The 57,671-nt window shown below is 35.5% G+C and carries 49 protein-coding genes; 26 read left to right on the top strand and 23 right to left on the bottom strand.

From position 1 onward, the window contains the following. Positions 1 to 3: 3 nt before the first annotated feature. The 5 genes from HHU12_RS15800 to HHU12_RS15780 form a co-directional block, all read right to left on the bottom strand. The gene (locus tag HHU12_RS15800) at positions 4 to 1,059 is read right to left on the bottom strand and encodes a M23 family metallopeptidase (RefSeq protein WP_169657717.1); all 1,056 of its coding nucleotides are present in this window, start codon (positions 1,057 to 1,059) and stop codon (positions 4 to 6) included. A 421-nt stretch (positions 1,060 to 1,480) separates the two neighbouring features. After that, positions 1,481 to 2,419, bottom strand: coding sequence for a thioredoxin-disulfide reductase (gene trxB / locus HHU12_RS15795; RefSeq protein WP_169657716.1), 939 nt, complete (start codon positions 2,417 to 2,419; stop codon positions 1,481 to 1,483). 78 nt (positions 2,420 to 2,497) lie between these two features. Next, on the bottom strand, positions 2,498 to 3,973 hold the full coding sequence (locus HHU12_RS15790; protein ID WP_169657715.1) for a trypsin-like peptidase domain-containing protein: 1,476 nt from the start codon (positions 3,971 to 3,973) through the stop codon (positions 2,498 to 2,500). Positions 3,974 to 4,043: 70 nt separating this feature from the next. Beyond that, on the bottom strand, positions 4,044 to 4,637 hold the full coding sequence (locus HHU12_RS15785) for a beta/alpha barrel domain-containing protein (RefSeq protein ID WP_169657714.1): 594 nt from the start codon (positions 4,635 to 4,637) through the stop codon (positions 4,044 to 4,046). Next, positions 4,637 to 5,350 carry a pyridoxine 5'-phosphate synthase gene (locus HHU12_RS15780; RefSeq protein WP_169657713.1) on the bottom strand — a complete coding sequence of 238 codons (714 nt, stop codon included), beginning with the start codon at positions 5,348 to 5,350 and terminating at the stop codon, positions 4,637 to 4,639. The genes HHU12_RS15785 and HHU12_RS15780 overlap by 1 nt, the downstream gene beginning before the upstream one ends. Before the next feature lie 285 nt (positions 5,351 to 5,635). Between HHU12_RS15780 and HHU12_RS15775 the strand changes: the two genes are divergently transcribed. The 4 genes from HHU12_RS15775 to HHU12_RS15760 all read left to right on the top strand — a co-directional run bounded on the left by HHU12_RS15775 (position 5,636) and on the right by HHU12_RS15760 (position 8,983). Continuing rightward, a complete protein-coding gene (locus tag HHU12_RS15775) occupies positions 5,636 to 6,085 on the top strand; it encodes a GatB/YqeY domain-containing protein (protein ID WP_169657712.1) in 450 nt (149 codons plus the stop codon). Between the two features lie 21 nt (positions 6,086 to 6,106). Beyond that, entirely contained in the window at positions 6,107 to 6,667 is a 561-nt protein-coding gene (locus tag HHU12_RS15770) for a CvpA family protein (RefSeq protein WP_169657711.1), read from the top strand. A 60-nt stretch (positions 6,668 to 6,727) separates the two neighbouring features. Beyond that, positions 6,728 to 7,297 (top strand): anthranilate synthase component II, encoded by a 570-nt coding sequence (locus HHU12_RS15765; protein WP_169657710.1) that lies wholly within the window; start codon positions 6,728 to 6,730, stop codon positions 7,295 to 7,297. A gap of 219 nt (positions 7,298 to 7,516) precedes the next feature. Continuing rightward, positions 7,517 to 8,983: a hypothetical protein gene (locus HHU12_RS15760; protein WP_169657709.1), complete on the top strand. Its 1,467-nt coding sequence runs from the start codon at positions 7,517 to 7,519 to the stop codon at positions 8,981 to 8,983. 359 nt (positions 8,984 to 9,342) lie between these two features. Here HHU12_RS15760 and HHU12_RS15755 read toward each other — a convergent pair whose 3' ends face one another. From HHU12_RS15755 to prfB, 3 genes are all read right to left on the bottom strand, one after another. Then, positions 9,343 to 9,753: a response regulator gene (locus HHU12_RS15755; protein ID WP_169657708.1), complete on the bottom strand. Its 411-nt coding sequence runs from the start codon at positions 9,751 to 9,753 to the stop codon at positions 9,343 to 9,345. A 230-nt stretch (positions 9,754 to 9,983) separates the two neighbouring features. Continuing rightward, on the bottom strand, positions 9,984 to 11,534 hold the full coding sequence (gene amaB / locus HHU12_RS15750; protein ID WP_169657707.1) for an L-piperidine-6-carboxylate dehydrogenase: 1,551 nt from the start codon (positions 11,532 to 11,534) through the stop codon (positions 9,984 to 9,986). Between the two features lie 148 nt (positions 11,535 to 11,682). After that, complete coding sequence (gene prfB, locus HHU12_RS15745) at positions 11,683 to 12,756, bottom strand: peptide chain release factor 2 (protein ID WP_169657706.1); 1,074 nt, start codon at positions 12,754 to 12,756, stop codon at positions 11,683 to 11,685. A gap of 229 nt (positions 12,757 to 12,985) precedes the next feature. On the opposite strand from prfB, the gene HHU12_RS15740 reads away from it, so the two are divergent. The 6 genes from HHU12_RS15740 to HHU12_RS15715 all read left to right on the top strand — a co-directional run bounded on the left by HHU12_RS15740 (position 12,986) and on the right by HHU12_RS15715 (position 22,502). After that, positions 12,986 to 13,894, top strand: a complete 909-nt coding sequence (locus HHU12_RS15740; RefSeq protein ID WP_169657705.1) for a hypothetical protein — start codon at positions 12,986 to 12,988, stop codon at positions 13,892 to 13,894. A gap of 43 nt (positions 13,895 to 13,937) precedes the next feature. Further along, positions 13,938 to 15,287, top strand: a complete 1,350-nt coding sequence (locus HHU12_RS15735) for a peptidylprolyl isomerase (protein WP_169657704.1) — start codon at positions 13,938 to 13,940, stop codon at positions 15,285 to 15,287. 245 nt (positions 15,288 to 15,532) lie between these two features. Then, a complete protein-coding gene (locus tag HHU12_RS15730; RefSeq protein ID WP_169657703.1) occupies positions 15,533 to 16,330 on the top strand; it encodes an outer membrane beta-barrel protein in 798 nt (265 codons plus the stop codon). A 94-nt stretch (positions 16,331 to 16,424) separates the two neighbouring features. Then, positions 16,425 to 20,414: a hypothetical protein gene (locus HHU12_RS15725; RefSeq protein WP_169657702.1), complete on the top strand. Its 3,990-nt coding sequence runs from the start codon at positions 16,425 to 16,427 to the stop codon at positions 20,412 to 20,414. Positions 20,415 to 20,663: 249 nt separating this feature from the next. Then, a complete protein-coding gene (locus tag HHU12_RS15720; protein WP_205959894.1) occupies positions 20,664 to 21,638 on the top strand; it encodes an AAA family ATPase in 975 nt (324 codons plus the stop codon). Between the two features lie 75 nt (positions 21,639 to 21,713). Further along, positions 21,714 to 22,502, top strand: coding sequence for a formylglycine-generating enzyme family protein (locus HHU12_RS15715; RefSeq protein ID WP_169657701.1), 789 nt, complete (start codon positions 21,714 to 21,716; stop codon positions 22,500 to 22,502). A gap of 5 nt (positions 22,503 to 22,507) precedes the next feature. Here HHU12_RS15715 and HHU12_RS15710 read toward each other — a convergent pair whose 3' ends face one another. Then, positions 22,508 to 22,909, bottom strand: a complete 402-nt coding sequence (locus HHU12_RS15710) for a hypothetical protein (protein WP_169657700.1) — start codon at positions 22,907 to 22,909, stop codon at positions 22,508 to 22,510. A 103-nt stretch (positions 22,910 to 23,012) separates the two neighbouring features. On the opposite strand from HHU12_RS15710, the gene HHU12_RS15705 reads away from it, so the two are divergent. The 7 genes from HHU12_RS15705 (at position 23,013) to HHU12_RS15675 (ending at position 30,346) form a co-directional block, all read left to right on the top strand. Then, entirely contained in the window at positions 23,013 to 24,494 is a 1,482-nt protein-coding gene (locus HHU12_RS15705) for a sodium-dependent transporter (protein WP_169657699.1), read from the top strand. A 68-nt stretch (positions 24,495 to 24,562) separates the two neighbouring features. Then, a complete protein-coding gene (gene ispE / locus HHU12_RS15700) occupies positions 24,563 to 25,372 on the top strand; it encodes a 4-(cytidine 5'-diphospho)-2-C-methyl-D-erythritol kinase (RefSeq protein WP_169657698.1) in 810 nt (269 codons plus the stop codon). Between the two features lie 359 nt (positions 25,373 to 25,731). Then, a complete protein-coding gene (locus HHU12_RS15695) occupies positions 25,732 to 26,409 on the top strand; it encodes a succinate dehydrogenase cytochrome b subunit (protein ID WP_169657697.1) in 678 nt (225 codons plus the stop codon). 66 nt (positions 26,410 to 26,475) lie between these two features. Beyond that, on the top strand, positions 26,476 to 28,404 hold the full coding sequence (locus tag HHU12_RS15690) for a fumarate reductase/succinate dehydrogenase flavoprotein subunit (protein WP_169657696.1): 1,929 nt from the start codon (positions 26,476 to 26,478) through the stop codon (positions 28,402 to 28,404). A 104-nt stretch (positions 28,405 to 28,508) separates the two neighbouring features. Further along, on the top strand, positions 28,509 to 29,273 hold the full coding sequence (locus HHU12_RS15685; RefSeq protein WP_317170486.1) for a succinate dehydrogenase/fumarate reductase iron-sulfur subunit: 765 nt from the start codon (positions 28,509 to 28,511) through the stop codon (positions 29,271 to 29,273). A 165-nt stretch (positions 29,274 to 29,438) separates the two neighbouring features. Beyond that, positions 29,439 to 30,041, top strand: a complete 603-nt coding sequence (locus HHU12_RS15680) for an outer membrane beta-barrel protein (RefSeq protein ID WP_169657694.1) — start codon at positions 29,439 to 29,441, stop codon at positions 30,039 to 30,041. Positions 30,042 to 30,115: 74 nt separating this feature from the next. Then, positions 30,116 to 30,346, top strand: a complete 231-nt coding sequence (locus HHU12_RS15675; RefSeq protein WP_169657693.1) for a TM2 domain-containing protein — start codon at positions 30,116 to 30,118, stop codon at positions 30,344 to 30,346. An 81-nt stretch (positions 30,347 to 30,427) separates the two neighbouring features. Here the strand turns inward: HHU12_RS15675 and HHU12_RS15670 are convergent, their stop codons facing one another. After that, positions 30,428 to 32,830: a TonB-dependent receptor gene (locus HHU12_RS15670; RefSeq protein ID WP_169657692.1), complete on the bottom strand. Its 2,403-nt coding sequence runs from the start codon at positions 32,828 to 32,830 to the stop codon at positions 30,428 to 30,430. A 355-nt stretch (positions 32,831 to 33,185) separates the two neighbouring features. On the opposite strand from HHU12_RS15670, the gene HHU12_RS15665 reads away from it, so the two are divergent. Both HHU12_RS15665 and HHU12_RS15660 read left to right on the top strand, forming a co-directional pair. Next, the gene (locus HHU12_RS15665) at positions 33,186 to 34,397 is read left to right on the top strand and encodes an alkaline phosphatase family protein (RefSeq protein ID WP_169657691.1); all 1,212 of its coding nucleotides are present in this window, start codon (positions 33,186 to 33,188) and stop codon (positions 34,395 to 34,397) included. Positions 34,398 to 34,451: 54 nt separating this feature from the next. Further along, positions 34,452 to 36,053 carry a DUF3843 family protein gene (locus HHU12_RS15660; RefSeq protein ID WP_169657690.1) on the top strand — a complete coding sequence of 534 codons (1,602 nt, stop codon included), beginning with the start codon at positions 34,452 to 34,454 and terminating at the stop codon, positions 36,051 to 36,053. 82 nt (positions 36,054 to 36,135) lie between these two features. On the opposite strand, the gene HHU12_RS15655 is transcribed toward HHU12_RS15660, so the two are convergent. The 4 genes from HHU12_RS15655 to HHU12_RS15640 all read right to left on the bottom strand — a co-directional run bounded on the left by HHU12_RS15655 (position 36,136) and on the right by HHU12_RS15640 (position 40,871). Then, positions 36,136 to 36,750: a hypothetical protein gene (locus tag HHU12_RS15655; RefSeq protein ID WP_169657689.1), complete on the bottom strand. Its 615-nt coding sequence runs from the start codon at positions 36,748 to 36,750 to the stop codon at positions 36,136 to 36,138. Positions 36,751 to 36,816: 66 nt separating this feature from the next. Next, positions 36,817 to 38,274, bottom strand: coding sequence for a TolC family protein (locus HHU12_RS15650; protein ID WP_169657688.1), 1,458 nt, complete (start codon positions 38,272 to 38,274; stop codon positions 36,817 to 36,819). Positions 38,275 to 38,291: 17 nt separating this feature from the next. Further along, positions 38,292 to 39,626: an ABC transporter permease gene (locus HHU12_RS15645; RefSeq protein ID WP_169657687.1), complete on the bottom strand. Its 1,335-nt coding sequence runs from the start codon at positions 39,624 to 39,626 to the stop codon at positions 38,292 to 38,294. Positions 39,627 to 39,629: 3 nt separating this feature from the next. Further along, positions 39,630 to 40,871, bottom strand: a complete 1,242-nt coding sequence (locus tag HHU12_RS15640; RefSeq protein WP_169657686.1) for an efflux RND transporter periplasmic adaptor subunit — start codon at positions 40,869 to 40,871, stop codon at positions 39,630 to 39,632. Between the two features lie 326 nt (positions 40,872 to 41,197). Between HHU12_RS15640 and asnS the strand changes: the two genes are divergently transcribed. Beyond that, positions 41,198 to 42,628 (top strand): asparagine--tRNA ligase, encoded by a 1,431-nt coding sequence (asnS, locus tag HHU12_RS15635; RefSeq protein ID WP_044205150.1) that lies wholly within the window; start codon positions 41,198 to 41,200, stop codon positions 42,626 to 42,628. Between the two features lie 83 nt (positions 42,629 to 42,711). Here the strand turns inward: asnS and HHU12_RS15630 are convergent, their stop codons facing one another. Next, a complete protein-coding gene (locus HHU12_RS15630; protein ID WP_169657685.1) occupies positions 42,712 to 43,143 on the bottom strand; it encodes a hypothetical protein in 432 nt (143 codons plus the stop codon). A 448-nt stretch (positions 43,144 to 43,591) separates the two neighbouring features. Between HHU12_RS15630 and HHU12_RS15625 the strand changes: the two genes are divergently transcribed. From HHU12_RS15625 to HHU12_RS15600, 6 genes are all read left to right on the top strand, one after another. Then, a complete protein-coding gene (locus HHU12_RS15625) occupies positions 43,592 to 43,945 on the top strand; it encodes a hypothetical protein (protein WP_169657684.1) in 354 nt (117 codons plus the stop codon). A gap of 105 nt (positions 43,946 to 44,050) precedes the next feature. Next, positions 44,051 to 44,530 (top strand): GNAT family N-acetyltransferase, encoded by a 480-nt coding sequence (locus HHU12_RS15620; RefSeq protein WP_169657683.1) that lies wholly within the window; start codon positions 44,051 to 44,053, stop codon positions 44,528 to 44,530. Further along, positions 44,530 to 45,483, top strand: a complete 954-nt coding sequence (locus HHU12_RS15615) for a YheT family hydrolase (RefSeq protein WP_169657682.1) — start codon at positions 44,530 to 44,532, stop codon at positions 45,481 to 45,483. Before HHU12_RS15620 ends, HHU12_RS15615 begins: the two co-directional genes overlap by 1 nt. 20 nt (positions 45,484 to 45,503) lie before the next feature. Continuing rightward, a complete protein-coding gene (locus tag HHU12_RS15610) occupies positions 45,504 to 45,725 on the top strand; it encodes a hypothetical protein (protein WP_169657681.1) in 222 nt (73 codons plus the stop codon). A 245-nt stretch (positions 45,726 to 45,970) separates the two neighbouring features. Beyond that, on the top strand, positions 45,971 to 47,839 hold the full coding sequence (locus HHU12_RS15605) for a glycoside hydrolase family 13 protein (protein ID WP_240970988.1): 1,869 nt from the start codon (positions 45,971 to 45,973) through the stop codon (positions 47,837 to 47,839). A gap of 204 nt (positions 47,840 to 48,043) precedes the next feature. After that, positions 48,044 to 48,463 carry a hypothetical protein gene (locus HHU12_RS15600; protein WP_205959893.1) on the top strand — a complete coding sequence of 140 codons (420 nt, stop codon included), beginning with the start codon at positions 48,044 to 48,046 and terminating at the stop codon, positions 48,461 to 48,463. A gap of 2 nt (positions 48,464 to 48,465) precedes the next feature. Here HHU12_RS15600 and HHU12_RS15595 read toward each other — a convergent pair whose 3' ends face one another. The 8 genes from HHU12_RS15595 to HHU12_RS15560 form a co-directional block, all read right to left on the bottom strand. Then, on the bottom strand, positions 48,466 to 49,269 hold the full coding sequence (locus HHU12_RS15595) for an inositol monophosphatase family protein (protein WP_169657678.1): 804 nt from the start codon (positions 49,267 to 49,269) through the stop codon (positions 48,466 to 48,468). A 563-nt stretch (positions 49,270 to 49,832) separates the two neighbouring features. Next, positions 49,833 to 51,152, bottom strand: a complete 1,320-nt coding sequence (gene bioA, locus HHU12_RS15590; RefSeq protein ID WP_169657677.1) for an adenosylmethionine--8-amino-7-oxononanoate transaminase — start codon at positions 51,150 to 51,152, stop codon at positions 49,833 to 49,835. After that, positions 51,145 to 51,786 carry a dethiobiotin synthase gene (bioD, locus tag HHU12_RS15585; protein ID WP_169657676.1) on the bottom strand — a complete coding sequence of 214 codons (642 nt, stop codon included), beginning with the start codon at positions 51,784 to 51,786 and terminating at the stop codon, positions 51,145 to 51,147. The genes bioA and bioD overlap by 8 nt, the downstream gene beginning before the upstream one ends. A 4-nt stretch (positions 51,787 to 51,790) precedes the next feature. Then, positions 51,791 to 52,543 (bottom strand): malonyl-ACP O-methyltransferase BioC, encoded by a 753-nt coding sequence (gene bioC, locus HHU12_RS15580; protein ID WP_169657675.1) that lies wholly within the window; start codon positions 52,541 to 52,543, stop codon positions 51,791 to 51,793. Beyond that, positions 52,540 to 53,211: a pimeloyl-ACP methyl esterase BioG family protein gene (locus HHU12_RS15575; RefSeq protein ID WP_169657674.1), complete on the bottom strand. Its 672-nt coding sequence runs from the start codon at positions 53,209 to 53,211 to the stop codon at positions 52,540 to 52,542. The genes bioC and HHU12_RS15575 overlap by 4 nt, the downstream gene beginning before the upstream one ends. Continuing rightward, the gene (locus tag HHU12_RS15570) at positions 53,189 to 54,373 is read right to left on the bottom strand and encodes an aminotransferase class I/II-fold pyridoxal phosphate-dependent enzyme (RefSeq protein WP_169657673.1); all 1,185 of its coding nucleotides are present in this window, start codon (positions 54,371 to 54,373) and stop codon (positions 53,189 to 53,191) included. The genes HHU12_RS15575 and HHU12_RS15570 overlap by 23 nt, the downstream gene beginning before the upstream one ends. Positions 54,374 to 54,641: 268 nt before the next feature. After that, entirely contained in the window at positions 54,642 to 55,646 is a 1,005-nt protein-coding gene (bioB, locus tag HHU12_RS15565; RefSeq protein WP_169657672.1) for a biotin synthase BioB, read from the bottom strand. Between the two features lie 1,097 nt (positions 55,647 to 56,743). Then, positions 56,744 to 57,592: a phytoene desaturase family protein gene (locus tag HHU12_RS15560; RefSeq protein ID WP_169657671.1), complete on the bottom strand. Its 849-nt coding sequence runs from the start codon at positions 57,590 to 57,592 to the stop codon at positions 56,744 to 56,746. Positions 57,593 to 57,671: the final 79 nt, after the last annotated feature.

The raw sequence follows: 57,671 nt of genomic DNA, 5'->3' as shown, positions 1-57,671 counted from the left end.
TTATTATCTAACTCTAATTGTCCTGCCGACTCTTAAAGTAGTACGTTTTGACATACCATTCAGTCTACAGATTTTAGTGATAGATGTTCCATATCTTCTACTGATTTTCCAAAGAGAGTCACCACTTCTGATTCTATGATAAACATTCTTTTTCGACTCAATCAATAACTCATAATTTTTTGCCGTAAGTGTAAAGTCGGAAGGAGGGATGATTTCATGGTTTGCAAAATCAATCATATCTTCTGGATTGAATGCATAACCTTGGTATCTGATTTCAAAATGAAGGTGAGGGCCAGTACTTCTTCCTGTATTACCTCCAAGACCAATTACTTCTCCTGCTTTTACTTCCTGACCAGGTCTCACTAAGTATCTACTCATGTGACCGTATAAAGTCTCAAGGCCATTTTTATGACGGATCATCACATAATAACCGTATCCTCTTCTGTTGTATTTTGCAATTCTTACTACGCCATCAAACATAGAACGAAGTGTGTCACCAACTGCCAATTTTACATCAATGCCATGGTGGAATCTCCATCTTCTGAAACCGTACTTTGAAGTGACTTTTCTTTTTTCATCTAAAGGAAAAGCCCATGCTAAACTGTCACCTTCCTCATATAAATGAAGGTCAACGCTGTCTTTTAAAACTTTTGAAGAAATGTTATAAGGATTGACATTCCAATTATCCCAGCTGCTGTAGTAATCAAACCCAGTCAGGTAAGTGGCGTCTACAAACTTTCCATCAAGAATTTCAACAACATTTTCACATTGTTCTGTTTCATTGAGGTTAATTCTCTGATAAGCTTCAGGTAGTGAAGCCAATTCTTCTTGATGTTGACAATCTTCAATTCCATTTTCTAAAGAGAAAGTTGGAACTATGACGGCAACCTCAGAAGGTGTATTTTCTTGTACTAATTCGGTATTAGCTTTTTTATCTTTTCCTTTAAATATTTTTCTGAAGAATCCTTGCCCATATGAAACATTTGACGAGCATAAAATCACACACAAGAATAAAACAGTATATATAAAAGTAGGCTTTGAAATACGATTCAAGTTCATAATTTAATTTGTCACGGATGAACTAAAAAAATAAGTTTTTTGTTCGTTTAAATTTATTGTTACCAAGCTGATAATGCTTCACATTAAGTTCATCTTGGTCCTTAATTTCACAAGAATACTAAAGTAATTGCTAAAAGGCAATTCATGTTAAATAGTATTTGGTGAGTTAACGATATTTCAATAAAAAAAAGTATCCGTTTTAAACAAAAAAGGTATGATAAACGAAATTATCATACCTTTTTCTATGTATTTTAATAGAACTTAAGTACTAAGCCAAAAGTATTTGATAAGTAATTCTTAAATATTTTTTGTGAGTGCAACTTAAAAAAATGCATGAATAGTGGTTCTATTGATAATTTTTTTAAGGCAGTAATCGCGAAACAATAACTGGAATTACTATTAAATAATTTTGGCTTGGTGCTTAGTCCTCAAGCTCAACTAAATATCTTTCTGCCTCTAAAGCAGCCATACAGCCAGTACCTGCAGCAGTAACAGCTTGTCTGTACACAGTGTCTTGAACATCACCAGCAGCAAACACACCTTTAATATTAGTTTGTGTACTGTCAGGCTTAGTGATCAAGTAACCAGCATCATCCATATCTAACTGACCTTTGAAAATATCTGTATTTGGTTTGTGTCCAATTGCAACGAAGAAACCAGTTACATCAATAGTACTTTCTTCATTTGTCTTGTTATTGAATACTCTAACCCCTTCAACAGCATCTTTACCTAAAACTTCTTTCGTTTCAGTATTCCAGTGGATAGTGATGTTTTCTTTCTTGATTACACGGTCTTGCATAATTTTAGAAGCTCTCATCTCATCACGACGTACTAACAAGTGAACATTCGCCGCTAGGTTTGATAAATAATGTGCTTCTTCAGCCGCCGAATCACCAGCACCAACTACCACTACGTCTTGACCTCTGTAGAAGAAACCATCACAAACAGCACATGCAGAAACACCCATTCCGTTTAAACGAGTTTCAGATTCTAATCCTAACCACTTTGCAGAAGCACCAGTAGAAATAATTACAGAATCAGCTTCGATTTCAATTTCCTCGTTGACTGTAGCCACGTGAGGACCGTCTTCGTTAAATTGAACACCTGTTACAAAACCCGTACGGATATCTGTACCAAAACGCTCTGCTTGTTCTTGTAATTCCATCATCATTTGAGGACCCATGATACCTTTAGGGTAACCAGGGAAGTTCTCAACGTCATTCGTGATCGTCAACTGACCACCTGGCTGAGGACCTTGATATAATACAGGCGATAAATTAGCTCTTGAAGCATAAATTGCAGCAGTATAACCTGCAGGGCCTGAACCAATGATGAGGGTTTTTACACGTTCTCTTGACATCTTTTTATTTTTATTTTATATCTAATTCAACTTTTAAGAACTCTTGAATAGTCATATGTAAACTAAGAGGAGTACTTATTAAAAATAATAACTGTAATAACGGTGAGAGCGATCTTTTTTCATGATTTCAATAATCACTCTACCTCTAATTCTTGAAAGAATCTTAGCGAAATCTTTAGGGTCATCCAAAGGGTAACGGTTAATTGAAACCAGGATCATTCCTTCTTTAATTCCCATTTCGCTGATCAAACCGTTTCTTTCCACCTCTTCAACACGAATACCTGTTTCAAGATTCAGTTTTGATCTTTCAATTTTTGAAATCGCCGTAAATTTAGCACCGATTTCTTTAGCATCGTAAACCTTCTTCTCATTTACGTTAGTTGTTCCATCAATGTTTGTTAAAACAACATTTTTCTTTATTTTCTTTCCTTCACGTAGTATTTCAATTGAAATTTTATCGCCAGGAACATAATAACTAAGTTGCTCATCGTAGGCTGCTTCTGTTTCAATAGAGAAATTATCAATAGATAAAATCACATCACCTACTTCTAATTTATTTTTCTCCGCAGCACCTCCTTCGATTTTTGTGATTACAACGCCATTGATTTCTTTCATGTTGAGTTTCTCTGCAATTTTTTCATTTACAGCTTTGATACTCACACCGAGAAAAGCTTTTTGTACTTCTCCGTATTTCTTCAAGTCATTGACCACTTTAGCTACAATATCTGAAGGGACAGCAAAACCATAACCTGCATAGGATCCCGTTTTAGATAAAATAGCGGTATTAATACCCACTAGATCACCATGCAAGTTGACTAATGCACCACCTGAATTACCAGGGTTAATAGCAGCATCTGTTTGTATAAAAGATTCAATAGGGAAGACGTCGTTCATGATCCCAATTTTTCTACCTTTTGCACTTACAATTCCTGCTGTAACCGTACTTGTAAGGTTAAATGGGTTACCCACAGCCAATACCCAATCACCCACTCTCACAGCTTTAGAAGAGGCGATTTGTATAGCCGGTAAATCATTTTTATCTATTTTCAGTAAAGCAATATCAGTAGACGGATCGATACCGATCAGTTTTGCTTCATAGGTTCTTTTATTATAGTTGACTTCTATTTTGTCAGCTCCTTTTACAACATGATTATTCGTTACGATATAACCGTCTTTGGAGAAAATCACTCCTGAACCTGAACCTACAGCAATCCCTTGAGGGTTTTTCTGAGTAGGTCTTCCGAAAAATAAATCACTCCAGGTTCTTCTGTTGCTATATCTATCTTTGACATAAGTGACGATATAGACCACAGATTTTGTACTGACGGCTGAAGCTTCAGCAAAGTCAGCAATATTTAAATCTTTTGAGTTCTCGTCTGTAAAGTCATCAGAAGAGATGTTGGTAAGTGGGGTTGATATAGGTTGGTTTTCCAGCGTATTATTGGCAAATTGGAATTCTTGCAGTTCTGTAGCTACAAAATATTTCTGATAGAGAAAAGCACCTCCAAAGCCACTCATCAGGCTAACCAATACCGTAAGTAAGATCTGTTTCATTTTGTTAGTGTTTATCTTTTCTTTTTTCCTTTCAATTAAAATGCCTTTTCAATTTTTCTGACAATATGGCCTAAGGTTGTATTGATTCAGATGATAAGTTGACAGTTTCAAAAGGCATTTTTAAAATATTTTGATCAGAAGTTTGGATGGATAATTCTATATCACTTGATATATTTTCTCGAACCAAAGTCACTTGATCGAGGTGTATTTCTTGAAGCATTAAAGTATCAATGCCTGTTTGATTACAGATGCTGACGACTTTCTCGATCTCATTATTATTTAATGGGCTTGCTGGAATTTTTAATGTATGCAATACTTCTTGAGCATGAGCTGTTTCAGAAAGTTGAAGACATTCTATTTTGCACCACCCAGAGTTGGTTCTAAAAGCACCAATATTCAAAGTGGAAATAATATCATTGACACCAACTTTTATCAACTCTTTCATTGCAAACACCTTGATTTGAGTCAGATCATTTAAAGTGCCAGCATAAGATTGAATAATTAGCGTTTTGTCTTGAAATTCTCTTGCAACTTTTTTTGCCCAAAAAGGTGAGACACAAACCCCTTTCAAAGGAAGTTGTTTCCCAAGTTTTATTGCTTGGTTAACCTCTTCCTCCGAAGCAAAAGGGTTATTCAAATCATATATGATTTGTTGATATTGCATTATTTCAACTGCTTAAGATAAAGTTGAATAGTATTTTCAAGGCCGTAATAAAGAGCATCACAAACTAATGCATGACCAATTGAAACTTCATCCAACCCTTTAATATTGTCATGGAAATACTTAAGGTTGTCTAAGTCAAGATCATGACCTGCATTTAATCCTAAACCGAGCTCAACGGCTTTTTCAGCTGCTTTGATGTAAGGAGCAATCGCATCTTCTTTGTTGTCATGATATTGAGCCGCATAAGGTTCAGTGTATAATTCCACTCTGTCTGCTCCACAAGCAGCGGCACCTTCTACCATTTTCGGATCAGGATCAACAAAAATAGAAACTCTGATTCCTTTCGCTTTTAATTGGGCAGTAACTTCAGTTAAAAACGCTTGATGTTTTACTGTATCCCAGCCTGCGTTTGAAGTGATAGCATCATCGGCATCTGGTACAAGAGTAGCTTGTTCTGGCACCACATCTAATACCAACTCCATAAAACGAGGCTCTGGATTTCCTTCAATATTGTATTCTGTTGTAACAACAGGTTTTAAATCATAAGTATCTTGCCTAGTAATATGTCTCTCATCCGGACGAGGGTGAATGGTAATTCCCTGTGCACCGAAACGTTCAGCATCCTTTGCAACTTTCACCAAATTTGGATTATCCCCACCTCTTGCATTCCTGATGGTAGCAATTTTATTAACGTTGACGCTTAATCGAGTCATAATTCTATTTTCCAGTTTAATTTAAAGTTCACACAAAAATGCTTTATTCCATTTATAAAAGCATAACAAAAGGGAAAATTAATAAACACTAAAGGAAAAATAGACCATAAATACCCCTTCGTTATAATGAAATAACAAAATTTAGAGGGTTTTTATTCCCATCAGAGAGTTATCTATATGCATTTTAAAGGTATTTCAGAAGGTTTTTTGTATCTTGATAGTAAACGTGCAAGAAGTTGTTATTTTTGTAAATGGAAATAGATTTCAAATCTTAACATAAATACAATGAGCTTAAAGGCGAAAATACAAGAGGCCATGAAAACGGCCATGAAAAGTAAGGATAAAGCAACTTTAGGTACGTTAAAGCAATTAAAAGCTAAAATTCAATTAGCAGAAACAGCACAAGGAAAAGATGCTGTTTTAACTACTGAAGAGGAATTGAAGCTTTTAATGAAAGAAGCGAAGCAAAGAAAAGAGTCAGCTGAAACTTACCAAAGCTCAGGTAGAGAAGACTTAGCTGAAATTGAATTAGCTGAATTGAAAGTGATTGAATCTTACTTGCCACAGCAAATGTCTGAAGAAGAGATTGTTGCAGGTGTAAAAGAGTTAATTGCTGAAGTGGGAGCAACTTCTCCAAAAGATATGGGGAAAGTAATGGGTGCTGCAGGTAAGAAATTTGCAGGTGTAGCAGACATGAAAGTAGTTTCAGCTAAAGTGAAAGAAGCGTTAATGTAATTCAAAAATTTAGTATAAGCAGTGGAACAAGATTTAGGATTTTTTACATCATACATTAGAATCACAGATATCATTCTTGCAGGAATGATAGTATATGGTGCCTATAAAGGTTTTAAGAGAGGTTTTTTATTAGAAATAATATCAACATTGGTATTTGTAGTAGGGGCTTCCTTGATATTCTTTGGTGTTGCGGGAGCATTTTCATCTTCGAAAACGTACGTCAATACACCTAAATCCACTGTATTCTTTGCATACGTAGTTTTCTTTTTTGCAGGTACAATGGGTCTGAACTTATTAGGGAAATGGTTGCAGGATAAAATTGATTATTCCGTATTGGATGATTTGGATAATGTAGCTGCACTATTGTTAGGCGGTTTTAAATATGCACTTTCTTTATCAGTAATATTAGGTCTTTTTAATTCAGCAGGATTAGGGTTGCCTAAAAATGTCACTGAAGATTCAGTAGTTTATCCCAAATTATTAGAACTAAACGACTGGGTTTTAGATGCCGGTGGTACTATAATGCCTAGCATGAAAAGGTATAGTAAAGAGATTCATGAATTATTTGAAGAAAATTTATAAGTAAAAGGGAAGTTTAATAGCTTCCCTTTTTTATTTTTGTGCTCAAATAAACTAAGCATCATGATTTTATTATTAGATAATTTTGACTCATTTACTTATAATTTAGTAGATTATTTTACACAATTAGGACAGAAAGTGGAAGTAGTGCGTAATACTACCCCTTTAGAAGAAATTGTAGTTTATAAATATGATGCTATCGTATTGTCGCCAGGTCCGGAAACGCCGGATAAAGCGGGCAATATGTTAGAGGTAATTGATTATTACCACAAAACACATCCGATATTAGGAATTTGCTTAGGACATCAAGCAATTGGAGAATATTTTGGTGGAAAAGTGGTAAAAGCGCTAAAACCTATGCATGGGAAAATTTCGAAGATTGATGCACAGCCTTCAGTTTTATTTCAAAGCATTCCTTCTGAATTTTCCGTTGTGAGATATCACTCTCTAATTTTATCAAATGTCCCTAACACACTGAAGGTGGTAGCCTCTTCTAAAGAGGAGGAAGTGATGGCAATTGCACACGAAAATTTACCAATTTTTGGCGTTCAGTTTCACCCAGAGGCAATTTTGACAGAATTTGGATTGGATATTTTAAAGAATTGGATTGGAACTTGGAAAGAGAATAATTGAAAAATGTAATTTTACTTTTTATATCCTATAACACCATGAAATAATACATAGGTTTTTAAAAATCAATTCTTATATTTATATGTGAGAAGTATAGAAAAATTAAGTATTTCGATAAAAGTTTACTATTTTTATTGCTATTGAACCTCATTTTCTTGATTAAGGCATACTCTCTCGACTTGTTCTCTACAACGCAATAATAAAGCACTCAGTATTTAATTTATGGCGAGGTTAAAACATATCATTAAGCAATTATCTGAAAAAGACTACGAAGCAATAAGAAATTCTCTTATGGAAAGTAATGCTGAGAAATCGGCATACCTACTTGCGTCTATGAGAGAAAAGAAAATATCTGATCAGCAGGTGATGTCTGAATTAGATGTGAATACCAATGCTTACTATACTTTAAGATCAAGGCTGAATCAAAAAATTGAAGAATATCTGCTACAGCAAATGGAAAGCCCACGAGCCGACCTGTTGAAGAAAGTGGCAAATATTCATGAAATGGTCTTTACCAAAAAACGAGCAATTTCCATTGTAACTCTCAAAAAGCTGGAAAAGGAATTATTAGATTATGACTTGTCCAATGAGTTGACCGTGGTATATAAGGCTCTAAAAAGACTGCATATCAACTCACCAGATTACTTTGTCTACTCTCAGCTTTACAATAAACATGTGGCTTACATGTTAGCGGTAGATAAAATTGAAGATATATTAGCTGATTATTTCAAAAAGTTTGGTGTCTATGCCTTCACAGGTGATGAGATAGATAAAATGGGATTGGACCTTCTGCATAAAGAAATGCAGAATACTTGTAAGCTTTATGAGTCCCATCGTCCATTTGTATATCAGAGTTGTATGAATATTTTCCATCGATTGTTCATAGAAGATGATTCGAATGTGAAGTTTTCAGATACAGAAGATGTAGAGCCAATTGAGGATATATTTTTGAAGATAGATCAAGTTTTCGATCAATATCAGATGGATTCTATCTATTTCCACCTTCATAATGTTTTCGAGTTTTTAAAATTAGAATATTACACACATTACGGTGTATTCAGAAAGGCAAGCAAGTATTTTGATTCTGTAAATGAAGATGTAGTGCCTTTACTGATGCATAGTAATCTATATACTTTCCCTTCTCAATTCCTGCAAACAAAGCTTCAGAGGGCTTTGCAAACCGATACGCAAACCGAGCTATTTGAATCCAATAAAGATATTTTTGCGGATTATGAGCCCGATAAGGAGGATATTCCTAATTATGTTTCTTATGTAGTTTATAGAGCAATGTCAGCGTATCATGCTAAGGAGTTTGATGAAGCAGCACGTTTTCTTAATAATCTCTTGAATGAGATAAGTTTGAAAAAGTACCCTCACGCCTTTTTAGAAGTGAAATGTCTTTTGGCTTTACAATATGTTTGTATTCGTGATTATGAGTTATTTAATCAGTTAGCGAATAGTATTCAAAGACAGATCCGACTGATGGGAAAAGAAAGTTGCCCTTCCATCACACTTTTCTTGAAGATGCTGAAAACAGGCATGAGTGAAGCAAAGCGTGATAAAATGTCAAAAGTATCTAATATTATTACAAAATATACTCAAATTAAATCTCCTTATATTTTCGCCCCAACAAGACAGATTAGGATGGATGATCAGTTTATCCGATATGTAAGCGGTGAGAATGAGTGATGAAGCAGTTGGAAATATAAAACTGCAGTAATTGGAAATTTATTTTTAGGTCTAATCAAGACAGGAGAAAACATTACTTTATGATGATGTTGTAATGTCGATTAGATTAAAGATGAAGAGTCACAGCTTGCTGTATTCATTTTATCATAGCTTTATAAGTTTGAGACAAAGAAAAAGGTATTGAAATAAATCAATACCTTTTTTGTTAGTATAGACACCCAAGTGTCATGTATAAGAGTGAATAAATTCAGAGCAAAATCTCGTTAATTGCTCCTTTAGAATTATTCCTCTTGCAAATTAAGACTTACTTCTACATGTTAAACAGTGACTGTACTACATGTATGTATATAGTGATGCTTTTAAATTTCTAATAAAGACAAATTTTTCTGTGTCAACGGCTTGTTGACATATTTCTTTACGTAACTATAGTTTTGTGATCTGCTGATGTCCTGAGGGTTAATCGAGGAGGTAAGCATTACTATATTGCATTTATTCTTGGTTTTTTCATCCAGCTGATCAAATAGATCCAGGAACTGAAAGCCGTCCATTAGAGGCATATCAATGTCAAGAAAGATAAGTTCAGGTAAAACTTGATCGGCTATTTCTCCAAGCTTTTCTATGTTACGAAGAAACTCAATTGCACTTTTTGCTCCAGAATGGATAAATATATTGTCGCTTATTTTAGAAGCTTCAATCATTTTTTGGTTTATAAGATTGTCGATTTCATTGTCATCAATCAACATCACAGAAAAGTATTTGTTTTGAGCCATAAAGTAATGTTAAAACAGATAGGTAATACTATTGTATGTAAAGAGAGTGCTGTAAAAATTCAAATGTTATAGCTTGAATAATCTCTAATTCAATATAACTAATGAAGGAGCAATCTCAAAAAAAATAGACCATTAAATGATCCATTATTCCCTTGTTTGATGTAAGTTTTTATGACGATGGTCATAAAAAGGGCTTCAAATCTTTTAAACTTGAAGCCCTCTCTACATCTCTATATGTCGAATTTGATACCTTGAGCTAAAGGAAGGACACGACCATAGTTTACAGTATTGGTTTGTCTTCTCATGTAAGCTTTCCAGGAATCTGAACCGGATTCTCTACCTCCGCCAGTTTCTTTTTCACCACCAAATGCACCTCCAATCTCAGCACCTGACGTTCCTATATTTACATTGGCGATACCACAATCAGAACCTGCCGCACTTAAAAAGACTTCAGATTCTAATAAGTGATTGGTGAAAATAGCTGATGATAATCCCTGTTTCACGTCATTCTGAATTTGAATAGCATTTTCTACCTCACCGCTGTATTTAATTAAATATAAAATAGGAGCAAAAGTTTCATCTTGTACTATTTCATAGTGATTTTCAGCTTCAATAATGGCTGGCTGTACATAATTCCCAGAAAGACCTTCCGCATGAAAGGATTCGCCACCAATTAATAATTTCCCACCTTCAGCTTTTGCCTTTTCAATGGCCGCTTTAAAGGCATCTACAGCATCTTTGTCAATCAATGGTCCCACCAACTTGCTTTCATCTAATGGGTTTCCAATAGATAAAGAAGGGTATATTTTAAGGAGACGGTCTTTCACTTGTTGATAGACATTAGAGTGTACAATCAGTCTTCTTGTAGATGTACATCTTTGACCACAAGTACCTACTGCCCCAAAAACAGTCGCTCTGATGGCCATTTCAATATCTGCATTTTCAGTAATGATTAAAGCATTATTACCACCAAGCTCCAACAATGATTTACCTAAACGTGCTCCAACAGCTTCACCTACTTTTTTACCCATACAAGTAGATCCAGTTGCAGAAATTAGAGGGAAACGTTGGTCATGAGACATTTTAGCACCAATTGATGCATCACCAATAATGTAGCTGAATAAACCTTCTGGTAAATCATTTTCATTCAATACATCTTGAAGAATATATTGGCAGGCAATGGCAGTCAAAGGTGTTTTTTCTGAAGGTTTCCAGATGCAGACATTTCCAGCAATAGAAGCAATCATTGAATTCCATGACCACACGGCTACAGGGAAGTTAAACGCAGAAATAATACCTACAATCCCAAGTGGGTGCCATTGTTCAAACATTCTATGATCTTGTCTCTCAGACTTCATTTCCAAGCCGTAAAGCTGTCTTGATTGTCCAACTGCAAAATCGCAGATGTCGATCATTTCTTGTACTTCACCAAGTCCTTCTTGATAAATCTTACCCATTTCATAAGTAACTAGTTTACCAAGAGGTTCTTTATATTTTCGAAGAGCCTCACCGATTTGACGTACAATTTCACCTCTCTTAGGAGCGGGTAAAACTTTCCATATTTCAAAAGCGTTTTGAGCTTCTTTGATTATGATTTCAAGGTCAGCTTCAGTAGCCATTTCTACCTCAGCAATCAATTCACCGTCAGCAGGAGAGAAGATTTTACGAGTTTCTCGGTTCTCATCAAGTTTTGCAAACTTTCTACCTGTAGAGAAGGCAGGGTTGCGTTGTTCAATTCCTAATTCTTTAAGGAAGTCTAATTGAACTGAAGTTGTATTCATGTTATATATAGGTAATATGTGTTTAAATGGTAGACAAAGTTGAAAAAAAAGTAGATGAAGACAAAGAAAAAACCTTAAAAATAAATGTGATAGATACGTTTATATTTTTAAGGTTATTATCTGTTTAAATATTTCTCTAGGGTAGAGGTTAATTCTGCATCAAAAATGCTTTGATAAAGTCATCCAAGTCTCCATCCAATACTTTCTGAACATCAGTTTTTTCAACACCTGTTCTAATATCTTTTACTAATTTGTAGGGATGCATGGTGTAGTTTCTGATCTGTGATCCAAAGTCGACTCTCTTTTTTGTATTTTCAACTTTTGCTTTCTCCGCATTTCTTCGTTCTACTTCTTGCTGATAAAGTCTAGATTTCAACATTTTGATCGCTTTCTCTTTGTTTTGCAACTGAGAGCGTTCTTGCTGACATTCCACAATAATGCCTGATGTATGTCGTAATCGTACGGCAGTTTCTACCTTATTTACGTTTTGACCACCAGCACCGCCAGAACGGAAAGTTTCCCAAGTAATGTCTGCAGGGTTTACTTCAATTTCAATGGAATCGTCCACAACAGGGTAGACAAAGACAGAACCGAAAGTAGTGTGTCTTTTTCCACTGGAGTCAAATGGGCTTAATCGTACCATTCTGTGTACTCCAATTTCAGACTGCAAGTAACCATAAGCAAAGTCACCTTCAAATTCCAAAGTCGCTTGCTTGAAACCGACCACATCGCCTTCATTGGTATTTACTACTTTCACTTTGTAACCATGCGATTCACCCCACATTTTATACATTCTGAAAAGCATCTCCACCCAGTCATTTGATTCAGTTCCACCAGCACCAGAGTTGATTTCCATCATAGCACTAAGACTATCTTCTTCATTACTCAGCATCTTTTGCAACTCCAAAGCTTCAATAGCCTCTTCCGTTTTCTTTCCTTCAGCATTCAATTCCTCCTCGTCAACATCACCAGCTTCAAAAAACTCAAACAGTGTTTCAAGGTCTTCAAGTAAGGTGTTGATTTCGTCAAACTTGTCAACCCAAGATTTCAATCCCTTAATTTCTTTCAGTAAAACTTCCGCTTTTTTAGGGTCATCCCAAAAACCTGCGGCAGTAGTTTCAGCTTCTTTGGTTTCTATTTCTTTCTTTTTTGAAGATATATCAAGGTATCCATCCAATGCGTTGACGCGAGTTTTCAACTCTTTCAGCTGAGATGCATTCATATTAAAATTCTTACTTTATGTAAAAACTTGATTTTAGGTTGCTCAAGTCTTTTTATCCATTAAAGCCCAAATATAGGAGATTTTTTCGATCTTAACCTGTGTGAAGGGGTATTTAGAATGGATGCAAAAGATTAAATTTAAAGAATTTTAATACTTTTTTTTCATCAAAAACGGCGTATTGTGTGTCACGAATAATGCACGGCAATTCTAATTAATTAAATTTGCCTCTATGATTAAGAAAAACTTCTACATATATAGCTTGATGGGCTTACTATTGATTGCGTCTTCATGTGATCAAATCAAGAAATCATTTTCAAAAGCGATAGAGGAAGAGAATATTCAGAACTCAAGAATTCCTTTAGCTAGAGTGAATGACAAAGTGTTATATGATACTGAAATCAAGAATCTTTTTAATGCAAGAATGTCAAGAAAAGATTCTATAAATATCAGAGACAGATATATCAGCACTTGGGTTAGAAAAGTTATTACTTTAGAAAAAGCGGCTTCTCAAGTAGATGTAGAGAAATTGGACTTAGATAGGAGACTGGAAGAGTATAAGTTTCAATTAATCATGCATGAATATGAAAGAGAATACATCGCTTCCCACCTTGATACTGTGGTGACTGATGAACAGATTAAATCGTACTATCTCAAGAATTCTGAAGATTTTATCCTTAAAACAAATATTGTGAGAGGATCATTTTTAAGATACCCTAACTCTGCTCCTGAATTGAAGAAAGTGAAAGGGTGGTTGAAAAGTAAGAAGGAGAAAGACAAAGAAAAATTGAAATCTTCTGCTTTTGCTTATGCAGATTTTGTACATTTGGAGGATTCTGTGTGGTTGGATTTGGATGAGCTCCTCTTCGGGACGCCATTTATGAACTCACAGTCTGAGGTAACCAATTTATTGAAAAGAGATAAATTGTGGGAGGCAAATGATGAGTCAAATACTTATATCTTCAAAATTGATGATTATAAGATTGTAGATCAAACACCACCTTTGCAGTTTGTGTCTCAGCAAGTAAAGAATGTGATCTTAGGAAAAAGAAAATTGAAGCTTCGCAGTGAGTTGGAAAGTCAATTATATGAAGAAGCTACAAAAAATAATGAATATGAGATTTTTGTCTCAGAAGAATAAAACGCTAAACAGAAAATACTTTAAATAGAAGTATAGAGTCAATATGAATCAACGTACTTACACCTTAATAGGATTTATACTCCTTTTTGCATCTTCCGTTTTCGCACAAGATGATGCAGTGCCTGTCGATAAAATTATAGCCAAGGTAGATAATAATATTATACTATTGTCTGAAGTGGAAGCAGGATATCAACAAATGTTGGCCAATGGACAATATCCTCAAGATAAAAAAGAGGCGAAATGTGATATTCTTAAAGGATTGATCGTAAATAAAATCATGTATGCTAAAGCTCAGATTGACTCCATTGAGGTGGATGATGCTAGAGTTTCTGATGAATTGGAAAGACGTATGCAGTATTTTATCCTTCAAGCCGGTTCTCAAGAGAAATTAGAAAAGACTTTGGGTAGTTCTGTGAACGATTTGAGAGATGACTTGAGAGACCAAGTGAAAGAGCAAATGACAGTGCAGACCATGCAACAGCAGATCATTTCTGATGTGACAATTACACCGAAGCAGGTGAAAAAGTACTTTGAGTCTATCCCTCAAGATAGTATTCCATTCTTGTCTGCAGAAGTGAAGGTAGGTCAGATTGTGAGAGAGCCTCAAGTATCCGAATCGGAAAAAGAAAAGGCAAAACAGCAATTGATGGACATCAAAAAGCGAATTTTAGATGGTGAAGATTTTGGCGTTTTAGCAAAACAATATTCTCAAGATTATGGTTCAGCGAGAAAAGGTGGTGACCTTGGATGGCATGGTAGAGGAGAATTGGTGCCGGAATTTGAAGAAATAGCATTGACGGTTGAACCAAATGAAATTGCAGACCCTGTAGAGTCTGATTTCGGTTACCACTTAATTCAGTTGTTAGAAAGAAGAGGTGGACGCTTTAGAGCAAGACATATCTTGATCAGACCGAAGTCAAACTATCAGGATGTTAAAGATGCAGAGGTTTTCTTGGACAGTATTAGAACCTTGATTGCCGAAACAGATACATTAGGTTTTGAAAAAGCAGTAAACCTTTATTCTGATGATCAACCTACACGTGCCAATGCAGGGTATTTCAAAAATAATGTAACTGGTAGTTCTTATATGGCAACAGATGAGTTGGACCCTGTTGTATTCTTTGCTATTGATACTATGACAGTAGGAAACACTTCAAAGCCTTTGAAGTACCGTACGGAAGATGGACAAGATGCTGTGAGAATCATTTATTATTCAGATTACAAGCCACCGCACTATGCGAACTTGAAAGATGATTATCAAAAATTACAGCAAGCAACGCTGAATAGTCAGAAGAATGAGATCCTTGAAAAATGGATTAAATCGGCAAAAAATGACGTCTTTATAGAAATTGATCCTGAATTTGAAGGATGTAATATTTTAGAGGGTATATAATTAAACATATAATTAATTGTACTCGCTCAATAGAGGTATAATAATGAAAATTATTGTACCTCTTTTTTATTTTCTTTTTCTAAAAATAACCTACATGAGTAATCAGTGTTATGAGCGTTAAATATATTGATATATATACTTTTATGGGTTTTATTGTGGAATTTTTTTTTTGAAATACACCTTGAAAATTAATTATTATCCTATACATTTGTAGTGTAAATTAATTATTTCAAAAAATGTTAAAAATGGGTAAGCTAACTATTATTACTTCCTTACTCCTATTAACTTTTTTTCATGCCAATGCACAGACTGAAGCAAATGACTCAGAAACTACGACTCAAACTGTATCCTCGTCAGAGGGGCAGATCGATGATGCTGGTACTTCAGAATCCACTTCTGGAGAGGATGAGTATGTCTACAGTAAATTTGGTTATGGAATCACGTTAGGAGGAACGGCAAGTACCTTTGATCTCTACTCAGGGACACGTTATGGCCTTACACTGGGTGCCTATGGAACCTACTCAATTTTTGACAAACTTAACGTAAGAGCTGAAGTTCTTTACTTTCAGAATGGCGGTAACAAGCCTGATGTAACAAGAACTTTTGAATCTAGTTCAGGACAATTTACGCAAAGAGTACACGATAGAAGTGTGCGATTGCAGAATATCCTCGTACCGGTGATGCTTACATATGAGTTGCCTGTCGGAAATTTAGCTCCTTATGTAGGAGCAGGTGGAACCTATCAATTTAACTTTGCAGCACATGAGCTTGCAAAGAGAACCTATGCTGTTGATGGTGGAACAAGTACATCACCAACACAATCACAAAATGTGTATGACGAATATCAACGTAGCACATTTGGACTAATCTTTTCTCTTGGTGTAAAAATTCCAGAGGTAATCAACGACTATTCATTAAGAATTGAAGGCCGTTATAACCTAGGGATGCAAGACATCAATGCTTCTGTGTTAAACGTTGAAGCACAAGCTGGTAAAGAATTAAGGTCTAATTCTTTTATGCTAACTATTTCATTGGGTTATTAAAATGTTACACTTTATCTAACATAACTATTTCATTTAAATAATTCTCCAGAAAATAGAAACATCAATCTATTAAAAAACTATTACAACAAAAATCATGAATTACAGTTGGAAAAACTGGAAGAGCATCGCTATTGCCTCTTCCTTCCTTTTCGCGGGTTTAATCGGATGTAATAAAGAATATTCCGAGCAAGATTTCCTCAATGATCAAGCGAACCTCGCACAACAAGATGCCTTACTTCAAGACTCTTTAGCTAAAGCTAGAGTAATGGACAGCCTTAAAACTAACGGCTATTTAATCGACTATACTGTTAAGGTTGTTTCAGCAAATGAGACTTCTTTTACAAATAGTAATAACAGATCATTAGATACTCACTCTGGTTCTAATGCTATTGTTACTTTCATTCAAGGTGATTCTTTAGCGACAGTTACTGCAAACGAACAAGGTTTTGCTTTCTTCGCTAATGTAAAGCCAGGTGTAGCAACAGTAAATGTTGAATTGGCAGACCATACACCTGTATCAATGAACTTAGAGTTCTTATCTCCAGAAGCATTATCAATGGCAGGTCCTTTCTCTACAGTAGATTCTGCTTACACATGGAGTGACGTAGATACAATGTGGGTACCTAACATTACTGATAGAACAGATGTTATACAGTACAGACATGCTTCTACTATTATTCCTGTATTCAATGTTTCAGATTCATTGGGTACATCTGTAATTAGTGGTAATGCAGTGTACGTTTCAAATACTATTACAGCTGCAAGAACTGCAGTTCCAGATGGTGTGAGAATTTCAGCGTCAATTGATGTGACAGATTCTCGTTTCTACACTCGTTATTTGGATAACTTCCAAGAGGATTTTGTGACAAGATACTATGATGAGAAAAACCAAGATGAAGATGGTGAACCTCAAGAGGATCTTATCGGAGATATCCAATTCCAAGATTACCTATCACCACGTATTTTAAAAGCTGCTTATGAAGGAGCACTTTCATCTACTACAACATCAGGTGGTATGTATAGCTTAAGAGTTCCAACAGCGATTAATGGATTGCCAATCCGTATGCAATTCAGCGATTTTAGTGCAGATCAAGAGATTGCATTAAATAAGCGTGTTGGAGAAGTAGAGGATAACCCTAGAGTTGAAACTTTTAGTACTATTTTTACTTCTAATCCATTACAGAATGGTTCTACTAACTGGGATGGTGAAAATACTGATATTCCTAATGTACCAGGTGCTACAATTGAAATTGCAGCTCCTCCAGCTTCAGGTTCAGGAGCTACATTAAGTACTATGATTGTTCCAAGATCATTAACAACTGGAGCGTGGTTAAATGATCCTACACGTAATAGTGGAGAAAACCGTGATTTAGTTACAATTACAGCTGAAGGTTCTGGTTATACAGGTGGTGAAAACGAAAATGCATTAGATGTAGCCCTTAATGTTAGTGGAGTGAATGCATTTGCTCGTGTTGAGGGACCTGTTGACAATATTGCAATCATCAAGCAGGCGAATAAGAAGACTTTTGATTGGGATGGTGGAGATGATTTAAATGATTATTTCCAAGTGTCTTATGAGCAAAAGTCTGTTACTGGTATTAGACCAACTAAACATATTGAGTCAGAGTTAATTTATACGGCTAATTTTGAGGGTAAGGTAAAAAGTATTCAATCTGTGACTTATGCTGGTACAGGTTATACATCAGTACCTGCTGTTACTATTAGCGGTGGTAATGGTTCAGGTGCTACGGCTGAAGCTGTAATGTCTGGTGAGGTAGATACTATTAGAGTGACAAATGGAGGTAGTGGTTACCTTTACTCAATGGGTATTCCAACAGTTACTTTAAAAACGAATGCTCTTGATAATCTTGATCCTTCAGGAATGCCAATTGATGAAGCATCAGTAGCTGGATCTCAAATGAATGGTACATTTACAAAAGTTACTATCTCAGATGGAAATGGTGGAGCAGGATATAGCCCAGCATTTAAGTCTAATACAACTGTAGTTGTTAAGGCATTGGGTAAAAAATATACTGGAGGTTTTGACTTTGATATTCAAGGCCCACTTGAAAATTATCAAGCTTCTACAGCTAGTGGTAAGAAAGAATTGGAGTATGGGTTTGGTTATTCTTATACTGGAGCACCAGGAACATTGGTTTCTGCTTTAGATGATGCTGACAAACCATCAGTTACAATTACAAGTGATGTTAACAGTAAAACACCAGAGCTTAATATTACAAATATCCCACATGCAAGAGTAAGAAGTTTCACTACAACTGCAGCATGGACTGTAGGTCAACCAAGTGCGACTTATTATATTGAAATAAAGAATGCCAGCAATGAAAGAACAGGTCTTTTCAAAGTGACATCATCATCAACTAATGAGATTGCAGCAGGTACTTTTAGTTCTAACCTTTTAGAAGTTCCTTATACAAATTCAGAAATACAATCAATGGATATGACCTCTATTAATATCTTAGATAGTGTTTTAAATGATCTTGGTACACCACAATTAAGTTCAGACGTTAGTACAGTAACTTATGAGGGAGGTTTGAAAATTGAGAATCCTTCTGGATCAGATGTATTGGCTGTTGATAATGGTTTATATTCTGCAGAACCTACTATTACAGTAAGTACTGCACCAAGTGGTGATGCTGTTGATAATTTAGCGGTTACTTACAAAGCCTACATTAATGGTAAAATTTCGAACCTAAGAATTACTAGTGGTGGAAGCTATAACTATGGTGTTTACTATAACGAATTTACGGGTGATATTGTAACTTCTGATCAAGGAGTTTCTGTTACATTTGAAACTGTAGGATCTAAAAATTACAAAGGATACACTGGATCTAATTCTGATGCTTCAGTAACAAGTTTTGATTTAGCATCAACTGTAAGTATGATCTTTGTTGATCCAAATGATAAAGGAGAAAATTATACAATTGCTCCAACTGTTGTAATTCACCCTATACAAGGAGAGACATCAGCAACAGGAGAAGCAGATTTATGTTATAAGGTTTCAAAAATCAAAATTACAAATGGAGGATCAGGTTATACTGATATTCCTACAGTCACAATTGCAGCTCCTCCTGCAGGTAGCTATAACACAACAGCTTATGTAGAGCAAAGCGAAATAGTTTTAAATGGACTAGTTTCAGGATTTACAGTTGATTACCCTGGTTATTACTACATACCATCTGGATCTGACGCTAATTACCAAGGTTATGTTAAGATCACTTCAAATAATGTAGAAACTACTGGTTTTGAAGCAATGGCAAACCTTAATGGTAAGGTGACTGGTATTTATGTAGCAAGTTCAAATGGTAACTATACTGAGGCTCCAACAATTACTATCACAGGTGGAAATGGTACTGGGGCAACAGCAACTTGGTCAACATTTGGTTCAAGATATCAATTTATGGTTGATAACGCTGGTTCTGGTTACTTCTTTAAACCAAATGTTTTAGAGTATACAAGCCAGGCTGTTGATGTAGCTTCAGGTGATATCGGAGATTTACAGAATCATAGCAATGACTTTGAAGTTGTTGGAGGTGAGTTAAGATTAGATGATAATGGAACTGCAGAAGTGATGTCGGTAGGTTATTACACAGCTGCACCATCAGTTGTAATTGAGTCTAAACAACCAACAGCTCCTGTTGCTACCGCATTAATTAGTGGAGGAGAAATAACAGGTTTTAATGTTTCTTCTGGAGCTGGAGGTACAGGATATGATCCTTCTACTCCTCCTGCAATAACAGTAACTTCAATAGGTGCAGTAACATCGGAAGCTACATTAAGTTGGATTGCATCAGAATTCTATAACTTAAATGGTAACATAGATCCTGCTAATTATGATTCAGATGAATTATTGATAGACGGAGGTGCTGGATATAGATCAAATGCCAATAGCATTTCAGAAACTAGTTTTAAAGTTGTAGGTGGTAATGTGAATAACAGTGGTACTGAAGTACCAGGTAATCCTTCAACTAATTTATCAATCGTTAGTTTAATGGTTGAGCCAGGTGTTGACAAGAAAATTGATGTTGACTATGGTACAGGTAGAAGAGTTGTTGGAATTGAATAAATATAGATTGATGTAGCTCATTTTTTGAGATAAACTTTACATCATCGGGACCTTCCTTGCTTGCAAGGGGGTCCTTTTTATTTTTATAAAAGTTGAAAACACTCCTTATCCTATTACACTTGATTTATTCCCCAAAAAAAACTAATTTCAATTGTCCTAAAATATAGGATGAATTGATAAGTGAATACTTCATTGATTTTTTATTTTGCTTTTAGCAAGCAATAAGGTCGCTAGAATAACAATTAAAACATGACGTCAAAAATCACTTTTGGATCTGATAAGGAAGCAGCAGATGCATTACATAAAAAATATAATCAATTAAAAGCGGAAATAGGGAAAGTTGTAATTGGTCAGGAAGATACCGTACATTTTGTATTGACGGCTATTTTCAGTCAAGGACATGCCTTATTACAAGGTGTTCCAGGATTGGCAAAAACCCTTTTGATCAATACTGTGGCACAAGCCTTAGATTTGGACTTTAGTAGAATTCAGTTTACGCCAGACTTGATGCCTTCAGATATTTTAGGGGCAGAAACCATGGATCAAGACCGTAAGTTCAAGTTTGTGAAAGGTCCAATTTTCTCTAATATTATTTTAGCGGATGAAATTAACCGTACTCCTCCTAAAACGCAGTCCGCACTTTTGGAGGCAATGCAGGAGTATAAGGTGACGATTGCCAATCAGGAATTTCAATTGGAGAAACCTTTCTTTGTATTAGCCACTCAAAACCCAATTGAACAGGAAGGTACTTACCCGTTGCCAGAGGCGCAGTTAGATCGATTTATGTTTAATATCATCTTGGATTACCCTTCGTATGCAGATGAGGTAAATGTAGTGAAAGCAACCACTAACGATGAAAAGAAAGTGGTCGATAGAGTGATGGGGGCAGAGGAAATTCTTTATTATCAGCACTTGATCCGTAGAGTTCCAATTGCAGATAATGTCGTAGAGTACGCTGTGAAGTTAGTACATAAGACTCGTCCTAATTCAGAATTAGCAGATGAGTATACAAATAAATTTGTCGATTGGGGAGCAGGGCCAAGGGCATCCCAGTATTTGGTGATTGCAGCAAAATGTCATGCAATCTTATCCGGTAAATATTCTCCTGATATTGAAGATATCAAAGCAGTAGCGGTAAGTGTTTTAAGGCATAGAGTGGTAAGAAACTTTAAGGCTGAAGCAGAAGGTATTACCATTGTAGATATCATTAAAAAACTTTTATAATATGCTCAAGAAGGTCAAATACTGCTATTTATTTGACCTTTTTTATTAAATGACAAATAAATTTTAAAAACCTCTATGAACAATCACATAAAGAACATCCTGCTATTTCTTTCTTGCATTTTAATGGTGCCTTCAACTTATGCACAAAAGAAGAAAAATTATACTGATACAGCTCAAGGCGTCAGCTTTGATATGGTTTTTGTCAAAGGAAGTACTTTCAAAATGGGAGATAAAAAAGGCGATTTATTATTGGATAATGGGATAAATCCATCAGTACCTGTTCATGAAGTAACGATAGACGGTTTTTTCGTTGGGAAATTTGAAGTGACACAAGCACTTTGGGAGGCTGTAATGGGAGAAAATCCTAGTGAAATGAAAATGGGGAATCATCCTGTGGAGATGGTATCATGGAACGATTGTCAGGAATTCTTAAAGAAACTGAATACGCTAACAGGAAAAGACTATAGGTTGCTTACAGAATCTGAGTGGGAATATGTGACAAGAGGAGGAAAGAAGGGGGTAAAGATGGATGTTTCCTCTCAAAATATAGAACAAAGAGCTTGGATGACTTCTAATACTGAAAATAATCAGCATCAAGAAGTAGGAACAAAAGCGGCAAATGAATTAGGAATTTATGATTTGCAGGGCAATGTATGGGAATGGGTGAATGACTGGTATAGCGAAACGTCTTATAAACAAGCAATGCAAAGTAATCCTCAAGGCATTCAGAATGGAACGGATAAAGTGTATAGAGGGGGATCATTTATGAGTGAAGTGCTGTTCTGTCGTCCGGCTTACCGTAATTTTGATAAGCCAGATGTGAAAATGAATTTCTTGGGACTGAGAATAGCGAGATCACTATAAAGACATTAGGATTCATTTTTATGCTGTAGTTCTTTCTTTTTGTTTTTTGCTATAAATAGAAAACCTAAAGGAGCAAAAATAAGCGTTGGAACTGTGGATAATTCCGGATTAGGAGTTCCCTTAAAGGAATGAACAGTATAAGTTGCAAGAATAGCAATACATGATGGGATTAAAACCCCTTTTATAAATTCACCTTTCGAGGTATATCTTTCACAAAGTGCCGATACATAGCCACCAAAAAGGAATGTATAGGCACTTTGTTTTAATGCGGCAGTTGTGGCCAAAGGGATGGATTGAGCATCATAATAATTAATGCCAAAAACTAATACACCTAAAAAAAGTGCACCGGCTAAACCATATCTTATACTTATATATGTTTTGATGTAATACTTAATGGAGTCAATCATCTCTATCCTTAAATTTTATTTTTTAACTTGGAGCCTTAAACTTTACTTAAACTCAACCTAATTTAATCATTAGTGAGGTAAACCATAATAAACAAACGAGACTATGAAAGAAAATGTTGAACAATTCAGTAGTAAATGGGGTGTAATTTTAGCTTCATTAGGAATGGCTATTGGAGCAGGGAACTTATGGAGGTTTCCACGTTTGGCAGGGCAGTATGGCGGAACATTTATCATTCTATGGTTTTTATTCTTATTTATATGGTCAATTCCAATTTTACTTTCAGAGTTTTCTATCGGAAAAAAGTTTAAACAAGGAGTGATTGCTTCCTTTGCTCAAGCGGCAGGAAAAAAGTATACTTGGATGGGATTTTTCATTACAGTCTGTACTTTAGGTATCACATTTTATTATTCAGTGGTGACTGCTTGGGGTTTGAGGTATGTAGGTCTTTCAGCTGCCTTATTAGATAATACAACAGCACTTGAAAACCTTAATCAAAGTTTCTTAGATCAGTATTGGCAGAGTGTAGCAAATGGGAGCGTGCTGACAGTGATACTTCATATTGGAGTAGTGATTTTTGCTGTTTTTATGCTTTACCAAGGAATACAACAAGGTTTAGAAAGAGTAAATAAGATATTGATTCCTTCACTACTTTTCTTAATGCTGTTAGTAGCTGCCGTGGCACTTTCGACAGAAAACGGACCGAAAGGACTGCAGTACATGTTTCATATAGATCCTGCATTGTTTTTTAATTCAAAAGTGTGGATCGAAGCTGTAACACAGTCAGCATGGAGTACCGGAGCAGGATGGGGTTTGATGCTCACAATTGCGTCTTATTCTAGAGAAAAAGAAGATGTGACTTTTAATATATTAGTCAGTGGAATCGGAAATAATGTAGCGTCCTTAATAGCCGGTATTGCCATTCTTCCTGCCGTATTTGCAATTGCTTCTGATGATGCCCAAGCCATTTCTTATTTACAATCAGGAAACACAGCATTGACTTTTACTATCATTCCATTATTATTTGCTAAGATTCCTTATGGAGAGTTTTTAGGAGTGATTTTCTTTATTGCATTCACAATGGCGGCGTTCAGTTCATTGATCAGCATGATAGAACTATGTATTAAGACATTTACAGATTTAGAATTTAAGAGAACTAAAGCGAGTATTATTACAGCAGTTTTATGTATTGCCTTAGGGATGCCTTCAGCGATTTCATTGGATTTCTTTTCCAATCAAGATTGGGTATGGGGACTTGGACTTTTGATTTCAGGTTTGTTTATCAATTTTGCGGTTCAAAAAAATGGAATCCAAAAATTCAAGGAAGAATATATTGATAAGGATTCCAGTATTATTATACCAACCGTACTCTATAAATCAGCAATGTATTTGAATATTGGGATTGGTTTATTTTTAGTCTGGTGGTGGATGTCCCAAGGGTATAGTGCATCGCCGTGGTTTACAGAAGATGGAAAATGGAACTTCTTTGATGTGTATTCGAATGCTACAATTGTAACGCAGTGGGGAGGGGTAATTGTAGTAGGCTTGATTTTTAATAATTGGTTATACAGAAAATTCGTCAAGTAACGTATAGATTAATCATTTCAATTCGTAACTTCGTTGTTCCAAGTAAAACTACAATCGTCAATTGAATAATGATTTCCTTTCCAAACGCTAAAATTAATATTGGTTTAGCCATAACAAACAAACGAGAAGATGGGTACCATGATATCGCATCATGTTTTTATCCTATAGGATGGACTGATGTATTAGAAATTGTGCCTAGTGATGAATTGTCCTTTTCGAGCACAGGTATTGATATTCCTGGAGATGCTGAGGGTAATTTATGTTTAAAGGCTTATCACTTATTAAAAAAAGATTATGATATCTCACCTGTAGCAATGCATTTGTATAAAGCTATTCCCATCGGAGCAGGACTTGGTGGAGGTTCTGCTGATGGTGCCTATGCTTTAAAAATGTTGAATGATATTTTTGAATTAAATCTATCTGTTGAAAAACTAGAAGAATACGCTTTGGAGTTAGGAAGTGATTGTCCATTTTTCATTACCAATAACCCACTGTGGGTAACAGGTCGAGGAGAAGTGTTTTCTAAAATTGATTTATCCCTTTCAGGGAAATGGATCATGATGGTCAATCCTAATATTCATATCTCAACGAAAGAAGCTTACTCAGGAGTAGTTCCAATGGAATTAGAAGAGGACTTAAAAAAGGTGGTAGAAGGTGAAGTGGCAGTTTGGAAGGAGAAAGTCAATAATGATTTTGAGCAAGGCATCTTTAAAAATTATCCGCAGATAAAAGAGATAAAGGAACAATTGTATGAGGAAGGAGCAATGTATGCTAGTATGACTGGCTCGGGTTCCACTCTTTTTGGAATTTTTGAAACTAAACCCGTTGAAACGAACTTTTCAGCCTTTACCACTTGGGTTGGGATGTTAGAATCATAAAGGTAAAATATAGTAATTTAATGAAAGGTTATGAATTGGCGAAAATTCGTAGCCTTTTTTTATGCATTTACATTAATTTGAAAAGATGACTTTTGTTTCCTTTTAAAGGAAACATTTTACTTTTACAAGTGTCTTGCTGACTATTAAATCTTATTCACAGGTTTGTATAATGTTGTTATTCAGTGTTATATAGATTTAAAAAAGAGAGCAGAAAGTGAACTGTTTGTGTTGTTTAGATTTATTCAAAATAAGGTTCTGCTGACCACGATTATTGTATCTGTTTTAGTTGAGGTATAATTTTGCAACGAAATAAATTAGAGAACTATCTCACCACAATATTTATCTAAACGTTAATTTTTATGAGTTGGCAGAAATCGTTGAGTAGTACAATCGGGAGAAAGATTATGATGTCTCTCTCAGGTATTTTACTCATCTTATTCTTAGCCGGACACGTGTCTGGTAACATGACGTTATTAATGGGAAAAGCTGATGCTTTTAACATGTACGCTCACTTTATGTCTACTAACCCTTTAGTACAAGTAGTAGCAAACGTTTTTAAATTATTCTTCTTAGCTCACATTGTTTACGCAATTATTTTAACTGCGCAAAACAAAAAGGCTAGAGGCGGAGAAGCTTACAAAGTAACAAACAAAGACGGTTCTCAAGTATCAAAGTACATGGGAGTTTTAGGATCTGTAATCGCAGTATTCTTAGTGGTTCACTTAGCTCAATACTGGGCAGTGATGCACGAATTAAGAGGTGAAATTTCAACTACAACTATTGATGGTGTGGTGATGAAAGACCTTTATTCTGTAGTAGCAGTATCTTATGCTAATCCAATGATTGTTGCAGCTTACGTAATTTCTATGTTTGTATTAGCATTCCACTTATGGCATGGCTTTGCAAGTGCTTTCCAAACATTAGGATTAAATAATAAGAGATACACTCCAATTATCGCTTTCTTAGGTAAAGCATATTCTATTATCGTTCCAGTATTATTTGGAGCAATTCCAGTTGTAATGTTTTTGAACAGTTAATAAAACAACTTTTCAAAACAAAACATTACAGAGTTATTAATCAATAACATTAAAATATAGAATAGAATGTCATTAGAATCAAAAATCCCTGCAGGCCCATTAGCCGAGAAGTGGGAAAAACATAAATTCAACGTAAAACTTGTTAACCCTGCGAACAAGAGAAAATTCAATATCATTGTCGTAGGTACAGGTTTAGCAGGAGCATCAGCTGCTGCAACTTTAGCAGAATTAGGATACAATGTAGACGCGTTCTGTTTCCAAGATTCACCTCGTCGTGCTCACTCAATTGCAGCACAAGGTGGTATCAACGCCGCTAAAAACTATCAAAATGACGGTGACTCAGTTTTCCGTTTATTCTACGATACAATTAAAGGTGGTGACTATAGATCACGTGAAGCAAACGTTCACCGTTTAGCGGAAGTATCTACAGAAATTATTGACCAATGTGTTGCTCAAGGTGTACCATTCGCTCGTGATTACGGTGGGTTATTGGACAACCGTTCATTCGGTGGTGCTCAAGTATCCCGTACGTTCTACGCTCGTGGTCAAACTGGACAACAATTACTATTAGGTGCTTACTCAGCGTTGACTAAAATGGTGAACACTGGTAAAGTAAAAATGCACACACGTAAAGAAATGCTTGACGTAGTAACTATCGACGGTGCTGCTAAAGGTATTGTAACTCGTGATTTAGTAACTGGTAAAGTTGAGTCTCACGCAGGTCACGCTGTATTGCTTTGTACTGGTGGTTACGGTAACGTATTCTTCCTTTCTACAAACGCAATGGCTTCAAATGGTTCTGCTGCTTGGAGAGCTTACAAGAAAGGAGCTAAGTTTGCTAACCCTTGTTTCACGCAAATTCACCCTACTTGTATTCCTGTACACGGTGATTACCAATCGAAATTAACGTTGATGTCAGAGTCATTACGTAACGATGGTCGTGTTTGGGTTCCAAAAGATAAAAAACATGCGAAGATCACTGCTGCTGAAGCTGTGAAACTTCCAGAATCAGAAAGAGATTACTACTTAGAAAGAAGATATCCTTCATTCGGTAACTTAGTACCTCGTGACGTAGCATCTCGTAACGCGAAGATGGTATGTGACGAAGGAAGAGGTGTTGGTGTTACTGGTCTTGCTGTATTCTTAGATTTCGCTGATGCAATCAAGCGTGATGGACAGAAAACAATCGAGGCGAAGTATGGTAACTTGTTTGACATGTACAAGCAAATTACTGCTGACAATCCTTATGAGATGCCAATGATGATTTATCCTGCCGTTCACTATACAATGGGTGGTCTTTGGGTAGATTACAATTTATCAACTAACGTTCCTGGTCTTTATGCATTAGGAGAGGCGAACTTCTCTGATCACGGTGCTAACCGTTTAGGTGCATCAGCATTAATGCAAGGTTTAGCGGACGGTTACTTCGTAATCCCTTACACAATTGGTGATTACATTGCAACACTTCCATTAGGTCAAGCTGTTGATAAATCAAATCCTGCTTTTGCTCAAGCTGAAAAAGAAGCGCAAGCAAGAATCGATAAATTATTAAATATCAAGGGTAACCAAACTCCTGACGACATCCACAAGAAATTAGGCCACATCATGTGGGAATACTGTGGTATGTCACGTAATAAAGAAGGTTTGGAGAAAGCTCGTGGTATGATCCAAGAATTACGTAAAGAGTTCAACAAAGACTTGAAAGTAATCGGTGCTAATGAAGAATTAAACATGACGCTTGAGAAAGCATTACGTTTAGAAGACTTCTTAGAATTAGGTGAGTTGATGGTAATCGACGCACACAACCGTTCAGAGTCTTGTGGTGGTCACTTCCGTGAAGAATCACAAACTGAAGAAGGTGAGGCATTACGTCAGGACGAAGAGTTCTCGTATGTTGCAGCTTGGGGTTATGAAGGAGAAGGTAAAGATCCTTCATTAACTAAGGAAGACCTTGTATTCGAAAACGTGAAGTTAACGCAACGTTCTTACAAGTAATTTATCGAAGAGTTGGGGCGACTCAACTCTTCTTCAAACAAAATCAACAAACAGGTTGTTAGCAAACTAACACCTACAATTTGAAGATCATGGCAGGAAAAACAATTAATATAAAACTTAAAATTTGGCGTCAGGCTGGTGAAAACAAGCCGGGTAAATTTGAGTCGTATGAAGTAAATGATGTATCAGTTGATATGTCATTCCTAGAAATGCTAGACGTTCTTAACGAGAACGAATTAAAGAAAGGTAACGATCCTATCCACTTCGATCACGATTGTCGTGAAGGTATTTGTGGTATGTGTTCATTATATATCAATGGTAAGCCTCACGGACCTAAGCATGGTATCACTACTTGTCAGTTGCATATGCGTACTTTCAGTGATGGTGAAACTATCGTTGTTGAGCCTTGGAGAGCTTCTGCATTCCCAGTATTGAAAGATTTGGTTGTAGACCGTACTTCTTTTGATAGAATCATGCAAGCTGGTGGTTACGTTACAGTATCTACTGGTGGCGTACCTGACGCAAACGAAATTGCTATCCCTAAAACAGTAGCGGATGAGGCAATGGATGCTGCGCAGTGTATCGGTTGTGGTGCTTGTGTTGCTGCATGTAAAAATGCTTCAGCAATGCTATTCACTTCAGCGAAAGTATCTCAGTTAGCTTTATTACCTCAAGGTGGTGCAGAGCGTAAGCGTCGTGCTATCGCAATGGTAGAGCAACATGATGCTGAAGGTTTCGGTGCTTGTACTAACACAGGTGCATGTGAGGCTGTATGTCCGAAAGAAATCTCTATTTCTCATATCGCAAGATTGAACAGAGAATTCACTCGTGCATCATTCTCAGGTAACGAGACTGATTATCAGAACTAATTTTAACGTTTAGTTATATTGGAAGGGTTAAGCACTTAGTGTTTAGCCCTTTTTCTGTTTAAATACTTTAAAGGTAATTGAGGTTTGTTAAAATAACTTTAAAGACTTATCCTGATTGAAAACGTATAATAGTAAGAGTTTACTACTAACCTAATTTTATCAATCATGAAAAAGTTAACATTCATCTTATTATTATCAATCATAAGCTTAACATCTTTTGCACAGGATAAATTAATATCAGTTGGTTTTGGAGGAGGTATTTCCGGAATGTATGCAAAGAAAAATCAAACCGATTATAGTGGTGTCGGTGGGAATTTCTTTTTAAATGCTTATTACAATATAACACCAAAGCTATCAATAGGAGCAGAGTATGAAGGTACTATTGGTGTATTAGCACCTAGTAAAATAGATAGCAAAAATTTTGAAGCGACTGCAATGCGAAATATCTCAGGTAAAGTATTGTACCATTTCGGAGAAAGTTCGATTAGACCATTTGTCGGTTTAGGTGTTGGGAAGTATACCATTGTACCTGGTAAGTTTAACGCCGCTGATCCTAATCCTGAGTTTGATGTAGCTAATTTACCAGAAGCATCAAGTATAGGTTTCTCTCCTGAAGTAGGAGTTGATCTTGGGTGGTTTCAATTAGCAGCACTATACCACATCGTTCCTAACTTAGAATTTAAAAATACAGAAATCGGTAATGTCTCAGCAGAGTATAACAGTTTAGAATTTAGAGCTGCCATAAACCTTGGTTTCATTGAAAGATAATTGGAATTAATGTAACAAAGCTTATTGAAAAACGTATTATATAATAAGTGTCAATTAATTAAAATATACAGAAAATGAAATCAAGTTTAGTAGCCTATATCTTGTGGGCTTTCTTTGGGGTATTGGGTATTCACCGTTTTTATTTAGGTAAATCGTTTTCCGGCATCCTATACCTTTTAACCGGAGGATTCTTTTTAGTAGGTTGGATGATCGATTTATTCCTAGTGGGTGGAATGGTAGATGATGCCAATTTTAAAGCTGGAAATATAGCAGCAATGGAAAGGATGATGTATGAGAAGTATTAAGCTTTTCTCTTGATATAGATAAACAAAAAGACCTTACTCTTTTTCTAGGGTAAGGTCTTTTTGTGTCAGCTATTTTTTCTATTAATTCAGCAGATTACCGATCTTAATTTCAAAGAAAAACATTCTTGGTGTAATAGGACCGTATACAAATGCTGCGTCTTTATCAGGACCACTTACAAATTGATCTTGCATTTGGTTGAAAATATTCTTCACCCCACCACCGAATTGGATATTAGCATTCTTACTCAATTTCGTAGTGTAAGATACTTTTACACTCATATCCATAAATGATTCTGTTTTAATCAGCTCCTCTTCAGTTGTCAATTCACCGTTTACAAAACCTCCAGGAATGTAAGGTACGTGCATACTACCAGTATAAACACCAGTCAGTGAAGTCTGCCATTTTTGTGCAGGACGGTAATTCATCGTAAATGATCCGTACTGATTAGGTGTTCTTAGGATATATTTTGAAGTACTTGTTTCTTCATCACCCCATTGGTTTTCTTCATCATATTGGGCAGTCTGAATAGTAAAGCCAGCTTGGAAATCTAAGTTCTGAGAAGGGGCTACTTTAGCTTCGATATTGAAACCTTGTACTACAGCATCAGAAAGGGAGTTTCTCTTGTAATTGATTAAAGTGCCATCGTCAAGTTCAGTCAATTGGTTATCAAATCTATCTTTGATTCTTGTATGAAAACCTTCAACTAAGAAGTAGGTTTGTATATTACCAATTTTCTTCTCCCAATCCCACGCTAAATTATAAGAAAGTGAAGTTTCAGGTTTTAAGTCTGGATCTAAAACAGTTCTCACCGCTTGTCCTCCTTGTACTTCAACGTGCAAATCTTCAGAGAACATTTGAGGTGCTCTAAAGCCTGTAGCAAAACCACCTCTTACTTGCATATCTTTTGTTAAGTTATACTTTAAGTTGATTCTAGGGTTAATAGCAGGTACACTCTTATTATTTTCAGCGTTTGCTAGGTCATTAATTTGAACATAATCCATTCTTGCTCCTACTAGTACAGAAAGCTTTTTTCCTTTCCATTCATTTTGAGCAAAAACCGCCATAGTGCTAGACTCTTGATCAGAAATGATAGCATTTCCTACTTTTTCACCTGTTTCAGGATCAGTATAACCATTTTTCTGATCTTCAATTTTATCGAAAATGTATTCAACACCTGCTACAAAATAAGTGTTTGCATTGAACATTTTACCAAGATCTCTATTTACTTGTGCACCTCCAACGTAAGTTGTACCTGTTGTTAAACCATATCCGTCAGGAGCTTGGTTTGCTCCGTAATAACTGTCTCTATTGACATATTGAAGATTAGAATAGGCATTGACATGTGTTTTCTTGTCTTTGCTAAACCAATCGTAATTCACACTACCTCCTAAGATGTTCATATCAATCATTTCAGTAATATCAGTTTCATGTGGTGCTAAATCTAATTTGTTACCACCTCGTCGATGTTCATTCAAGTATTTAAAATCTGCTGTGATTTTATTTTGATCATTGAATTGATGATAAACTTTAGTACCAATAGAAGCCGTTTTTAATTCTGGCAATTGTGAAAAATCATCTTTAATTGGGTTTGCTTGATTGATGTCGTCTTCATGATACCAAATATCATTAGGGTTGGCATTCCATGCATCTCTATGTCTGTAAGAACCATAAATGTAGGCTCCTGTTTTGTCATTTTTTGAAACTAGAGAAGTATTGAAATAAGTATTGATGTCGTTTGATTTTCCATCAATTGTACCAAAGTTAGTACCTACTTCATAAGAGTTGAATTGAGGCGCTTTAGTAATAATATTTACAGTACCGCCAATAGCATTTGCACCAAATAATACAGACCCTCCACCTCTTACAACTTCTACTTGATCAACCATTGACACAGGAATCTGCTCTAAACCATAAACACCTACAAGACCATTAAAAACAGGTCTGCTATCTACCAAAATCTGAGTGTAAGGTCCCTCAAGGCCATTTAATCTTAAAGCACTTGCACCACAGTTACCACATGTATTTTCAACTCTAGCTCCTGAAACAAAGTTTAATCCATCCGCAACCACTTTTGAGTTACTTGCCATAAAAATTTCTTTACCCACAACATTAACCACTGCAGATGTTTCCTTACGGCTTTGTTCTCTTCTACTGCTTGAAACAATCACCTCATTTAATTGTAGAAGGTCTTTTTCTAAGTCGAAGTGAATTTCAGACCCGCCTCTAGCTCTGAAACTTTGTGTGACTGGTAAATAACCTACAGCAGAAATCATTATTGAATATTCAATTCCTTTTTCTAATTGGATTTGAAAATGCCCAGTCTCGTCTGACGATGTTCCAAATTCACCGTCGTTTACTGAAATTGTAGCAAAAGGTATATGTTCATTATGAGAAGTAACATGCCCTTTGACAGTTATTTTATCTCCTCCAAAGCTAAGTAAATTAATAGCTAAAAATAAAAATGTAGTGAGGTACGCCTTCATGGCTTGTTGTTTCGTTTTCTATTTGACTAATTATCTGTTGTTGCAAATCTAGGTAAAAAATTTAGACAAGCCTAAAAATATTTATTTATTAATTGTTATTTTGTTTTTGTTGACCTAAAATTAGTTGAAGGTATATGACAAGTAAGTGTAGTGTCATTCAGTAATCTAAGGGTGATAAAATGGAGCTATTGAAGATGATAAAGTATTGTCAGTTATTGAGAATCAATTGATTGAATCTGTAATTGAACTTTACTTTAAATTGATTTACATAATAAAAGGTAACAGAGGTTGTGATCAACAGTATCAGATTTATTTTTGTATATTATATATCAATAACTTTCTGTAAATAAGAACAATGAATCGTTACCTGCTTTTGGTAATTCTACCACTAACTTTCTTTTCTTGCCAGATCCATCAGAAGGAGAAGAAGCCAGAAAATACCGTTATTTTAGTTTCTATAGATGGATTTCGATATGATTATTCCGAAAAGTACAACACACCCAATCTGAATAAGATTGCAAAGGATGGAGTGAAAGCAAAGTCTATGATTCCTGCTTATCCTAGCAAAACTTTTCCCAATCATTACTCTATTGTGACGGGCATGTATCCTCAAAACAATGGTTTGGTACACAATAATTTTTATGATCCTGAGCGGGAACAACATTATAAAGTTGGGCTTGGAAAAAAAGATGGGTCGTGGTTTAAAGGAACGCCATTATGGAATCTGGCAGAACAGCAAGGGCAGAAATCAGCTACATTTTATTGGCCGGTATCTGACGCAAGAGTAGAAGGGATGACGCCTTCATATTATTTTAAATACAACAAACCTACACCTTATTTTGAAAGGGTAGACCAAATAGAAAAATGGTTAGCATTGGATGATGACGTTCGTCCTACTTTTATCGCTACTTATTTTTCATTAGTAGATACACAAGGACATTTATTCGGGCCTGATGCGGATGAAACAAAAGAAGCAGTGGAATATTTAGATCAAGTAATTGGAAAACTATATGAAGTTGTAAAAGCCTCTGCTCATCCTATTGATTTGATTATTGTTTCGGATCATGGTATGCAACAGGTGGATGTAGAGAATTCAATTGTTTTGGAAAGCCTTGGTAGATATAAAGATTTTGTTTGTGTCAATGGAGGTGGAATTCAATACTTCTTATATCCTAAAAAAGGAGCTGATATTGAAAAAGCTTATCAAGACTTGAAAGCACAAGAAAATAAAGGTTTTGTAGTTTATAAAAAAGAGGAAGTACCTGAAAGGCTTCATTTTTCTAATGGGCAACGTATACCTGAAATAATTTGTGAAGCTATTCCACCTATGACTTTTAGAAATCTAAGAGGAAGTGTCAGCAACGGTATGCACGGCTATAACCCTTACAAAGTAAAAAATATGCATGCAGTTTTTTATGCTGTGGGTGATCATTTTCAGAAGGGGAAAACGATAGAATCCTTTGAAAATATACACATCTATCCTTTAGTGGCTAAAATTTTAGGATTAAAAGTTCCTGATGATATTGATGGGGATGTGAATGTGTTACTCCCAACAATGCATAATTAATATGAAGATCCTTTTTCATGATTATCTTTGTTTATTACTAAATATGACAATCAAATGAAGAAACAAATATTTATAAAAGATTGGTTAAAATTAAAACCTTATCAACAGCAACAGTCTAGTGATTTATTTTACCTTAGAATCTCTAATCAAGTTTTAGGAATCATTAAAAAAAGTGAACATTTCAATTTTATTGAAACGGCTTTAGATCCAGAACAAGTAAAGTTAATGTCTTGTTTTTTAACTTCTTACCTAGAAGATGTGGTTTCGGAAAGCAATATATGGAGTACGTTTCGTTATGAGCATGAATTACTTTATAAAAAATGCCTGCCGTTCTTTCAAAAGTTAGAGGATTATTATGAAGATGAAATTAATGCTCAAGATGTTGAGGTGCTTATTTGGTATTTTATCAATGCAGTTCAAGAAACGTACGAATTTGAACCCAACAGCTTTTATATAAAAGATATAGCTGAAGATGTCATGAAAGTGTTTGAAGATGCATGGGAATATGCTCCAGAAAATACGACTTTGAAGTTAAAATATACTCTGCTTGAATCAGATTTTTATAAATCACGAGAGTTTATTGATGTTATCCTATTCCAAACTTACCTTTTCTATCCTGATACAGCTTTAAAGCAACAAAAAGTAGAGTTAGACATTTTTGAAAAAAATCGGAATGAATCTCATTTATTACACTTGTTGAATAGTGAAAGAGATCGTCTATTGCATACTTCTTTTACAAAGCTACTAGGATTGAAAGGAAAAGAATGGGCTGCTAAAGTTTTAGGTGAAAAACATCCATTGTACACATCTTTTTTAGAGCTTTCTCCAAAGCTTGAGGGGCAGTTCTTTTATAAAGGACAGGATGAACGTTATGTTTACTTAGAGTATATTGCTACTGGAGAAAAATTTAATCTTCTCAAGGAGTCTTATGACAATGCAACAGATTTAAATAATGTTGATGATATTCTTTATTTAGGAATATGTAAGTGGCGTGGAGAATGGTGGTTTTCTGGTGTAGCCATGATACAAAGTTTTGATGTAAACCTAGTCAATAAGGAAAGGAATTCTTTAGAAAGTGTATCTGCCACAGACTTTTTGAAAATCAATAGTGATCGAAATAATAAAACACTAGCTTCCCAAAAGAAAGCTTTCCTTGAGTTTAATCAGAACTCTTTGATTAAAATATTACCTATTGAGGAGGTAGAGCCATTTGTAAATTCCTTTATGTCGTTTTATAACAAGTCCTTAGGATTGTCATCAAAAGAAGTTGAAAAAATCAGAGAGAATCATAAGGGCAGTATAGATCAAGGTATTACACTGCCTTCAAGTTTAAAGGAAAACAATGATAGCGCTCTAGTTTTCTTTAATGAAAAAACGGGTATACAGATGGGTTTTGATATTAATAGTGCATTTCCATTAAAAGAGAATTCATTTTTTAACCCTGAAAAGACTAGAGAACATATTATTACTTTGTGTAATTCAACTGATATATCTACCGAGTTAGTGATGTATTGTATTGATAATTTCAAGGATCAATTACCTTTCTTTGAATCTAGGTTTGGTAGGTTATTACTCAACGATACAGACTTTTTATTACGTTTTTGGAAGACAAAAGATTATTATTCAAAAGCTATGGTAACAGAGGTGAATGAATAAAAAAAACGGGTAAAATGATTCAACGCATTAATGGTGAATTATTTTACCCGAATTCTTTTTTCCAAATTGGTTTATTTCTTGCCTACAAAGGCTCCTCCCCATAAAAATAATCCATCGAAGCAATCTTCACCTTAGGATTTTCCTTTTCCAATTTATCTTTATGATCCTTGGCCATTTTATTCCATTTTTTGACCGCGTTATTATAATATCCTCTTGTAAATGTATCTCTAGCACTTGCGTCAGAAACTTCTGAAAGCATCATCTCTGTTTCTTCCTGAGCATCTAAATCATCCACTGAGTCTATCAGGTCATTCAGAGCGGTAATCATTTCTAAGATACTTTGATCATATTGCATCACTTCCTCATTATTATTGAAATTAGAGTTAGAATACTTTGCTTTTGAAGCTTTAGAAATAGCTGACTTTGCCGTTTTCTTTTTCTCTTTATCTAATTTCGCATTGGAGCGATTAAGAATCTGAACAATCATTTTGGCTTTCGAAATTTTCAACTCTTCAGAAGCAAAAGCCTCTTTTTTAAGAGAATCAATTTCAAGATATAATGCTTTAGAATCTACTTTACTTAAATCTTCTACTTCCACTTCATATTCTTCTTCTCCTGATTCCTTTTGTGTTTGTTCTGTTGAACATGAAAAAATAAGGAAGAATAATGCCGCCAAGGTAAGGTGAATCTTTTTCATTATGTTTAATCTTTTATAGGATCAATTAAGTTATCACTTATGACTATATCAATTCGCAGACCAAAATTAGTTTAATCCAATTTTTTCATTCTTCTGGAAATCATAAAGCGTGAAAACTCTTAATCTATAAAAAGAAAGCCAATACTCTTTCAAGGCCGCTAAATACTCCTTAGTAGCATTGTCTTTGTCTCTTAATGTAATATTCAAGTCTGTTACACTGATTTTACCGACCAAGTACCTTTGCCTTGCAATTTCATAACTCTTCTCAGAAACCAGTTTTGCTCGCTCAGTGGAAAGAACTCTTGTTCTGATGATTGGAATTTGCCTTGCCAGCATATAGATTTCTTGCGTAAAGCGTTGCTCTTGCAGTGCAATTGTACTTTCTTCCAATCTTTGGTTCGAAAGGGCTGTTTCTACTCTTGACTTTCTTCTTCCCCAATCAACAAGAGGTATATTGAAGCCCAAACGAAACTGTTGCTGATCATTCGGGTTTTGATATACACCTGAAGGTTGACCGGCCTGCTGTGTTAAACCAAACTGACCATTTAAATTGACTTGCAAACCTGTTTCACCCTTCGCTTGAGCAACGGCTCTTTCTGCTTCTAATTTTCTTCTATGAAAACTAATGTATTGTTGTCTGTTGAGTTTTGCTTGAGCCACAGCCACATCAGAACTGATCGATATATCTGGGATTTCTGAAGGGAGAGATAGTTTTACACCATTGTCAGAAGGAGTTAAACCTAGAAAAGTGAAAAGGTTTAGTGTAGCTCTTTCAACTTCCAGATTGGCAGACTGTAAATTCCTTTCTGAAGTAATAACACTTAATTCGAGTTGGAGTAATTCATTCTCCGCAATCTTACCCAAGTTATAACGGCCTTGACCAATTTTGAAGATAGTATCATTATTTGAAAGGTTAGTTTCAGCTACCTTTTTGTTGACTTGAGCAAGCAGTAAATTGAAATAATACTCAGTTGCATCATATCCCACTTGTTCCATTTCCTCTGAAAACTTCTTTTGAGATTCCTCATATTTCAAAGGCTCAATGACTTTATCATATTTGTAAGGATTGAAATTAAAAAGAGGTTGATTGAAACCAATAACCAAAGGCTGACCGGCATAACTAACGCCTTGATTCAAGCCTTCAAAATTATCAATTCTTTGTAGACTTGATCCAACATAAATTGAACCGCCGGTTAAACCAACATTTTGCTGTAAAGCTAAATTCAGTTGAGAAGTGGACATACTTACACCTCTAAATTCATTCGAACCATCGGGCTGTGTTACCGGTGTGATGGAACGGTTGAAATCAGGTAAATAGCCATCTAAGACGAGTTGAGGAAGGTAATTGGATTTAAATTGTTTGTAAACCCAGTAATTATTTTCCTTTCTATTTTCTGCTTGCTGAGAAGAAAGGGACTGCCCTTTGGCAATACTGATCACCTGATCCAGCGACATCAATTCTTGAGCAAATAGGGGAGTGTTCAAGAATAGAAGTATATATATTAAAGCGTTTTTAAAGTTCATTTGAAGTAATGGTTTGTTTATTCGTATCTCAAAGATTCAATTGGGTCTTGATTAGCTGCTTTTCTTGCTGGTGAAATACCAAAGATCACCCCGATAGAAGTGGCCACACCAAATGAAATAAGTACAGAGGAGAAAGAAACAATCGTTGGAATATCGGCTATATTAGAAATCATCACAGCCAAGACGATACCTAGTATCACACCAATTGTACCTCCTGAAAGACTAATTAAGACAGCCTCTAACAGAAATTGAAGAATGATGTCGTGCTTTTTGGCACCTAGAGAAATTCTCAATCCAATTTCTTTAATTCTTTCCAATACAGAAGCCAGCATAATATTCATAATTCCAATTCCTCCAACAATTAGTGAGATTGATGCAATAGCACCTAAGACGATGTTGAATATATCTTTGGTTCTTCTCTGTTGTTTTAAAAGCATCTCAGGAATAGAAATTTCAAAATCTATTTTATCCAAATGCCTTCTTGCCAACATTCTTTGTAATACCTCAGAAGCCAGTGCAAGTTCATTACTTTCTGACATCTGAATCACCACTTTGTCTAATTGATGATAATTGACTGTTTTTTGCTCCTCTTCATCATTATTATTTCTATTCTCATCTCTAGCCGCTTGCTGAATATCAGACTTTGTGACTTTTGCTCTGTCCTGATATCGAATCAACATGGTTTGAAGAGGGATATAAACATCCAAATTTGCATTTCTAATCCCCAATTTTTCTAAGTTTTTAGACGCTGAACTTCTCTCTTTTAAAACTCCTATAACTGTAAGCCACTGACCACCACATTTGATTTGTTTCCCAATGGGGTCTTCTTTACTGAAAAATCTGGTTTGAATACCACGACCAATAATACAGACGGCTTGACCAAATTTGAAATGAGTACCAGAAAATAAAGTACCAGAGGATAAGGTGTGATTATAGATTTCAAAATAGGCATTTTCGACCCCAATTAATTTTGTAGATCTTCTGATACCATTTTTAATAATATATGTTTCAAGCTCAATTTCAGGGCTGACTTTTTGAATGTTGGGGATGGTATGTTTAATATTTTCAAGGTCGAGCATTGTCAAACCTGGGGAATATTTCTCCTTGTCTCCCTGATTCATTTGAGCAATTTTCTCTTCCGATTGCTCTTTTTTTGGAGTGATCACAATATTATTCACCCCCACCAGTTTCATCTGATCCAAAATTTCCTGTTGTGCCCCTTGACCAACGGCAAGCATGGCAATTACAGCACTTACACCGAAAATGATACCCAAAGCAGTTAAGATGGATCGTACGGTGTTGGCTAAAATGGCTTCAAGTGCAATTGACAGGTTGATAAGTATTCTGTCCATTGCTTATTGAATTAAAATAATATCTTTAGAAATGTTGGTAGGTGTAGACAATGCCACCACATCATCAGGAGAAAGTCCTTCTAAAATCTCAATATCTTTATCGTTCATTTCACCTGTTTTCACTTCTCTTTTTTCAAACCCGCTGACTGCTTTTTTATAAACATAATTGATAGAATCACCTTCGGCATGGATGGCTTCTAAAGGCAGAAGTAATGTGTTTTCGATAAAATTGGTCTGAATTACATTAGAAGTGGTCATAGAGGGACGGAGGGTGCTGTCAGATTCATTGACAAGAATAATCACCTCAAAAACTTTAGCGTCAGAGTTAGGCTTTTGTTCTCCCACGTTGGCTACTTTCGTTACCTTTCCAGTCAGTGCTTTATCAGGAAAAGCATCCAATCCTAACATTACTTTTTGCTCTGGTTTAATTTTACGGATGTCGACTTCATTGACATAAGTTTTTGAAATCATAACAGATAAATCGGGCAAAGTAGCCACCACGGGGTCCCATCCTCTGATGGTAGATCCCTCTTTCTTTTTCTTGCCATTCCAGTCTTTTGCATAAATCACCATTCCTTCTTCAGGAGCAAAAATGGTAAACTCTGCAAACAAATCTTGAAGAAACTGAACCTTCCTTTTCGCTTCATTTAAAGTGGCCGTTATTTCCCTCATTTTGGCACTTAGCTGCTGTTGCTTCACGCTGTAATTCGACTTTGTTTGCTCTAAATCTCTTTCTGCTTTTAGTACTTCTATTTCTGCTTGCTTGATTGTGGCAGGGGGTTCAAAAGCAGATTGTTCCAATGCTAATTTTTTCTCTTCAACACTAAATTCAAGGTTGATAATTTTGTCTCTTTCCTGGCTAAGCTGAAGTGCCGTATCCAATTTATTTTGTTCCCATTGTGATTCGGCCTTTGTAAGGTCAGATTGACGTTGTGTGAGTTTGTCAGCCAAAGATGAAGCATCTAATTGAGCTACTTTATCTCCTTTTTTGACTACAGTTCCCTCAGGAACCAAAGAGTTGAGTTTTGTTTCCCAAATTCCGGCTTGTTGCATTTTCATAGGCCCTTGAATTTCCACGAAGTTTTTAGCTTCAAGTTCACCCGTAGTGGAAACGTTGATATGCAGGTCTCCAAACCTTGCTTTTGTCAGTAATACTTCTTCTGAAGATTCATTAAAAAAGAAAAAATACGATAGGATTAACACTATAACACCAGCACTTCCGGCTAGGATTGGTTTGCTTTTCATTAGTCGATAGAGTTAGATGAATTTAAAGAATAACAGATGCTGTAAATCTGATTTTAAAAAACGGTACTATTTTTAATTGGTACTATCCATTTCAATATTCTATTCTACTCAAAATAATTGGCAGGACATACTTTTGCGTATTAACCTTTGTTAATTATGATTTAGAGACATCAATTCGAATAGAATCAATATAAAAGAGTGTATAATTCATTAAATCGTTGTAAAGTAACTATAAAACTAGGCTAAACTTTTTATATTTGTGCTCAATTTTCGACATACGTATTAAGTATGTCATTTTTATTTTAAACATTTAAACTACCACGCAAGTGAAAAGAATAAAGATTAAAGACTTGCTGGCCCACGGTGAAGTTGGAGCCAAAGTAACTGTAAAAGGATGGATTAGAACATTTAGAAGCAATCGTTTCATTGCCTTGAATGACGGTTCTACTATCAATAATTTGCAAGCAGTGGTAGATTTTGAAAATACAGACGAAGATCTACTTAAAAGATTAACTACTAGTGCTGCTGTTGCAATCGACGGTGAAGTAGTTGAATCTCAAGGTAAAGGTCAAAGCATCGAAATCGTTGTTGAGAAGATAGAAATTTTAGGTGACGCGGATCCAGATGAGTATCCATTACAACCTAAAAGACACTCTTTGGAATTCTTGAGAGAGAAAGCTCACTTACGCCCTCGTACGCAAGTAATGAGTGCAGTATACAGAGTAAGAAACGCTTTAGCATACGGTATCCACAAATTCTTCAATGAAAAAGGATTCCTTTATATGCACACGCCTATCATCACAGGTTCTGATGCTGAAGGTGCAGGCGAGATGTTCAGAGTAACAAACTTCGATCCTTTAAACCCTCCAAAAACAGAAGATGGCGAAGTAGATTACAAAGAAGATTTCTTTGGTAAGGCTGTGAACTTATCTGTTTCTGGTCAGTTGGAAGCAGAAGTTGGAGCAATGTCAATGGGTGAGGTTTATACATTTGGACCTACATTCCGTGCAGAAAACTCAAATACTTCTCGTCACTTGGCGGAATTCTGGATGATTGAGCCGGAGATGGCATTCTATGACTTAGATGATAACATGGATCTTGCTGAGGAAATGATCAAATACTTGATCGACTTCGCTATGGAGCAGTGTCCTGATGACTTGAAGTTCTTAGACCAGCGTTATGCTCAAGAGCAAAAAGGTAAGCCTCAAAACGAGCGTTCAGACCTTGGTTTATTAGAGCGTTTAGACTTTGTTTCTAAAAATGACTTCGAAAGATTGACTTACACTGAGGCAATTGAAGTATTGAAGAGATCTAAGCCATTCAAGAAAGGTAAATTCAAATATCCTGTAGATTGGGGTATTGATTTACAATCTGAGCACGAAAGATACTTAGTAGAAAAAGAATACAAGAAGCCAGTAATTCTTACTGATTACCCTAAAGACATCAAATCATTCTACATGAAACAAAATGATGATGGTAAAACAGTAAGAGCAATGGACGTTTTATTCCCTGGTATTGGTGAAATCATCGGTGGTTCTCAAAGAGAGGAGTCGTATGACAAGCTATTGACCAGAATGAATGAAATGGGAGTTCCTCAAGAGGAGCTTTGGTGGTACTTGGAGCTTCGTAAGTTCGGTACAGCACCTCACTCTGGTTTCGGTTTAGGATTCGAAAGAATTGTATTGTTCGTGACAGGTATGGGTAACATCCGTGACGTAATACCTTTCCCAAGAGCACCAAAAAGTGCTGAATTCTAGAAAGAATTTTTAATCAATAAAAAAGCTGTCTTAAACTTAATGTCTAGGACAGCTTTTTTTTGCCTCAACTATTTTTCTAGTGTTTATTTGAAAGATTTTACTTTAGTGGTTCTGTTATCAACAGGTCTCCAGCCTAAAGAAGGGAAATACTTATAAGTATAAATTTTCCACTTCACCTCTTCAGACTTTTTCTTTTTTTGAGCCTGCCAAACAATCAGTGCTTTCTGACCATCTGTATAATCTGTGTATACACGGACAAAGTCTTTGCCTTCCACCAATTTATCAAACAGAATGTTTTCCGTCTGACGGTCAATAAGCATTTTGTGTTTCCCTTCTACAAAGATTTCCAATGTAGCATCATCACCTACACCTCTTGAAAAAGGTGCTGTTTTGATTTTTGGAGCATTAGACGAATCATAGTTTCTCTTTGCATTTTTTTCGTCTTCTACATTATCAGCCAATAGTACATTAGAGATTAATAATAGGGAGGTAAAGAATAGGGTTATAGATTTCATGTTATTAAATAGGTTGATTTACAACATTATAAACATGATATATAAGACCTTAGTTGATGTGCTTAGTATTTGTTGAATAGTGTTTGGTGTTATTTATTAAAATAGATATACATATTTTAATAAATGTTTAATCGAGAACAATGTTATATATAAGGGTGGTTTTTATCTAATCAATTTTATTTTAAATATTTTTTTACCTAAATAATAAATTTTTCTAACTAATTGTTAATAAGAGCATTGTGCATGTTGTTTGGTTGAAATTAATAAGCAGAAGTTGTTAAATTAGTATTGTCTTAAAGGAACTATGTTAAGACGAGTGTTACTGCATAAATTTTTTTAATATTAATAACTCCTTATTTATCGTTAAATGGAAATTACTACCAAACACAAACTATCTTTAGGTATAGTTGCTGTACTATTAGTCTTTATCGTGATTTTTGAATCATGTATGTCAACCTCTGTCGAATTACCTTGTCAAAAGCGTACTTGGTATTCTGGAGTCATCAAATCATCAAATGAAAAAGATGTAGATATGAAAATGTCTGTAAAGTTTACAGATGAGTATGTATTAGTTGAATTGATGAATGACCAACTTCATGAGGTATACAAATTATTGCCTTCTGAAAAGACGGAGAATGAAATTATATTTCAAACTGACGAGAGGTTGATGAAAAGATACCATAACGCTAAACTTGTACTTGCTCAAAAAAGCAATACTGATCAAATTGAAGTATCATTTAATGACTTCATTAAAAACTATAGTTATAACAATCACGCATTGCATGTGAAAACTAAAGTATAAAGATTTATAGATTTTGGATAAAGGTTAGTATTTGTGAAAATGCTAACCTTTTTTTCTGTCCTAGTACTTATATTCTGCTTAAATTTGTGGCCAAAAAAAGTGAATATGCAAATCAGGCCCATTCAAGCATCAGACAATGATGAAATAGGACATTTAATTCAGAGAGTTTTAGAAGAACATAAAGCAAATGTGCCTGGCACAGCCTATTTTGATAAACAGCTTTTTAAGTTGAGTGAAGTTTATCAAGCAGAAAATGCCGTTTATTATGTCATTGAAGAGAATAATGAAATTATGGGCGGTGCTGGAATCAATGTTTTAGAAGGAGGAGATCCTTCGGTCTGTGAACTTCAGAAAATATATTTGAAACAAGAAGGAAGAGGAAAAGGATGGGGGAGAATGCTTATTGAAAAATGCCTTGATTTTGCTGAAAATAGGAATTATTCTAGTTGCTATTTGGAAACAATGCCCGAACTGTCAAAAGGAATTGAACTCTATAAAAAAGTAGGTTTTGTAAGTATTGAGAAACCGTTGGGAGACACCTCTCACCATGGATGTTCGATTTGGATGTTAAAACAATTATCATAATGCCAATTATTAATTCTCAGTTTTCACCAAACTTTTGGTTTAAAAACCCACATGTCAATACGATTTTCTCGAATCGTATCAAAAAACAAAAAACACCCAAATACTTTAGAAAACGTTTTGAAACCCTTGATAATGATTTTTTTGATGTAGACACCATATTGAGTGAGTCAGATACGGCTGTGGTGATACTTCATGGCCTTGAAGGTTCTTCAAAATCAGGCTATATTTTGGAAATAGCAGATTACTTCTCAAAAATGTGGGATGTATGGGCTATGAATCAAAAAAGCTGCAGTGGTGAGCTTAATCTTAAGAAAACATCTTATCATAGTGGCAGAACAGAGGAGTTGGATTTTCTTTTGAACAAGATTATAGACAATTACCGCAAAATATATATCATAGGTTTTAGTTTGGGAGGTAATATAACGCTGAAATACTTAGGCGAAAATGCTCAGGAACTGCACCCTAAAATCAAAGCGGCAGTGGCTGTATCAGTTCCGGTTCACCTCAACTCTTCAGTAGTTACCCTTCAGCAAAGAAAGAATTGGTTTTACCAGAATGACCTGTTGGTGTCATTGAAAAAGAAGGCAATAGAAAAACTCAGAAGAGAAGATCCCGACTCTGCAAAAATTCTTTTGATGGAGAAAGTAACCTCTTTCATAGAGTTTGATAATCTCTATACAGCTCCTGTTCACGGCTTTGCAGATGCAGATGATTACTGGACAAAATGCAGTTCAAAACAGTTTCTTCCGGCCATTTCTATCCCAACTTTGATACTAAATGCCCAAGATGACCCCTTTTTATCTAATGAATGTTACCCATATGTAGAAGCTATTGGGAATGATCAGTTATATTTGGAGGTCCCTAAGTACGGAGGACATGTAGGTTTCCTTGAATCTTCAGGAAGAGATAGGTGGTACTTACGTCGTCTGATGGCTTTTTTAAAACAATACTAATAAACTTTTCACTAAACATTATGCATGGTTACTTATTTACATTGGTAGGAATAATAATGGTTGTCTGTTCATTTACAATTTATAAAGATGAAGCAACTGTTAAATATTCTATGTTAGTAGCGTCCTTCTTTTTGTTTGTATTCGGTTCTTTCATCAAGTTCAAAACACTTGTGAAATTAAAGAAAGACATGAACGATAAATTAGAAGCGGCTCAAAGAGAGAGAGAAAAAGAAGTGCAGTAACTTAAATGATACTGAGGGTTAAGCAAAAATTTCATAGTAAAGAAAAACAATAAATTTGAAGGGAAAAGTAGGATTATTTATAATTTGAAGTTGAATATTTACAGACGTTATACTAAACAATCCTAAAACTGTTGAATGTTCTTTTATATCCCTTCTTTACGTTGTTAATTGTATGTTGAATTTACATCACTTCTTGTAGTGTGCAACAACTACAAAAATATTATTGTAATCTTTTAAATATGAAAATGAAATACTTACTAACCCTCTTGATGAGTATCACTATACTCAGTTTTTCTCATGCGAAAGGAAAAGTGTCTATTGACCGTGTAGAGCCAGCATTTTGGTGGGCAGGAATGGTCAATCCAGAACTTCAAGTACTTGTGCATGGTGAAAACATCAATGATTTAGACCCTTCAATTGCGTATGAAGGTGTGACTTTAGAACAGGTGATTAAGGTAGAAAACCCTAATTATTTGTTTTTGAACCTTAAACTAAGCGAAACAGTCGAGCCTGGGAAATTCCCTATCCAATTCAAAAGAAAAGGTAAAGTAGTATTCACCTATGATTATGAATTAAAGGCAAGAGCGAAAAACTCAGCTAACAGAAAAGGTTTTTCTAATGAAGACGTGATGTATTTGATCACGCCGGACCGTTTTGCCAATGCAATTCCTGAAAATGATCATGTAGAAGGAATGTACGAAGATACAGACCGTTCTGACAATGGTAAGCGTCATGGTGGTGACCTTCAAGGTATCATTGATAATTTAGATTATCTCAAAGGCCTTGGTTTCACTGCAATTTGGATTTGCCCAGTATTAGAAAGTAATCAGGTGGATTATTCTTACCATGGTTATGCAATCACAGATTATTACAAAGTTGATGCTCGTTATGGTTCAAACGAAGATTATGTTCGTTTAGTAGACGAAGCAAAGAAAAGAGGCATCAAAATCATCATGGACCAAGTGGAAAACCATGCAGGTTTAAACCACTGGTGGACAAAAGACCTTCCAACAAAAGATTGGTATCACTCTGCTGATAAAGCTGTGAAGCCTACAACAAACCACAACAGATCTTCTTTAGCTGATCCATACACAACTCCTTCAGAGAAGAGGGCTTTTAGTGATGGATGGTTTGTAGACAGAATGCCTGATTTGAATCAATCGAATCCTTTGATGTCAAAATACTTAATTCAAAATTCAATTTGGTGGGTTGAGTATGCAGGACTTGGTGGTATTCGTCAAGATACATTCTCTTATCCTGACCCAGAATTTATGAGTGACTGGTCTAGAAGTATCATGGAAGAATATCCTAACTTCAATATTGTAGGTGAAGAATGGACTTCAAACCCAGCACTAATTGCAAGATGGCAAGTAGGTAAGGTAAATACGAATGGCTATAAATGTTATATGCCGTCAATGATGGACTTCCCTAACCAAGAAGCATTTGTAAAATCATTGAACGTTTCTCCAGATGAATCTTGGCAAGATAGTTTTGGCGCCGCTCACGGAATGTTAGCCAATGACTTCTTGTACGTAGATCCATATAACTTGGTAACATTTATGGACAACCATGATATGGCCCGTATTTATGATCAAGTGAATCAGAATTACGATCTGTATCAAATGGCTATGGTATACTTGTATACATTAAGAGGTATTCCACAAGTGTATTATGGTACTGAAATTACATTGTCATATCCTGAAAACCCAGGTGATCATGGTGGATTGAGAATTGACATGCCAGGTGGCTGGGAAGGTGATAAAGTGAATGCATTTACTGGTGAAGGCTTGAATGAGCAACAGAAAAATGCACAGAACCTTATCAAGAAGTTAAATCAATACAGAACAAAAACGACTGCTTTACAAACAGGTAAGCTCGTGCATTACTATCCAAAAAATGAAACTTATGTAATGTTCAGATTTGACGAGAAAACGAAAGTCATGACAATTTTCAATAAAAATGCAGATAAGACGGAGCTGAAATTAGATCGTTTTAATGAGACATTAAAAGGAGCAAAATCAGCAACAGATATCCTAACAGGAAAAAAATATGATTTGTCAAGCGGTGTAATTTCAATCGAAGGAACTTCAGCCTTAATGTTGGAATTGAAGTAATTTGACGCGTTTTTCATACAAAAAAATGGGTTCAAATTAGTTCTTAATAAACCGTAACTCAATATAAAAGAGACATCTCAAAAGGGTGTCTCTTTTGTATTTTGAAAAAAATGATGATATTATTGTCAATCATAAGGGTTTGATTGTCATATTCAAGACAATAGTATTATCGAGATGAAGAGCATTTATTTATCAATTTTTATTATGACCATCTTTCTGTTTTCTTCTTGTATGAGTGAAGAAGATAGTTCAGATGAGTTCTTGTTGGATCCGGTGCAACATGTGTTTCATGATGCACTTGAAGTAGAAGTCGAAGATTCTCTATCTCAGTTAGCTATTGATGTGAAAATTGTAGGCTGGCAGAAAACAGACAGAGGTGCTTACCATCTGCATTATAAGTTTTCAAGAAGGGAAAATGAGAAAATATTAGAGAGAGAAACCATTCCATATGATCAAATTCAGATTAAAGATGATATTTTGACAAAAAGTCTTCTTTTTGAAGGATTAGATTCTCTCACTGAATATTGTTTGGAGTTGCAATCTACTTATAACGATGACGTGACGAAGACAGATACTTATATCTTCACAACAAAAGGAGATACAACAGCCAATGAAATGGAATAGCATCAGCTATTCCATTTCTTGTATATAACACTTTGCATTTCTTTGTGAATACTAGGAGGAGCGGCAATTATTTCTCTATCTTCAATATAAGAAGGGTTGTTGGAGAATGTAGAAACCACACCGCCAGCCTCTTTGACAATGATAGCACCTGCAGCTACATCCCAAGCATTTAAGTTATACTCAAAGAAGCCTTCCAGACGACCACAAGCCACATACGCAAGGTCTACAGCGGCAGAGCCTAGCCTGCGGACACCATGACAGCCTTCCATCATTCCCATTAGAATATTCATGTACTGAGGCATTTTCTCAAAGTCATAATAAGGAAATCCCGTAGCAATCAATCCACTTTTAAGTTCAGTTTGTCTAGATACATGAATAGGTGAACCATTTAAAAATGCTCCTCCATCTTTCCAAGCATAAAAACACTCATCAAGATTGACTTCTCTAACCACTCCAAGGCAATAATCAGTTTCGCTTACCAGCCCAATACTGATAGAGAAAATAGGAATGCCATGAATAAAGTTGGTAGTGCCGTCCAATGGATCAATAATCCACTTCAAACCATTGCTAGAACTTCTATTCGTCCCTTCTTCACCAATAAAACCCGCTTCAGGCATGATGCTTTCTAGTCCTTCCACAATTTTCTTTTCAGCAGTTTTATCCACATAAGAAACAAGGTCATTTAGGCCTTTATATTCTATTTTGCTGTCATCAAAGTTTTGTCTTTCTGTAGCAATGAAATGACCGACTTCTTCAGTCAGTTTGATCACCTTATGACAGATGTCTTTATAATTGTATTGGCTCATAATGTTTATCTAAAAAGTAAGAAATAGAACAATTCTACTTGTCAGTTTTATATTAGTCCTCTTTGTGATTAAGAGATGATTCAAGCATGCTCTAAGAGAACTCCTATAGTTTGAAAAAGTTTATCTTATTAAATTGTTTATTTTCAGTTTAAAAGTGCATACAGCAATATTAATCAAAATAATCTTTTTGAGCTTATAACTACCAATACAAAATTACTTTTAATGAATTCTATTTTTTAAATCAGGACAATTTTCCCTCAAATGACTGAGTCTGAAACTTAGTTAGATATTAAAATTATGCATTGAAATGAGTTTTGGACAATTGAGGGGATATGTGATTGATTATTTGTAGTATTCCAATATGAGCAATAAAATAAAAAAAGATCATCACAAAATGATGATCTTTTTAATTCCTTTAATAACCCAAAAACTATTTCTTATTGCTGTTTTCATGTACTAAATAACAATTTTTATTTCACTAAAGCAAGAAATAATATAATTAAAATACTTTATTCAGTGAATGTTTTCAAATTTTATACGCTTAACAAGGTGTACGTTAAAAATTAAGTTAATTCTGATATTTTGTTTTGGACATGACTGATTCCTTTTGAGAAAACTTTTTCTATAACGGCGTACACTTTTTCTAACTCTTCTTCCGTAATTGTATAGGTCGTATTGATATACACCACATTACCTAAAGGACGTAGTAGTACATTTTCCGACAAGAAATATTTATATAATTCATCTTTAATAGAATTGAAGTATGAAGTCTCTTTTTCACTATCATATTCGATGGCTAGGATCGTTCCCGTTTGTCTTACAGACTTACAGAAAGGAGTGGATTTAATCTTTTCTTTGAAGGCTTTATGAGAGGCAACAATATTTTTAATCTGTGCTTGTCTTTCCTCACTCAACAGCATTTCCAGACTTTTTGAAGCGACGGCACATGCCAATGGATTTCCGGTGAAGGAATGACCATGGAAGAACGTCTTCAATACATCATCAGTCAGGTAAGCGTTGTAAATCTCATTGGTGCAGATCGTAAGGCTCAATGGCATAATTCCTCCTGTCAATGCTTTGGACATTGTGATGATATCAGGCGTGTTGTTTTTGAGGTGATGTGTTGCGAAGAGTTCACCGGTTCTGTAAAAGCCGGTCATTACCTCGTCAGCAATACATAATGTACCATGATTATGAGCAATACCCATCAATTCATCCAACCACTCACTTTTGTACATTCTCATCCCTGAAGCACCTTGAACTAAAGGTTCAAAAATAAAGGCACAATACTCTTCCGTTTGACAAAGTGTTTCCATACGTGTTCTCACTTCTTCCCAATTGTCTTCTGTCGGGAATGGAAGGAAATCCACATCAAATAGATAATCTTCAAAGGGCTTAGAGAACGGTGAGCGATCTGCCATTGACAATGCACCAAAAGTATCACCGTGATAGGCACCCTCAAAAGCAATTACTTTTTTACGAGTGTGTATTCCTTTGTTGTAGAAATACTGAATGATCATCTTAATCGCAATCTCATTAGCAGTACTTCCGTTATCCGAAAAGAAAACACGGGAAAGGTCACCTCTCAGTTGAGGGATAAGTTGCTCCGCCAATTTTACAGCAGGTTCATGCGTAAAACCAGCAAATATGATATGATCTAAATCTAAAGCCTGTTGCTTTAAGGTTTCTGCCAACTCTTCATTGCCATGCCCATGAATATTGACCCACCATGAAGAAACAGCATCTATAATTTCAGTCCCGTCTTCCAAAATGATTTTAGTGCCTTTTGCTCTTTTTACTGGAAGGGGTGGAGGAGCCAATGTTTGAGCTGTAAAAGGGTGCCAAATACAACTCTGATCTCTTTCTACTAAACTCTTATGCATGTTCTGAAATGGTAATGATGTTGTTGGCAATTAAGTTTTCTTTGACGATAGAAGCATACTTTTTAATTGTCTCCGCTTCAAGGTCTTCTAATTGAGGTAATCTAAGTAAGCAAGGCACTTTCGCATGTTTAAGAATCACGCTTTCTGTGTCCTCATTTTTCTCTCCGTTAAAAACGATCCCCACCAAATCAAGTCCTCTTCTTTGGATCTCACGAATGGATAATAATGAGTGGTTGATACTTCCGAGGTAGGTATTGGATACCAATACGATGGGCAAGTTGTGCTTTTCAGCAATATCAATTACCATTTCATCATCATTCAATGGTACCATCAAACCGCCTGCACCTTCTACGATCATATGCTCTTTAGAGTGCTTAGGCAATGTGATGTTATCTAATGATACTTTGATATTTTCTCTTCTAGCCGAAGCGTGAGGAGACATTGGATATTTTAAAAGGTAGGCTTCAGGTATTTTCTCACTCTTTGTAGGAAGAAGTTCGTGTACTGTTTCAGTATCTGTAGGAAATCCTGCTTGAACAGGTTTCCAGTAAGAAGCTTGTAATGCTTCAGTAAAAATAGCTGAGACTATTGATTTCCCGCTATCCGTACTGATGGCTGATATAAATAGGTTCATGATTTTATTTTTTTAGGATGAAAAACAAAGGGTGATAAGTGAGTGTGACCTTGTCATTTTTAGAAAAATGATCTTGGTATTCTGTATTAAACTGTTGTAAGATTCTAGTATTCCATACTTTCTGATTTTTGGCTGTACCGTTTACTCCAGTGTTTTTCATGTGTTTCAATACAGCTGTTCCTGAATCAAAAAGACATTCTTCTTTCCATTCCCAAGCGTCAATTAATTGGAAACCGTTTTTCTGTAGTAAGAATTTCCATTCCTCTATCGATAGGTATTCCAAGCCTTGGTTGAGTAATGCTTTGATTTCTAAAAAATTGGAAGGTCCAAAAGTAGAAAAAGCAAAATGTCCATCAGGTTCAAGTGCATTATAAATTCTCTTCAAAAGAGCATCAATATCTTCCATCCATTGTAAAACAGAAGTAGAAATGACCAAGTCCAAATGTTGAGGAAGTGAAATATTTTCTATATCACCCACTTTGAATTGTAACCTTGGAAACTCCCTCAAAAGTTGATGTGTACAAAGCGGATCAAGATCATTGACGATATAATCACCGCTGATATTTTTTTCTATTTGCTTCGTTAAAAAACCAGAGCCACACCCCATCTCAAATGCTTTATGAAAATGCGTTTCACGCTTTATAATTTCCTTATAAAGCTCGTTGGTAATTTCTTTTTGAATAAAAGCTTCTTTATCATATGTGCCTACATTTTTTCCAAAACGAGAAGCTACTTTTTGTTTGTCTACAGTAATCATAGGCTTAATGTTTGATTGAGTTGGCCAATGCTCTCCCATGTGTGATAATGATGAAATGGAAAGTGATGTGTATCGATAAGTTGCGGTGTGATCCCCTTGGGAATCCATGAATTCATCAAATTGTCAGAGGGAAAAATTCTATCTTTTTGACTTACTAAAACTTGATCAAAAGTGATGGTTTTCGATGGGGATTCACATTGTCCCAAGAAAGCGAGTTCCTCTTTTAATGACTCGATTTCTCTATCATTATTTTCAATAAATGAGGTATACACTAAACGATCACCAATCATTCTAAACGCAAACTTCTCCCAAGATTTTTGAGATAAAAGCTGAAGGGTTCCATTAAAAATGGCAGTTGGAATTCCTTCTGTATCATCCACCGGTTTTAATGAACCGTTGATGGCAATAGAATAATTATAATCAGAGTAAGTCTCCATAAATCTTGAAGCCACAAGAACTCCAAAAGACCACCCAATGACTGTTTTTTCTTTATAAGGAGTAATGGCTTCAATGATACTGTTGAAATCAAGGTTTTCATATTGACAGACCATCAAAACATCCTTCTCAGAAGTTAAGTTTTGCTCGAAATAATGCCTGCTTTGTCCCCAACCTGCAAAAAAGATAATGACGCTATCAGAATCCTTTTTATTTAACCAATGTGTCTGCATGTGTTTCTGATTTTTTGTAGTGATTAATCATGTCCAATACCTTGTCTATCTCTTTTTTGGTATGATTGGAAGTGATAGAAAGTCTCAATCTTGCGGTCCCTTTTGGAACTGTTGGATAACGGATCGCACTCACAATAATTCCCTCTTGATTTAGAGCCTCGGCTAAAGCCAAACAATCTTTATTGTCTCCAATAATGATGGGTTGAATATAGGTTGTAGAAACAGTGTCTATTCCCGATTCCTTTGCTTTTTGAATAAAGTAATTGGTGTTGTCCTCCAATTGTGAGCGAAGAGAGCCTGCTTTTTGGATTTTCTTCCAAGTAAATAACAGCCACGCTGTATTGATTGGAGGCAGAGCAGTAGTGTAGATAAAAGAACGGCAAGTATTGATTAAATACTCCTTCCATTCTGCTGATAAAACCACAAATGCGCCCACTGCACCCAATGCTTTTCCACAAGGAGCAACAATCACATCAATGTTTTCTATTTTGCCTTCTGCTTCACATAAACCTAGTCCATTTTCACCAAAAGCACCCACACTATGTGCTTCATCAATGATCAGATGACAGTTATACTTTTGCTTTAAGGCTACCAATTTCTTTACATCACAACAATCGCCATCCATGCTGAAAAGGGCTTCAGAGACTATAAATACCTTATTGAAGTTGTCTCTGTGCTTTTTTAGAAGTCGTTCTAAGTGATCATAATCCAAATGTCTGAATCGCTCAAACTGCGCTTTAGCCAACTTTAATCCGTCAACTATACTCGCATGATTCAGTTTGTCCGATAATATCAAATCTCCTTTTTGAGGAAGACTTGACATCAAACCAATATTGGCATGATAACCACTATTCATCCATAAACACGCTTGTTTTCCATACGCAGAAGCAATTGTATTTTCCAGCTTCGTACAAATACTGGAATGCCCTTCCAAAAGGCGTGAGGATGCACTACCAAAGCTGAAAAAATCAGATTGGTTTTCTTTTAAAAATGCTTCTTGAAGTCCTTTGTTAGACGCAATACCCAAATAATCATTGGAAGTAAAACTGATAAAGTCTTTCCCTTGGTATTGCACATGACCTCCATCTTTTCGGTCAATCTCTTTCAAAGACCTGTATTGATGGGTTTCCTTAAATGCCGATAATTGTTGTGATAGCTCCATCTTGTGTGAGGATGGAATGAACAATTAAAAATTATAATTCAGTGTAGTAAATAACCATTAAGGTAACTAGCGCAAGTGTTAAGCGACAGCGTCACTTGTGCTTGTATTTCGAATAAGTCTGTAGACTTATAGAAACACTAAAAGTCTACAGACTTTTTACCTATTTGGGTCCAAGTCACGCTTTCAGCTTAAGACTTGAACCAGTTAATACGTTTTTAAAACTTGCGTTAGCTATGAACCACAATTCTTAATTGTTCATTCTTCATTCTTAATATATAACTGCGTCTTTCTCCAATTTTGTTTTCGCTTCTTCTTTGAAAGATGCTCTTGGCGATAGGCCAAGTGTTTTGAACATGATCATGTCCACATCTTCTTCAGGGTTTGGAGTCGTAAGCAATTGATCGCCAGCGAAGATGGAGTTGGCGCCAGCCATAAAGCAAAGTGCTTGTGCCTCAGTACTCATTTCTGTTCTACCTGCTGATAAACGAACCATTGCTTGTGGCATGATGATTCTAGCAGTAGCGATCATACGGATCATTTCCCATGTAGAAACCATTTTGTTTCCTTCCATCGGCGTACCTTCTACAGGAACCAATGCGTTTACGGGAACTGATTCAGGGTGAGTTGGAAGACATGCTAAAGTAGTCAACATTCCGATTCTGTCTTCGTCTGTTTCACCTAACCCGATGATACCACCTGAACATACTGAAATCTTTGCTTTTTGAACGTTTTTGATCGTTTCTAAACGGTCATCAAATGTTCTTGTCGTAATTACTTGTTCGTAATATTCTCTACTTGTGTCTAAGTTGTGGTTGTAGGCGTAAAGTCCTGCTTCTTTTAGTGCCTCTGCTTGCTCTTCGTCTAACATTCCTAAAGTAGCACAAACCTCAAGGCCCATCTCATTGATTTGGCCTACCATGTCCAATACTCTTTCGAAGTCTTTGTTAGATCTCGCTTCTCTCCAAGCCGCACCCATACAAAAACGAGTAGAACCATTTTCTTTGGCTTGTTTCGCTTTGTTGACTACCGACTCAGTGGTCATTAATTTATGAGGCTCAACATGTGTATTATAGCGTGCAGATTGAGAGCAGTAGCTACAGTCTTCTTTACATCCACCAGTTTTTACAGAAAGCAAAGTACATACTTGTACCTCACCAGTTTGTTGATATTCTCTGTGAATAGTTGAAGCTTTGTACATTAACTCCATTAAAGGTAAGTGATAAATTTCAGCTACCTCTTGTCTAGTCCAATCATGTCTAATACTTGCTTGCATGTCATACTTAATTTTGTGAAGTGTACGCCATGTCAAACTATATTCTTCTATCAAGTTCTAAGATAAATCTTCATTTTCTATTATCTCATCACCAACCTATCCTTTAAAATTTAGGATATAGAAGCCTATAGCTTAACCGACGGTTAAACGACTTCTTGGTTATGAAAAATTTGATAATAGAATTCCCTTACGAGTATTGGACTCGTCAAAAAGAAAACGATTTATAAGATTAAAGCTTAATACGTGTTGGAGGGAGGGTATTCGAGAAAAAGTAGTTTTAGTAGAATCTAGCAAGTTTTTGTATAGACTGGCAGATCGACTACTTTCAGAAATACTCTGTGGGTTGCTCAATAGCGTTAATTGTGAAATTTCTAACTCACTTAATAAGAAATCATCCTCTTCAGGCGGATCATCTAAAGCGAAGTTTTGTCTGATGACAAATTCACGAATTAAAGTTGGAGCATTCAAATGTAGGCACACGTTCAGCGTACAAATTTTAATTTCCCTTTTGAGAGAATTAAAAATTGCATAGTTTTTACGCGACCATCTCTTGAAAAATACCATTGCAAAATTAACTTTTAATTCATTTGCAAAGTAAGGAAGGTTTTAGTTTAGTTCGGTAAGATATGTCAGTTTTTTAGGAAAACTTATATAATTTCTATCATTAAACTTTATGAAAGAGTGTTTTTGTCACTTTTCTTAATGCGTGATTGAGTTGCTAACAAGTATGTGATTCCAAACATAGTGGCCATTCCACAATATTCGTAAATGTTGTTGCTAAAGCTTAGGTCACTGAAATCTAACAGCCAGATATTACCTACTCCTATAAAACTTGCAATAATAACTAGGGCCCATCTGTAAATATTCATAATTTTTTGCGGTTGTAAGTTGCTTAGGTTTATTGTAACATGATCTATACAAAAATATCCGAGTGTACTGTGCTTTACAAAAATATACTGTTAATGAGTTTTTACTAGAAGATAGTTTTTGGTGATCTGTGTCATTTTTATGTAATTATTTTGTTTTCTGTGATATTTAAAACACAAAAATCGTGTGCTCATATAAAAAGGCCAAGCATTTTACTTGACCTTCTTATTTTATACTTCAACTTCTGTTTTGTTGTATTTTCTGATTTTGTAAAGGTGTTTACCAAAGCCAAAAGCACCGTCTAAAGCTGATGCTGTGGCAACACCACCCATCATTGCACCCACTACACCGGTAGTACAAATATCACCGCCTGTAATGTAAAGTCCTTTGAAAGGTGTCTGAGGTTTAATCCATTCACTACTAAAACGTTGAGGTGTATGTGCTAGTCCGTACATTCTTCCGGCTAATTTGGAGGTGAAGTTTTCCATGGTCAGAGGTGTAGAAAGTTCGCAATAATCAATTAAATCCTTAAAACCTGGATGTTGTTTTTCAACGCAAGCAATGAGTCCCTCAGCAATTTTACTTTTCAAAGCTTCATAATCCTCTCCTCTCTTTTTCCAGGGCTCATCTTTCCATTTTTCAAAAGCCTCAAAGTCGGCAAAAGAAATTATTTCGGCAGTGTGCTGTTCTGGATTTTGTTCTTTTAATGAAGGAAAAGACAAGTAACAGCTGTCAATTTCTCCTTTTACAATATCATTTCGAGTTTCATAAGTGGCGTCATGGTCATAAGAACCTGCAATCCAGTAATTTTCTCCTTTCACTCCTAATTTAGATGGACTTTCCTTTAGGCCTATATAAAGAGAAATGGCACTCATCCCTCCAGATAATTCTTCTAATTGAGAAAGGAAATCAACTTTCTGTTTTACTAAATGATTAAAAGTACCATAGAAACCAACAGAAGAAATAATCACTGGAGCATAGTATTCCTTTAACGTAAATGACTTTCCATGTTTTTCTTTCACTTTCACCCCAACAGCCCTGTCATTTTTTATAATAATTTCCTCTCCTGAGTTCCTCATTGGGACACCCTAAAATTAAATAGTTGAGCCAATTCTTTCTGATCCTCATGTAGAATAAGAGTTTTTTCAATTATCATAT

It is taken from the genome of Flammeovirga aprica JL-4 (genome assembly GCF_012844305.1).
GTDB lineage: Bacteria > Bacteroidota > Bacteroidia > Cytophagales > Flammeovirgaceae > Flammeovirga > Flammeovirga aprica.
This window is presented reverse-complemented; position numbering and strand designations above follow the sequence as displayed.

What these genes read in the sequence shown, in the direction of transcription:
- HHU12_RS15800 (WP_169657717.1), bottom strand. Translation starts at nt 1,059, where the DNA reads ATGAACTTGAATCGTATTTCAAAGCCTACTTTTATATATACTGTTTTA.
- trxB (WP_169657716.1), bottom strand. Translation starts at nt 2,419, where the DNA reads ATGTCAAGAGAACGTGTAAAAACCCTCATCATTGGTTCAGGCCCTGCA.
- HHU12_RS15790 (WP_169657715.1), bottom strand. Translation starts at nt 3,973, where the DNA reads ATGAAACAGATCTTACTTACGGTATTGGTTAGCCTGATGAGTGGCTTT.
- HHU12_RS15785 (WP_169657714.1), bottom strand. Translation starts at nt 4,637, where the DNA reads ATGCAATATCAACAAATCATATATGATTTGAATAACCCTTTTGCTTCG.
- HHU12_RS15780 (WP_169657713.1), bottom strand. Translation starts at nt 5,350, where the DNA reads ATGACTCGATTAAGCGTCAACGTTAATAAAATTGCTACCATCAGGAAT.
- HHU12_RS15775 (WP_169657712.1), top strand. Translation starts at nt 5,636, where the DNA reads ATGAGCTTAAAGGCGAAAATACAAGAGGCCATGAAAACGGCCATGAAA.
- HHU12_RS15765 (WP_169657710.1), top strand. Translation starts at nt 6,728, where the DNA reads ATGATTTTATTATTAGATAATTTTGACTCATTTACTTATAATTTAGTA.
- HHU12_RS15760 (WP_169657709.1), top strand. Translation starts at nt 7,517, where the DNA reads ATGGCGAGGTTAAAACATATCATTAAGCAATTATCTGAAAAAGACTAC.
- HHU12_RS15755 (WP_169657708.1), bottom strand. Translation starts at nt 9,753, where the DNA reads ATGGCTCAAAACAAATACTTTTCTGTGATGTTGATTGATGACAATGAA.
- amaB (WP_169657707.1), bottom strand. Translation starts at nt 11,534, where the DNA reads ATGAATACAACTTCAGTTCAATTAGACTTCCTTAAAGAATTAGGAATT.
- prfB (WP_169657706.1), bottom strand. Translation starts at nt 12,756, where the DNA reads ATGAATGCATCTCAGCTGAAAGAGTTGAAAACTCGCGTCAACGCATTG.
- HHU12_RS15740 (WP_169657705.1), top strand. Translation starts at nt 12,986, where the DNA reads ATGATTAAGAAAAACTTCTACATATATAGCTTGATGGGCTTACTATTG.
- HHU12_RS15735 (WP_169657704.1), top strand. Translation starts at nt 13,938, where the DNA reads ATGAATCAACGTACTTACACCTTAATAGGATTTATACTCCTTTTTGCA.
- HHU12_RS15730 (WP_169657703.1), top strand. Translation starts at nt 15,533, where the DNA reads ATGGGTAAGCTAACTATTATTACTTCCTTACTCCTATTAACTTTTTTT.
- HHU12_RS15725 (WP_169657702.1), top strand. Translation starts at nt 16,425, where the DNA reads ATGAATTACAGTTGGAAAAACTGGAAGAGCATCGCTATTGCCTCTTCC.
- HHU12_RS15720 (WP_205959894.1), top strand. Translation starts at nt 20,664, where the DNA reads ATGACGTCAAAAATCACTTTTGGATCTGATAAGGAAGCAGCAGATGCA.
- HHU12_RS15715 (WP_169657701.1), top strand. Translation starts at nt 21,714, where the DNA reads ATGAACAATCACATAAAGAACATCCTGCTATTTCTTTCTTGCATTTTA.
- HHU12_RS15710 (WP_169657700.1), bottom strand. Translation starts at nt 22,909, where the DNA reads ATGATTGACTCCATTAAGTATTACATCAAAACATATATAAGTATAAGA.
- HHU12_RS15705 (WP_169657699.1), top strand. Translation starts at nt 23,013, where the DNA reads ATGAAAGAAAATGTTGAACAATTCAGTAGTAAATGGGGTGTAATTTTA.
- ispE (WP_169657698.1), top strand. Translation starts at nt 24,563, where the DNA reads ATGATTTCCTTTCCAAACGCTAAAATTAATATTGGTTTAGCCATAACA.
- HHU12_RS15695 (WP_169657697.1), top strand. Translation starts at nt 25,732, where the DNA reads ATGAGTTGGCAGAAATCGTTGAGTAGTACAATCGGGAGAAAGATTATG.
- HHU12_RS15690 (WP_169657696.1), top strand. Translation starts at nt 26,476, where the DNA reads ATGTCATTAGAATCAAAAATCCCTGCAGGCCCATTAGCCGAGAAGTGG.
- HHU12_RS15680 (WP_169657694.1), top strand. Translation starts at nt 29,439, where the DNA reads ATGAAAAAGTTAACATTCATCTTATTATTATCAATCATAAGCTTAACA.
- HHU12_RS15675 (WP_169657693.1), top strand. Translation starts at nt 30,116, where the DNA reads ATGAAATCAAGTTTAGTAGCCTATATCTTGTGGGCTTTCTTTGGGGTA.
- HHU12_RS15670 (WP_169657692.1), bottom strand. Translation starts at nt 32,830, where the DNA reads ATGAAGGCGTACCTCACTACATTTTTATTTTTAGCTATTAATTTACTT.
- HHU12_RS15665 (WP_169657691.1), top strand. Translation starts at nt 33,186, where the DNA reads ATGAATCGTTACCTGCTTTTGGTAATTCTACCACTAACTTTCTTTTCT.
- HHU12_RS15660 (WP_169657690.1), top strand. Translation starts at nt 34,452, where the DNA reads ATGAAGAAACAAATATTTATAAAAGATTGGTTAAAATTAAAACCTTAT.
- HHU12_RS15655 (WP_169657689.1), bottom strand. Translation starts at nt 36,750, where the DNA reads ATGAAAAAGATTCACCTTACCTTGGCGGCATTATTCTTCCTTATTTTT.
- HHU12_RS15650 (WP_169657688.1), bottom strand. Translation starts at nt 38,274, where the DNA reads ATGAACTTTAAAAACGCTTTAATATATATACTTCTATTCTTGAACACT.
- HHU12_RS15645 (WP_169657687.1), bottom strand. Translation starts at nt 39,626, where the DNA reads ATGGACAGAATACTTATCAACCTGTCAATTGCACTTGAAGCCATTTTA.
- HHU12_RS15640 (WP_169657686.1), bottom strand. Translation starts at nt 40,871, where the DNA reads ATGAAAAGCAAACCAATCCTAGCCGGAAGTGCTGGTGTTATAGTGTTA.
- HHU12_RS15630 (WP_169657685.1), bottom strand. Translation starts at nt 43,143, where the DNA reads ATGAAATCTATAACCCTATTCTTTACCTCCCTATTATTAATCTCTAAT.
- HHU12_RS15625 (WP_169657684.1), top strand. Translation starts at nt 43,592, where the DNA reads ATGTCAACCTCTGTCGAATTACCTTGTCAAAAGCGTACTTGGTATTCT.
- HHU12_RS15620 (WP_169657683.1), top strand. Translation starts at nt 44,051, where the DNA reads ATGCAAATCAGGCCCATTCAAGCATCAGACAATGATGAAATAGGACAT.
- HHU12_RS15615 (WP_169657682.1), top strand. Translation starts at nt 44,530, where the DNA reads ATGCCAATTATTAATTCTCAGTTTTCACCAAACTTTTGGTTTAAAAAC.
- HHU12_RS15610 (WP_169657681.1), top strand. Translation starts at nt 45,504, where the DNA reads ATGCATGGTTACTTATTTACATTGGTAGGAATAATAATGGTTGTCTGT.
- HHU12_RS15605 (WP_240970988.1), top strand. Translation starts at nt 45,971, where the DNA reads ATGAAATACTTACTAACCCTCTTGATGAGTATCACTATACTCAGTTTT.
- HHU12_RS15600 (WP_205959893.1), top strand. Translation starts at nt 48,044, where the DNA reads ATGACCATCTTTCTGTTTTCTTCTTGTATGAGTGAAGAAGATAGTTCA.
- HHU12_RS15595 (WP_169657678.1), bottom strand. Translation starts at nt 49,269, where the DNA reads ATGAGCCAATACAATTATAAAGACATCTGTCATAAGGTGATCAAACTG.
- bioA (WP_169657677.1), bottom strand. Translation starts at nt 51,152, where the DNA reads ATGCATAAGAGTTTAGTAGAAAGAGATCAGAGTTGTATTTGGCACCCT.
- bioD (WP_169657676.1), bottom strand. Translation starts at nt 51,786, where the DNA reads ATGAACCTATTTATATCAGCCATCAGTACGGATAGCGGGAAATCAATA.
- bioC (WP_169657675.1), bottom strand. Translation starts at nt 52,543, where the DNA reads ATGATTACTGTAGACAAACAAAAAGTAGCTTCTCGTTTTGGAAAAAAT.
- HHU12_RS15575 (WP_169657674.1), bottom strand. Translation starts at nt 53,211, where the DNA reads ATGCAGACACATTGGTTAAATAAAAAGGATTCTGATAGCGTCATTATC.
- HHU12_RS15570 (WP_169657673.1), bottom strand. Translation starts at nt 54,373, where the DNA reads ATGGAGCTATCACAACAATTATCGGCATTTAAGGAAACCCATCAATAC.
- bioB (WP_169657672.1), bottom strand. Translation starts at nt 55,646, where the DNA reads ATGCAAGCAAGTATTAGACATGATTGGACTAGACAAGAGGTAGCTGAA.
- HHU12_RS15560 (WP_169657671.1), bottom strand. Translation starts at nt 57,592, where the DNA reads ATGAGGAACTCAGGAGAGGAAATTATTATAAAAAATGACAGGGCTGTT.